Source organism: Kitasatospora sp. NPDC101108, assembly GCF_055584725.1.
Genome location: NZ_JBVJLM010000030.1, coordinates 1 through 56,849, shown reverse-complemented (window position 1 = coordinate 56,849; position 56,849 = coordinate 1). Strand labels below are relative to the sequence as shown.

Here is a 56,849-nt window from a genome sequence, read left to right as displayed (position 1 = left end):
GGACTCCCACCCGGGGGAGGACGTGCTCTACCGCAGTCCGCAGGCGCCGGTCGTGCCAGGGGTCGACGACTGCCCCGAGTTGGACATGTCGGCGGAGCTCATCCCGGTCGCCCAGCACCTGAGCATCAGGATGGCGACCGACGTCCGCCCCCTGTCCGGCGGGGACGAGCCCCGGCTGACCGCGTGGATACGGTTGAAGAACCTCGACCTGGGGCCCGCGGAGGCCGCCGTCGTCCTCCTCGACTCGATGCCGCCGGCGATCTACGGGGTCCTCGAGAAGCCGGTCCCGGTTCCCTCGGCCGAGATCTCGGTGCGGTTCACCGACCAGATCGCGGACGGCGGCCTGGACGGCTGGGGCCTCATCCAGGTCAGGACCGAGCAGGCGGGCTCCAGCTGGACGCTCGAATCGGGCAGCCTGTGGAGGTCCGACGGGACCCTGATGGCGGTCAGCCTCCAGACCCGCCGCATCGTGGCGAACGCCGGAGACCTGCGACGGTCTGCCGGACTCGGCGGCTGACCGTACGACGAAACGTCCCGCCGACCTCCGGAATCCGGAAGTCGGCGGGACGTTTCGTCGTACGGCGCCTGCTACGCGGCCGCACTCGCGGCCTTCGCCGCCGTCTTGGCGGTGGCACGGCGCAGCCAGAGCCCGAGACCCAGCGAGACCAGAGCGGCGACGCCGCCGGCGGCCGCGGTGAGGAGCCAGCCGTGCTGGAAGGCGGTCCGCTCCGCGTCCGGCGTGGAGGAGGTGCCGAGCAGGGCGATGAACAGTGAGACGCCCAGCGCCATGCCGAGCTGCCGGACCATGTTGACGATGGCGGAGCCGGTGGCGAACTCGGTCGGCGCGAGACCGGCCGTGGCGGCCTGCATCAGCGCGGTGATGGCCAGCGCCGACCCGGCGCCGAAGAGCACGACACCAGGCAGCAGGACCTGCACGTACTGCGGCTCCACCTCCGCGGTGACCAGCCACCAGGAGACGCCGATGGTGAGTGCGCCGCAGCCTACCGCGACCGATGCAGCCGCGCCGATACGGGCCACGATCGGCGCGGCGAGTCGGGCGGCGATCGGCACGATGGCCAGGCCCGGCAGCAGCGCGAGCCCGGTCTTGGTGCCGGACCAGCCCCACACGTCCTGGCACCACTGCATGAACGAGAACACCACTGCGGCGAAGCTGATGCTGTAGAGCAGCGCGCTGACGTTGGCCATCGCGAAGGCCGGCACCTTCAGCAGCGGCAGGCTCACCAGCGGGTTCTTGTGGCGGGAACAGCGGAAGACGAAGTAGGCGAGGACGACAGCGGCGAAGGCCAGCAGCCCGCCGATCCGTGCGCCGCTCCACTCCGGGGCCTTGACCAGCGCCAGCGTGATCGAGCTGATGGTGACCATCAGCAGCACCGCGCCGAGCATGTCGGGGATGGAGCCGTTCGCGGACTTCGGCTCCGTCGGCAGTGCCTTCAGGCCTGCGAGAACAGCGAAGATCCCGACCGGGAGGTTGATGAGGAAGAGCCAGCGCCAGTCGATCTGGAGCAGCACACCGCCGATCAGCGAGCCGAACGCGGGGGCGGAGCCGCCGATCGCGGCCCAGAGGCTCACCGCCTTGGCGCGGCCCTCCCCGGGGTAGGCGGCGAGCAGCAGTCCCAGCGAGGTCGGCACGAGCGCCGCGGCGCCGACGGCCTGGAGCACCCGGGCGGCGACGAGGAAGGCGGTGTTCGTCGCCACGCCGCACAGCAGGGACGCGAGGGTGAAGACGCCAATGCCGATGAGGAAGACGTTCTTGCGCCCGAACCGGTCCGCCCAGCGGCCCGCGGGGACCATCAGCGCGGCGAGGACGATCGCGTAACCGTTCAGCGTCCAGGACAGGCCGGAGATCGAGCTGCCGTCGAACTTCTGATTGATCGTCGGTAGGGCGACGTTGACGATCAGGGTGTCGAGCTGTGCGAGAAAGAACCCGGCCGAGATGACCAGGAATGCGAGACGGGTCTTCCGGGCGTCCGCCGTCGGCGCCTCGGGAGGATGGGTCTTTGCTGCTACGCCCTGGTCCTTAGTGCTGGCCAATGTCGTTCTCCATGTGAATCCTGATAGGGCTGATGGACCGTCAGATCCCCGAGCCGCGCGCAGCTCCTCAACTGCACAGAAGGGAAGGGTTGATCACCGGTTTCAGCGGAGCGCGCGATGGCGGCCGCGGGGGCGGGTCACATGGTATTTGCCGGGCCCGCGCCGCGATATTTCACCTAAGGCGCACCGCTGGGAATGCTCCTTAAGTGACATGAGCTCACCAGACTGTCCGCTGGTGTGGTCCACGAGTCCCGTGCCGGCACCGTGCGTCTGAGCACCTTCGACGTTCTGCCGGTCACCGACCTGGGCCGCTACGAGTACGCGGCGGCGGCCAAAGCAGATGGCCCCAGGGGCTGGTTTGAGTCCCGTTATCGCAGGTCATGGGCAGTTCGGCCTGAAAGCCCAAAGATTCCCAAGCTCAGAGCGCGAGTTCGATTCTCGTCGCCCGCTCCGTACCGAAAGCCGCAGGTCATATGACCTGCGGCTTTCTTGTTTCCGGTCGGCGGGCGGCCGGGGCGGTTCAGGCGGTGGCGAGGAAGTCGCGGACGGTTTTGACGAAGGCGGCGGGCTCCTCGGCGGGGGCGATGTGGCCGGTGTCGAATTCGGTGTAGGTGCTGGTGGGGAGCGCGGCGTGGAGGCGCCGGGTGTTCTCGACCGGGACGGTGGCGTCCTGGGTGCAGCCGATCACCAGGGTGGGGGCCTGGACGCGGGGGAGCAGCGGGGCGAGGTCCAGGGTGAGGTCGAGGGCGATGTGGCGCAGGGTGCCGGGGGTCGGCTGCAGGTAGGAGGTGTTGGCCTCGACGGCCTCGCGGCCGATGCGGTTGAGGAAGCCGCGGCTGAAGGCGGTGAGGGTGGCGTAGCGGCCGAAGGCGGTGGGGTCGTCGGCGAGGGAGAGCCAGGTGGCCATGGAGAGCCGCAGGTACTCGTCCTGTTCGGCGCTGATCCAGCCGGCCGTGGCGATCAGGCGGCGGACCTGGTCGGGGCGCAGGGCGGCGGCCGCGGTGGCGACGACGGCGCCGAGGGAGAAGCCGAGGACGTCGACCGGGCCGCGGCCGGCGTCGTCGATCACGGCGTTGACCTGCTCGGCGAGGGTTTCCAGGGTGAGCGGGGTGCCGTCGTCCTCGGCGGCCTCGCTGCCCGAGAGGTCGGGCAGCAGCACGGTGCAGCGGTCGGTGAAGGAGTCCAGCATGGCGTCCCACATGCCGGAGCCGGGGCCGGTGCCGTGGACCAGGACGAGGGTGTCGGGGCCGTCGCCGACGACGCGGTAGGGGATGCGGGCGGTGCCGACGGTGAGGGTGGGCATGGCGGGTTCCTCCGGGGTGGCGTCGGGGTCGGGCCTCGGTGGCCGGGGCCTTGGCGGCTTCGAGAAGTAAACTACACGGTGCAGATCAGTGACTCAACTGCACCGTGCAGTGCAATTCTGGGAACGCGGAAGACGGAACTGTCCGTGCCCGCCTACCGTCCAAGGAGTGACGGAATGCCTGCCCGGGTTGAACGCCGGGAGGAGTACGGAGGGCCCTGTGCAGTCAGGTGGTGCCGAACTGAACCTCGGATGCCCGGACGGCTTCCGCAGCGGCGCGTCGGCCGCGCCGGACTGGTGGCCGGTGCTGGCTCCGGATGTGACGGCCGATCAACTCGACGCCGCGGAGCACTGCGAGACGCTGCTGCGGGACACGTTGGATGCCGTGCGGCCGGCACCGGTGTGGCGGGAGACGGTGCCGCGGGCGGGGGTTCGGCTGTCCGCGCCGGGGCGGCGGGGGCCGGAGGTGCTCTGGTACGTCACCCGGGGGCGGGACCTGCTCACCGTCGTATCGCCGGGCCGGCGGCCGGAGTTGGCGGCGATGGTGGAGCAACAGTGGCGGCGGCGGGGATGGACGATCACCTCGCTGAACGCCGGCCGGGACCGGCCGGGGGTCGCGGCGACCACCCGGGACGGTTCCCGACTGGTGCTGTGTTTCGGTGAGTTCGGCGAGGTCCGGCTGACCGCGAGCCTGCTCGGGGTGGCCTGCTCGGAGCGGGTGCCCGCGCTGCCGGGGGCCGGTGAACCCGACCCGGCGCCGCTGCCCCATGTGCACTGCTCGTACTGGAGCGCCCTGGTGTGACCGCGCGGCGGGAACCGGGGGAGGCGTGGAGCGGGTCCCCCCGGACCCGCTCCACGCCGCCTCGTCGCGCGGCTCCGGCGCTGCCGCTCCCCCCGACACCCCGGCAACCCCGCCGTCCCCCCCTGGCATCACCCTCCGGCGAGAGCGTCCGCACAGACCCCGGCGGGCCCCCACCTCCGGGGGCGTCGTTGATCTCACGCTAACAAACCGCGTGGTTGGTTTGTCAATAGTGGGATCCACGAAAAATCCACAATCGTGGTGGCCCGGTCGGGCCGGTGTGATGGGCGTCCCACCAGGCAGTTGGAGGCTCGTCAGGGCGGTGCGGGGGGTCGTGCGCGTCATGCCGCACACCCGGGGCGCGAGGGATCACGCGACCTGGAATCCGACATTCCATGCATCATGTCACCACGGAGTGACACCCCGCGAGTGCCCAGCGCAGTGATCTGTTCCGACGACGGGGCGAGCGGGGCCCTCCGGAGGGCGCGCTCAGCGCAACAGCCGGCGCTCCTTGGCCACCGCCACCGCGCCCGCCCGGGTGTCCACGCCCAACTTGTCGTAGATCCGCCCGAGATGGGTCTTCACCGTCGCCTCGCTGATGAACAGGGCCCGGGCGATCTCCCGGTTGCCCAGCCCCCGCGCCAGCTGTTCGAGGATGTCCTGCTCGCGTTCGGTGAGCTGCGGCGCGGGCGCCCGCATCTGCGCCATGACCCGGGAGGCGACCGGTGGCGAGAGCACCGTCCGGCCCTGCGCGGCCGCGTGCACGGCGGCGAACAGCTCCTCCGGGCGCTCGGCCTTCAGCAGGTAGCCGGTGGCGCCCGCGGCGATGGCCCGGGTGATGTCGGCGTCGGTGTCGTACGTGGTGAGCACCAGGACGTGCGGTCCGCCGGGGGCGGCGGTGATCCGCCGGGTGGCCTCCACACCGTCGATGCCGTCGCCGAGTTGGAGGTCCATCAGGACGACCTGCGGTGCCAGCTCGGCGGCCAGCGCGACCGCCTCCTCACCGGTGCTCGCCTCGCCGACCACCTCGATGTCGCCCGCGCTGGCGAGCAGCGCCAGCAGCCCGGCCCGTACCACCGCGTGGTCGTCGCAGACCAGCAGCCGGACGGCCGACGGGCCCGGCGCCGTACCGGACGGGCCGCCCGGCGCCGGACCGGACGCGCCGCCCGGTGCGGGGTTCGAGGTGTCGCGCGCTGGATTCATCGCTGCTCCAGGGGGATCGCGGCGGACACGACGGTGCCCTCGCCGGGGGTGCTCTCCACCGTCAGCGTGCCACCCAGCTGCCGGAGTCGGGCGCGCATGGCCGGCAGCCCGTACCCGCGCGCGCTGCCGGTGGCGCGCCGCTCCCCGGCGGCCGGGTCGAAGCCCTGCCCGTCGTCGGCGATGTCCAGCACGGCCTGGTCGCCCAGGAAGGAGAGCGTGATCGCGGCCGCCGAGGCCCCGGCGTGCTCCCGGACGTTGGCCAGCGCCCCCTGGGCGATCCGCAGCAGCGCGGACCGGACGGCCGTCGGCAGCGGGACGGGCGCGCCGTCCAGGTGGAACCGGACCGGCAGCCCGCTCTCGGCGGACTCCCGTTCGGCCAGTGCCCGCAGCGCCCGGTCGAGGGTGCCGCCGTCGGCGAGTTCCGCCGGAGCGAGGTCGTGGACGAAGCGACGGGCCTCGGCCAGGTTGCGGGCGGCGACCTCGGCGGCGGTGCGGACGTGGGCGCGGGCGGTCGCCGGGTCGGCGTCCCAGGTGCGGTCGGCGGCCTGCAGCAGCATCTGCTGGCTGGACAGGCCCTGCGCCAGGGTGTCGTGGATCTCCATCGCCAGCCGCTCGCGCTCGGCGAGCGTGCCCTCGCGCCGTTCGGTGGCGGCCAGTTCGCGGCGGGTGCGGACCAGGTCGGCGATCAGCGCCCGCTGCCGGGCGGCCTGCCGGGCCATGAACAGGAACACCCCGGTGGCCAGTGCGGCCACCGCGGGCGGCAGCAGTACGAGCGTGGCGTCCGCGGTCCCGGGCAGCCGGATCTCGGCGATCACCACCAGCAGGGTCAGGGCTGCCACCAGCGGGATCGCCGCCTTCGCGGGCAGCGCCCGCAATCCGGTGTAGATCAGCGGGACGGCGCACCAGGCGAAGCTCGGCGCGAGCAGCACCAGCACCACCCAGAGCGCGACCACCAGCGCGACCGGCCACCGGCGCGGTCGGTCCGGCGCGGCCGGGCGGCGGTGTTCGAGCCAGGAGGCGGCCGGCTGGGCGACGGCCAGGGCGGTGCTCAGCCCGATCACCCAGGGGATCCAGGGGCTGTCGGCGTGGTGGGTGAGGTAGCGGCTGAGCGCGGCGGCGAGCAGCAGCAGGAAGGCGGAGTCCAGCAGCAGCGCCAGGCGGCCGGCGTCCGGGTCCGGGTCCCCGGCGTCGCGGCCGCCGAGGGCCGGGCCGGCGGACGGGCGGGTCTGCTGCACGGGTGGCTCCTGGCGCTACGGGCTCCGGACGGCGCCCGGTCGACTGTGGTGGCGGATCGGCGTGCGCCGCACGGACCTGCGCTCGCAGGCGGCCGACCTGCGCCGATCCCTCGATGGTGGCCCGTCCGGCCCGGTCCCGCATCAGCCGATCGGTTGACGGAGCCGTCCACCATCGGGCCCGGACGGTCGGGCCGGACCGTCGATGCCGCGCGCCCGGATCCGGCCGGAGGATCGAGGCAAGAGCCGGGCGGTCCCCCCGCCGTCCGGCCCCGAATCCCACTGCGGACCACTGCGGACCACTGCGGACCTCTGCGGATCTCCGCGGATCTCCGGACCCATGGCCTCCCGTCGGCCCGCAGACCCCCGGACCCCGCAGACCCCCGGACCCCGCAGACCCCCGGACCCCGCAGACCCCCAGAGCCCGTAGACCCCGTGATCCCGTTGAGGAGCTGGACCATGAAGAAGACCTCCGTGCGCACCCGGGTGCTGACCGGCACCGCCGCCGTCGCCGCGCTCGCCGCCGCCGGCGTGGGCGCCGTCTCGGCCAGCGCCGAGACCACCGACACCCCGGCCGCGCCGACCGCCGTCAAGGTCGACACCCAGAACAGGAACCTCGCCCAGAGCACCGGCCTGAACATCGACGCCGCCACCCGCGCGGCCCAGGCCGCCCTGGACGCGGCGAACAAGGCCGGCCAGCACGTCTCCGTCGCCGTGGTCGACCGGGACGGCGTCACCCGGGTGCTGCTCAAGGGCGACGGCGCAGGCCCGCAGGCCACCGAGTCGGCCGAGCGCAAGGCCTTCACCGCGGTCTCCTGGAACGCCCCGACCTCGGAGCTGGCCAAGCGGCTGGCCCAGGCCCCGAACCTGAAGGACATCCCGGGCACGCTGTTCCTGGCCGGCGGCGCCCCGGTGCAGTCCAAGGGCGCCCCGGTCGCGGGCATCGGCGTCGCGGGGGCGCCCAGCGGCGACCTGGACGAGCAGTTCGCGCAGGCCGGTGTCGCCGCGCTGGGCAAGTGACCGCGACGGAGCGAGCACGACGGAATGAGCACGACGGAATGAGCACGACGGAATGAGCGCGGCGGAGTGACCGCCCCGGAGTGACCGGCCCCGGCCGGCCGGCCCGCCCCCTGGGGCCGACCGGCCGGGCGCACGCTTCCCGGATCCGCCGCCGTTCTCCCGCCCGCCACCCCACCTTGTCCTCGTTCGGGTGAACAGGGGAGGGGTCGTCGCAGAACAGGCGGTGACCCTTTGAAAAGCCGGTGTCGTTGTCAGTGCCTCGTGGCAGGCTTCCCGGTATGACGGCGTGGACCCTCAACGACATCGAACGTGCGATCCGCTCCTCCTGGGGTGTCGACACCTGTGCGCCCGAGGACCTTGCCCACTGGCGTCCCGACAATCCCGCCCGCGGCCAGTGCGGGGTGACGGCCATGGTGGTGCACGACCTGCTCGGCGGCGAGCTGATGATGGGCGAGGTGCACGTCGACGGGGTCCGGACGGACCTCCACTGGTGGAACCGCTTCGCCACCGGCTTCGAGATCGACCTCACCCGCGAGCAGTTCGGCCCGGACGAGCTGGTCGGCCCCGGCCGCCCGGTCGCCCGCCCGGCCCGCCCCGGCCGGCTCCAGGCCCAGTACGAGCTGCTGCGCCACCGCGTGGTCACCGAACTGGAGCGCGGAGCCGCCGTGAACCGGATCCGCCGCCCCGCCCGGGTCGCCTGACGCCCGTCCGGTCCCGGCCCGTGGCGCAGAACGGGTATCCGGCTACCCCAGCGCCGAGCATCCCCTGACGTACAGTCGGCCCGGACGGACCACCGTACGGGTGGCGGCGACGACGACGGGAGTGCGCGGATGAGCGGGGCGACGGTCGGTTTCGTGGGGCTGGGCGCGATGGGGCGGGGCATGGCCGGCAGCCTGCTGCGGGCCGGCCACGCCGTGCGGGTCTGGAACCGCTCGCCCGAGCCGGTGGCCGCACTGGTGGCCCAGGGGGCCGAGGCGGCCGGTTCGCTCGCCGAGGTGTTCGCCGCCGACACGGTGGTCTCCATGCTGGCCAACGACCAGGCGGTCGAAGGGCTGTTGCTCGACCCCGGGCTGCTGGCGGGCGCGAAGGCGACCCTGCACGTCAACATGGCCACCGTCTCGCTGGCGCTGGCCGAACGCGCCGAGGAGCTGCACGCCGAGCACGGCATCGGCTACGTCGCCGCGCCCGTCCTCGGCCGGCCCCCGGTCGCGGAGGCGGGGAAGCTCAACATCCTGACCGCGGGCGCGCCCGAACTGCTGGACCGGGCCGAGCCGTTGTTCACCGCGATGGGCGACCGCACCTGGCACTTCGGTGACGAGCCCCGGCAGGCCAACACCGCCAAGATCAGCACCAACTTCCTGCTGGCCTGCGCGATCGAGTCGATGGCCGAGGCGTGCAGCCTGGCCGAGGCGAACGGCGTGCGGCCCACCGACCTGGTGGAGATGATCACCGGCACGCTCTTCCCCGGGCCGGTCTACTCCGGCTACGGCTCGATGGTGGCCGAACGCCGGTACGAGCCGGCCGGGTTCCGGCTGCCGCTCGGCCTCAAGGACGTCGGCCTGGCGCTGGAGGCCGGGGCCGCGCGCCACGTCCCGCTGCCGTTCGGCGGCATCCTGCGGGACGCCTTCCTGGACGCGCTGGCGCACGGCGACGGGGAGAAGGACTGGGCCGCCGTCGCCGAGGTCGCCCGGCGCCGGGCCGGACTGCCGGACTGAGCGCCACCCTGCGAGTCCCGTGAGCCCGGTCCGCGTCAACTGCCCCCGCCCGCCGTGCGTACCCGAGGCACCGGGCGGGCACCGGGCGGCCCGGCGCGCGGGGTCGGGTCGGGGCGCAGGCGCGGAATACCCGGCGCACGGTGGGTGCTCGCACCTCTGTCCGCAACACCTGACCGGGGGGAGTACCGATGGCCGACCAGCTGTCCGGCGCCGAGGCGCCGCGCCGTTTCCTGTTCCTCGACGCCAGCTCGCGCGCCGGTGGCAACTCCGAACAACTCGCCCGGCTGGCAGCCGAGTCGAGCCTGCCCGAGGGCGCGGAGCAGCGCTGGCTGCGGCTCGCCGACCACCCGCTGCCGCCCTTCCAGGACCTGCGGCACACCGGTGACGGCAGCTACCCGGAGCCGGTCGGCCACGAGCGGACCCTGCTGGAGGCCACCCTGGAGGCCACCGACCTGGTCTTCGTCGCGCCGGTGTACTGGTACACGCTGCCGACCACCGCCAAGCTCTACCTCGACCACTGGTCGGCCTGGTTCCGGGTGCCCGGGGTAAACTTCCGCGCCGGGGTGAAGGGCGGCACGCTGTGGACCGTCACCGTCCTGGCCGGCACCGAGGACAAGGCCGAACCCATGATCGGGACGCTCAAGCTGACCGCCGAGTACATGGGGATGCGCTGGGGCGGCGCGCTGATCGGCAACGGCACCCGCCCGGGGGACGTCCTGCGCGACGAGCGGGCGCTGATCGCGGCCAAGTCGTTCTTCTCCGGCTGACCCGGCTGACCCGGCTGCCCCGGCGCCGGTTCGGGGCGAGGTCACTGACGCATTCACGCCACCGAGCACCGTGCGATACCGTCCTTTCGGGCGTGTACCCGTCACTCTGCGGTCATCTTTTCGCACAGCACAAAGGCCTTACCAGAGGACTTAGTTGGGCGATTCGGGCGCCCCACCCCCGGGAGTTCGTCACAGCGGGGCACCTGCCTTCCGGAGTGGCTGGACCGTTCGGTAATCTCCGTCGGACTTTCAGCTTCGCGGGGGGTTCGCGGCGTCTGCGGCCGCCCCCTCGCGCCCGGGCCTCGCCCGGACACTTCCGTGAGGTCTCCTTGTCCATACGTCGCAGTCTTGCCCTGGCCGGCGTCGCCGCGCTCGCGTCCTCGCTGGTGCTCACCGGCGCGCAGGGCGCCATGGCCGTCGGTTCCCCCGGCACCCCGTCCCCCGGCACCCCGTCGGCCGCCGCCCCGTCCGCGGCCACCCAGGCGAAGCACCAGAGCCTCGCTCTCTCGGTCCGCGGCGTCCCGGACACCTTCGTCGCCGGCGGCCCGGCCCGCGTCTTCTCCTACCGGATCCAGAACCCGGCCGAGAACGACTTCGTCGCCTTCCCGCTGCTGAAGTTCAAGAACAAGGCCGGCACGCTCAAGGCGAAGGACCTCAAGGTCGAGTACCAGCTCCCGGCCGGTCTGCCCGGCGGTGGCACCTGGCGGACCGGCTCGATCGCGCCCGGTGGCGGTGACGGCGACGACAGCGCGGTGCTGATCCTGCTCGGTGGCGTGACCGACGGCGGTCCCGCCGACGACGCCCTGCTCTACCTCGCCCCGGGCAAGCGGATCGACATCGACGTCCGGGTCTCCTTCACCAAGGACACCCCGCTGGGCAAGGCCGGCGTCGTGCCGGTGGTCTTCTCGGCCAACGCCGACGACGAGTCCGACAACGGCCACTTCAGCTGCGACGGGATCAAGGGCGCCGGCTTCACCATCAAGGCCGGTGGCGGCGGTGGCAAGCCCACCCCGACCCCCACCCCGACCAAGACCGGCAAGCCGAGCCCGACCGCCACCGCGTCGCCCACGACCACCGCGACGGCGTCGCCCACGACCACCGCGACGGCGACCCCCACCACCACTCCGACCACCACCACGCCGACCACCCCGGCGCCGACCACCTCGGCCACCGGCACCGCCTCGCCGTCCGCCTCCCCGACCGACTCCGGGTCCGGCTCCGGCGAGACCACCACCCCGGCCCCGTCCGGCGGCAGCACCGACGCCCAGCAGCCGATCGACTTCCCGGTGGACGTCCCGAAGGTCACCCCGCCGAAGATCACCCCGGCCGTCGTCACCAAGGCCAAGACGGCCGCCACCGACGCGGACAAGAGCCTGGCCACCACCGGTGGCGGCGATGACACCACCGCGATCGCGGCCGCCGGCGGCGCCGTGCTGGTCGCCGGTGTCGGCACCCTCGTGGTGCTGCGCCGCCGCAAGGCGGGCCAGCAGAGCTGACCCGTGGCTGACGGTCCCGGGCCGGCAGGGCCGGCCCGGGACCGAGGAAGCGGGGGGCTTGCCCGAGTACCCCCTGCCGCCCGGTCGTTCCCGTGGCTGTTCTCGCGGACGGCCTCACGGACGACGTCCGGGCGGCACGGGCGGTACTCCTCCGTCACATAGGATGTCCGGCCGGAGGGGGGCGGAACGGCGGGGAGAGGGAAAGGTGCGGGAAGAACGCACGACACGGGCCACCACCGACTACGAATCCGCGACCGGTCGGATCGCGGGTCTGCCGCTCCGCAGACACCACGTGCTGCTGACGGCGTGGACGGTGCTCTGGTTCTTCCTGGTCGAGCCCAGGGGCGGCTTCTCCTGGCACTACCTGCGCCAGGGCGAGCAACTCCTCTTCAGCGGCCAGCCCGACGGCGGCCTCTCGCTCTACGCCCATCACCCCGAGCTGCAGATCGGCCCGGTCAGTCTGGCCGCTGCCCGGCTCACCGCCCCGTTCCCGCCGCACGTCGGCCAGCTGGTCGCCGAGGCGGCGAGCGCCGGGCTCGGCCTGGTGATGCTGGTCCTGGTCGGCCGGACCGCGGCCCTGTACTACCTCGGCACCGGCACCAACCACCGCCGGCTCCAGCAGCGCCTGCTGATCGCCGGGCTGGCGTTCATCCCGATGTGGGTCGAGGTCTCGGTCCGCTTCGCGCACCTGGACGACGTCCTCGCGCTGTTCTTCACCACCCTCGCCGCCCACGCGCTGGCCCGCGGCAAGCCCGTCCAGGTCGCGGTCTTCCTGGCCCTGGCGGTCGACTCCAAGCCCTGGGCGATCGCCTTCGCCCCGCTGATCCTGGCCCTGCCCCGGACGGCCTGGCTGCGCACCGCGCTCTGGTTCTGCTTCCTGGTCGCGATCGCCTGGCTGCCGTTCTACCTGGGCAACCTGGACACCATGGCGGCCGCCAAGTTCACCATCCCCAACCAGCCCGCGTCCGCGCTGCGCTGGTTCGGCGTCACCGACCCGTCCACGCCCTGGTGGGACCGCCCGACCCAGTTCGTGCTCGGGATCGGCCTCGGCTGCGTCGCGGTCCGGCGCGGCCGCTGGCCGGCCGTGGTGCTGCTCGGCGCGGACGCCCGGATCCTGCTCGACCCGAGCGTCTACACGTACTACACGGCCTCCATCCTGCTCGGCACCCTGCTCTGGGACGCGGTCGGGCAGAAGCGGCTGGTCCCGTGGTGGAGCTGGATCGCGCTGGTGGCGCTGTACGGCGGCACGCTGTTCCTCCCGTCCGACTCGGCCCGCGGCTTCGTCCGGCTCGCCTTCGTGGTGGTATCCGCCGCGTACGTGCTGCTCTGGCCCACCCAGCAGGCCCGCCGACCGCGGTCACCGGCCGGGGGTGGCGGGGACGGACGCCGCCGGGCGGCCCGACGGCGCGAGCGGGAGCTGGTCGGCGCCTGAGCCTCCCCTGGAGCCGGTCGGCGCCTGAGCCCGCCCCGGGGACTGCTCGGCGCATCCGCCCGCCGGCGCGCCGCGGCTTGACCCTCACGCGACGTGAGAGCGCAGGGTGGTGGTCACCACCAGGGAGGAGAGTTTCCGGATGAGCGAGGACCAGGGCCACTCGGTCGGCGCCGTGGCGAAGATCGCCAAGGTGACCGTCCGCACCCTGCACCACTACGACGAGATCGGCCTGCTGTCCCCCGCGGGCCGCACCCGGGCCGGCTACCGCCGCTACGTGGACGCCGACCTCGACCGGCTGCAGCAGATCCTGTTCTACCGCGAGCTCGGGTTCCCCCTGGAGGAGATCGCGGCGATCCTGGACGACGACTCGGTCAGCCCGAGCGAGCACCTCCGGCGGCAGCACCGGCTGCTGACCGACCGGATCCGGCACCTCCAGGACCTCGCCACAGCTGTCGAACACGCCATGGAGGCACGCAGGATGGGCATTCAGCTGACCCCGGAGGAGAAGTTCGAGATCTTCGGCGAGGGCTACCAGGAGGACTGGGAGCAGGAGGCCGAACAGCGCTGGGGCGACACCGCGGCCTGGGCCGAGTCCCAGCGCCGCACCGGCGGCTACACCAAGGCCGACTGGCAGCGCATCCAGACCGAGATGGCCGAGCTCAACACCCGCCTGGCCGAGGCGGTCACGGCCGGAGAGCCCGCCGACGGCACCGCGGCCATGGACCTCGCCGAGGCGCACCGGCAGCACATCTGCCGGAACTTCTACGACTGCACCTTCACCATCCACCGCGGCCTGGCCTGCCTGTACGTCTCGGACCCGCGCTGGACCAGCACCTACGAGGAGCTCGCCCCCGGCCTGGCGCAGTGGCTGCACGACGCCATCGTGGCCAACGCCGACCGGCGCGAGCAGGCGTAGCGCGTCACGCCACCCCGCGCCCGAAGGAGCGCCGGTAGGCGGTCGGCGAGGTGCGCATCACCCGGCCGAAGTGGTGGCGGAAGGTCGCGGCGCTCTCGAAGCCGACCGCCGCGGCGATCTCCTCCACCGACCCCTCCGGCGACTCCAGCAGCGCCAGACTGGCCGCGATGCGCTGGGTGATCACCCAGCGCATCGGGCTGGTGCCGTTGCGGGCGGTGAAGTGCCGCAGGTACGAGCGGTCCGACATCCGCGCGGCCCGGGCCAGCACCGAGACGGTCAGCGGGTCGGACAGGTGGTCCAGCGCCCACTGCATGCTGCGGGCGATCCCGTCCTCGTCCTCCTCGACCGGGCGGACCGCCGCCTCGATGAACTGGGCCTGCCCGCCGTCCCGGTGCGGTGCCACCACGAAGCGGCGGGCCACGCTGTTGGCCACCTTGGCGCCGTGGTCCCGCCGGACCAGGTGCAGGCACAGGTCGATGCCGGCCGCGCTGCCCGCGCTGGTCAGCACGTCGCCGTTGTCCACGTACAGCACGTCCGGGTTGACCCGCACCCGCGGGTACCGCTGCTGGAGCAGTTCGGCGTACCGCCAGTGGGTGGTCGCCTCCTTGCCGTCCAGCAGCCCGGCGGCGGCCAGCGCGAAGGCGCCCGAGCAGATCGAGACGATCCGGGCGCCGCGTTCGTGCGCCGTCCGCAGCGCCTGGACCAGGCCGGGGGAGACTCCCACGCCGCTGAAGGCGTTGCGCACCCCGGGGATGACGACGGTGTCGGCCGCCGCGAGGTCGTCCAGGCCGTGCCGGGCGGTCAGCGCGAAGCCGCCCACCGCGTCCAGCGCCGTCCCCGGCCGGTCGGCGCACACCTTCAGGCCGTACCAGGGCGCCGCCAGCAGGCCGCCCAGCTCGGGCCGCGCCAGTCCGAACACCTCGACCACGACGCCGAGTTCGAACGGCGCCATGCCCTCGAAGGCGTACACCGCGACGTCGTGCACGGGCTCCGGGCGCGGGCCGATGGTGACGGCCACCGGACGGGACGGTGCGGCCCGCCCCCCGGCGTTCGGCTCGGCCGTACGCTCGGTGGTCGACCCGGCGGTCTGCCCTGGGATCTGCTCGGCGATCTGCTCGGCGGTCGGCTCGGCCATGCGGAACCCCCTGCTCACGGGTGGCGGAATCCCGGTGAGTGTAGCCGTTGCCGCCACCCCGGAGGTTCCTTCGAATCCCCCTGCAACCTCCGCCCGTCCCACACGTCCATCAGTACGGGGGCGGAGGGAACCGGGCCGGAGGCGGCTGCGAGGATCTCCGCGATCAGGACCTTGATCAGTGCCTGACGGTGACGGCGAGCCGGCCGCCACCGTCCCGGGGGAAAGCGGAACCGTACATGTCCATGGCCATCGAGCCGTTCGCCGCGCCACGGTGGGGCCGCGGCATCTCCGTCCGCGGAGTGCGCGGAGTGCGCGGAACCCGTGCAGTCCGCGGAGTCCGCGGAGTCCGCGGAGTGCTCGTCGCCCTGTTCGGCGCGCAGGAGGCCGGTGCGCCGGACCACCCGGTCACCACCGACCAGCAGGCGGCCCAGCGCCGCTCCGGCTTCCGGCTGCTGCGCGGCGGCCGCAAGCCGGCGGAGGACCGGCCCACCCTGACCGACCTGTACCACGCCCACCGGCTGGGCCTGGTCCGGATGGCCGTCCTGCTGGTCGACCACCAGGACCTGGCCGAGGACGTCGTGCAGGAGGCCTTCACCCAGCTCTACGAGCGCCACGGCGAGCACCTGGACGACCTCGACAACGCGATCGGGTACCTGCGGACCTCGGTGGTCAACGGCGCCCGTTCGATGCTCCGCCGTCGTAGGACCGCGCGGGAGTACGTGCCCCCGCACGAGGCCGACGCTCCCTCCGCCGAGGACCACGCGGTCCTCAACGACGAGCACCGCCGGGTGCTCGTCGCCCTGCAGGAGTTGACCCCCCGCCAGCGCGAGGTGCTGGTGCTGCGCTACTGGTCCGACATGTCGGAGGCGCAGATAGCCGAGACCCTGGGCCTGTCCCGGGGTGCCGTGAAGTCCACCGCCAGTCGCGCCCTGGACGCCTTGGAAAAGCACCTGGAGAAGGTTCGATGACCGACAAGCTCTTCCGCCCGGGCGGCGGTGACGACGACGGATCGGCCGGGACCCCGATGGAACGGCTGCTCCGCGAGGCGATGAACGCCCGGACGTCCCTGATCACCGCCCACGACCTGCGTCCGGCCGCGCCCCCGAGGACCAGGGTGCGGCGGCTGCGGCCGGTGTACGCGCTCACCGTGCCGCTGCTCGGCCTCGCCGCCGCCGCGGCGATCGGCGTGGTCACCCTGCACGGCAGTCCGGTCGCCAAGCAGGACGACCCCCCGCCCCCGGCCGCCGGCCTCTCCGCCTCGCCCGGTCCGACCCCCACCCCGACCCCGAGCAACAGCGCCGGCGTCACGCCGACCGGTGACGCGCAGACCGACCGCCCGCTGGCCGACGTCACCCCGACGTCGAGCCGGTCGGCCACCGGCGCCCCGACCGGTCCGGCCACGCCGTACACCTTCCACGGCGTCAAGCTGAAGGTGCCGGCCGGCTGGCGGGTCGCGCCCGGCGACCCGGCGGACCCCCACCTGTGCGTGCTGAGCCCGGGGGCCCCGCAGGGCGCCTCCGCGCAGAACTGCCAGCCGTACGGGGTGGACCTGGCGGTCTTCGACACCGAGTCGACGAGCTGGCCGTCGACCGCCGACCTCGACGCGCAGAGCGGCTGGAGCCGCCAGCCCGACTGTCCGGTCTGGGGCGATCCCCATCCGCCCGCCGCGGGGGAGTCCGTCAGCAGTACGGGCCCGACGAAGAGCACGCCCACCGTGTCCGGCCGTCCCGCGCTCAAGTCGCAGTGGCAGGTCACCTGTGGCCAGTCGTCCTTCACCGCGCAGATCTGGGCCCTGCCCAAGGACCAGGTGTTCGTCTCGGCGGCCGGCCTCAAGGACGACTACCAGGCCGGGCTGCAGTCGATCGTCAACAGCCTCGACGTGAGCGGCCGCAACCAGGATCCGCAGACCACGGCGGCGCCCGCGCCGAACGGCGTCGCGGTCAGCATCGACGGCCTCCCCTCCGGCCAGCAGCTGCGGGTGGGGAGCGCGGTCGTCACCTTCTCGGTGACGTTCCGGAACGACGGCCAGAGCGCCTCCGGCCAGCTGGAGCCCCTGGTCTTCACGGACCGCTACGCGGGCACGCCGACCGTGCCCGGGCAGCAGCTGCCCAACGACGGGAAGCTGGAGCTGCAGACCGACAGCGGCTGGATCCCGAAGCCGATGGGCCCGGCCGGCGACACGTCCTACGCGACGGCGCGGGACTCGGAGCTGTTCTCGCTGGCCCCGGGGCAGAGCAGGAAGCTGACCTACCGGCTGACGATGGGGCCCAGGAGCGGGCCCGGCGACATGCCGTTGCGGGCGCAGGCCGTGCTCCCGTACCACGGCGGCGACCTCACCGTGGTCGCCCGCCAGGACATCACGGTCAAGCTCGTCTGGTAGCGCGCCGGGGCCCGGCCCCCGTCATGGGGAGCCGGGCCCTGCAGCCTTCGGCCGGCGCTCGGCCGGCGCTCGGCCGGCGCTCGGCCGGCGCTCGGTCCGGCGGTCGGTCCGGCGGTCTCAGGCGAGCGAGGCCATCCACGCCTCGACGTCCTCGGAGCGGCGCGGCAGCCCCGCCGAGAGGTTCTCGTTGCCGTCCGCGGTGACCAGGATGTCGTCCTCGATCCGGACGCCGATGCCGCGGTACTCCTCCGGCACGGTCAGGTCGTCCTGCTGGAAGTACAGGCCGGGCTCGACGGTCAGCACCATGCCGGGCACCAGCAGGGCGTCGACGTGCTCCTCGCGACGGGAGTGGGCGCAGTCGTGGACGTCCAGGCCGAGCATGTGGCCGGTGCCGTGGAGGGTCCAGCGGCGCTGCAGGCCGAGCTCCAGGACCTTCTCGACGTCGTACGCCGAGGCGTCCAGCAGGCCCCAGGCGAGCAGCCGCTCGGCGAGGACGCGCTGCGAGGCCTCGTGGAAGTCGCGGAAGCGGGCACCCGGCTTGACCGCGGCGATGCCGGCCTCCTGGGCGTCGTACACCGCGTCGTAGATCCTGCGCTGCAGCTCGGTGAAGGAGCCGTTGATCGGCAGGGTACGGGTGACGTCGGCGGTGTAGAGGGTGTGGGTCTCCACGCCCGCGTCCAGCAGCAGCAGCTCGCCGGGGCGCACGTCGCCGTCGTTGCGGACCCAGTGCAGGGTGGTGGCGTGCGGGCCGGCGGCGGCGATGGTGCCGTAGCCGACGTCGTTGCCCTCGACCCGGGCGCGGCGCCAGAAGGTGCCCTCGATCCAGCGCTCCGAGGTGGCGACGGCCTGGCCGAGCTCGCGGACCACGTCGGTGAAGCCCTTGACGGTGGCGTCGCAGGCGGCGCGCAGCTCGCCGATCTCCCACTCGTCCTTGACCAGGCGCAGGCCGCTCAGGAACTCCTTGAACTCGGCGTCCTTGTCGGCGTCCAGCACCTCGGCGAGCGCGGCCTCCAGGCCGGCGTCGTAGCCGCGGACGATCCGGGTCGGCACGGCGGAGTCCTTGGCGCGCTCGGCCAGCTCCTCGGCGGCCTTGCGGACGTCGCGGGCCGGCAGGCCGAGCAGCTGCTCCTGCTCGCTCAGGCTGTGCCGGCGGCCGACCCACAACTCGCCGTAGCCGTCGAGCCAGAACTCGCCGTTCTCGCGGTCGGAGCGGGGCAGCAGGTAGAGCGTGAACTCGTGGCAGGCCTCGCCGGTCGGCTCGCCGACCAGCACCGCGTCCTCGGTCTGGTCCCCGGTGAGGTGCACGTACTCGCTGGCGGCGCGGAAGTTGTAGTCGGTGTCGTTGGAACGCACCCGCAGGTTGCCCGCCGGGACGACCAGGCGCACGCCGGGGTGGGCGGCGGACAGCTTGGCGCGGCGCTCGGCCGCGTACCCGGCCTGGGCGATCGGGGCGAGGCCGTGCAGCTCGGTGTCGGCCCAGCCGGACTTCATCGAGGCGGACAGCTCGTCCGAGATCTCGCCGTAGAGGCCGTTCTTGCGGCCCTTGAACTGCGGCGGCTCCTCGCCGCCCTCGGCCTCGGGGTTCTCGGCCACCGCGGGGGTCCGGTCCTCGGTCACGTGCAACGCCTCCTTGGGGGTGGTACCGCCGCCCTCGGGGGGAGGTGTCGGGTCGCGACACGCGCGGGCGGCCGTGCGTCCATGGTACGGACGCCCGGCCGCTCACCGATCCGGGGTTCGCGCGCCTGCTCGAATGCCTACTCGAAGCGTGCGGCCAGCAGCATCAGGTCGTCGGTGACCGGGGCGGCGTCCGGGTCCGGGCAGACGGCCAGCAGGTGGGCGCAGAGCCGGTCCGGGTCGATCCGCACGTCGCGCGGGGCGTCGGCGGCGGCCCGGCGCAGGTTGGCCTGTCCGGCGTGCAGGGTCGGGCCGCAGCGGCGGGCCAGGCCCTCGGTGTAGAGCAGCAGGGTGTCGCCGCGCTCGGCGATGAACTCCACCCCGGGGGCCTCCCAGCAGGCCAGCATGCCGAGGGGTGCGGAGAGCGAGGTCTCCACGAACTCGGCGCCGTGCCGGCCGACCAGGACCGGCGGGCAGTGCCCGGCCCCGGCCAGGGTGATCCGGCGCTCCTCGGGTTCGATCCAGGCGTAGACCGCGGTGGCGGTGCGGCTGGGCTCGGTGGTCTTGAGCAGCAGTTCCAGGTCGCCGAGGACGGAGACCGGGTCCTCGCCCTCCAGCACCGCGTACGCCCGCAGCGCGGCCCGGACCCGGCCCATCGCGGCGGCAGCGCCGGCGGCGGAGCCGGGTCCGGCACCGGGGCCGTCGCCGGAGACCGAGCCGACGGTGAGGCCGACGGTGCCGTCCGGCAGCGGGATGGCGTCGTACCAGTCGCTGCCGCTGGAGCGGTCCAGGCCGGCCGGGACGATCCGGGCGGCCAGTCGCAGTCCGGCGGCCTGGGGGAGGTGGTCCGGCAGCAGGCCGCGGCGCAGTGCCTCGGTGGTGCGCCGGATGCGCTCGGACTCCAGCTGCTTGGCGAGCAGCGGCGCGGCGATCTCGCAGTAGCGGCGGGCCAGTTCACGTCGGCACCGGGTGGGCTCGGCGGGCCGGTCGTAGAACCAGACGGCGGCGGCGAGCGGGCCGTCCTCGACGGTGGCGAGTGGCAGGCCGACGGCGCCGCCGAGGCCGAGGTGGACGGCGAGTTCGCGCAGCCGGCCGCCGACGGCGGGATCCTCGGCGAGGTCGGGGGAGTGCACTTCCTCGGGCCGGTCGTGCTCGCTCAGCAGCCGGGTCAGCAGGCTCTGCTCGGTCGGGACGGTCTCCAGGGCGCCGAGGCTGGCCCGGTCGAGGCCGAGGCCGACGGGCTGGCCGGGGCCGCCGCCGGGCATCAGGGTGACCAGGACGCCGCGGCCGGCGCCGAGCAGGGCGGCGCCGGAGGCGAGGACGGCGTCCAGGGTGGCGTGGAGGCCGCGGGCGCGGGCCAGGCGCTCGGTGTGCTCGTGCAGGCTGGTGATATCGGACAGGCGTCCGGCCAAACGGTCCTGCAGGGTGGCGGACGGTGCCGCGGGGCCCTCGTCCACGTCGTCGGCGGGGCCGGGCAGATCGGGCGGGTCGAGGACGGTGAGGCCGCCTGCGCAGCCGGGTCCGCCCGGTTCGGCGGTCGTCGGCGACGGGTGGGACGCCGGCGGGTGGGAGTTGGTCATGCCGCCACTCCTGACGCGGTGGTACGTGCCATGCGGGACCCCCCGATACGGCCAATGTGGAGCGAGCACGGCCAAAGGGCGTGTTTCGCCTCGATTCGCTACTTCTCGTCATTGATCGACAGCAATGCCACCACTTCTACACAGGCCATTCGGGGCATGTCCAGATCCGGGCCGACGCGGTGGCCGGTTCGTCATCTGCTCGACCCGGTCGGACGGCGTGCACGGTTCGCGCGCGCGCCGGTCGTGCCCGCAGGCATGGAGCGAGCCGGGAGCGGGCAGAACGGTGGGGACGGACCGGGCGGCCGTCCGGATCGTATGTCCGTGCCGCCCGCGCTCCCGGGTCGGCCGGAAGTCTCTCACTCGTACGGTGGAACCAAGCGCGCCCGGGCGGCGTCCATCCGGTCGCGTACGGGATTCTCGTTCCAAGGGCTGTTCCAGTGCGCGGCCCTTCTCATGTCGTGCTCCACACCGTGCTCCACGTCGTAGCCGCGCCGTCCGCCGTGCCGCCCGCCCCCGCTCCGCGCCTTCCCGGGGCCGTGCCGCCGCCGGCCCGCGCGGCGGGTTCCGACGGACGTCGGTGGGGGCGGAGCGAACCGAGCGGTCAGGGAAAGGAACGAGCGCCATGCGTGAGAACCCGAAGAGCCCGGAGAGCCGGTCGCAGGAGTCGTCCGCCCGGCTGGCCGCGGCCCTGACGGCCGCCGTCGAACACCGCTGGCCGGTGGTGCCGGGCACCGTGCTGTGCGGCGGCCGCTGCTCCTGCGGCGACCCGGACTGTCCGGCGCCCGGCGCCCACCCGCACGACCCCTCGCTGCTGGCCGCCACCACGGACGCCCGGATGGTGCGCTGGTGGTGGGAGCGGCAGAGCCCGGACGCGCCGGTGCTGGCCGCGACCGGCGCCGCGGTGTCGGCGGTCAGCCTGCCCGCGGCGGCCGGGGCCCGGGCGCTGGTCTACCTGGGGGCGCTGCGGCTGCCGCTCGGCCCGGTGCTCGCGATGCCGGGCCGCTACGCGCTGCTGGTGGCTCCGTACTCACTCGACGCGTTGGGCGAGATGCTCGCCCAACTCCCTTGGGTGCCGGGATCGTTGCGCTACCACGGACCGGGTGGTTTCCTGCCGCTGCCGCCCGGCGGCGGGGCCGGGAGGGTGCGCTGGGTGCTGGCGCCGCGCCCGGCCGTGGGCGGCGGGGTCGACCTGCCGCAGGTCGGGCCGCTGCTGGGCGAGTTGGTGGAGGCGACGGTCCGGCTGGACAGTGGCCACTCGGCGTACTGACGGACCGCCGGGCCGTACCGGACTCCGGGCCCGGTGGTACGGGGCGTTCCGGAAAAACAAAAGATCCGGCCGCTGGCGACGGGGGATGCACCAGCGGCCGGACTCTTTAGACAGTAACAAGGATCCGCGCCCGCGCCAATTTCCAAGACGCCCTCCAGGGCCGGAAATTGCGGCTTCGGGGCGACAATGTGACGCGTATCACCCGGATCCTGCGCCCTTTAGTTCAAGGTGACCTGACGGTTCACCAGGTTCGCGCGGGCGCGGCGCTCGTCGGCGGTCAGCGGAGTGGCGTCGGCGAGGACGGCGGCGAGCCGCTCGCCGAACTCGGCGGCGGGCTTCTCGCAGTCGGCGGCGGTCATGGCGAGCGGGAGGTCCCACACCGGGACGGTCAGGCCGTGCGCGCGGAAGGAGCCGACCAGGCGGGTGTCCGGACCGAGCGAGGCCTCGCCGGCCGCGTTCAGCCGGGCCAGCGCGTCCAGCAGCTGCTCCTCGGGCACGGTCATCACCCAGCGCAGGTGGTTCTTGTCCGGGGTGCCGCACCAGTAGGCGGCGTCGACGCTGCCGAGCTTCTCGGTCGGGATGGCCGAGGCGTTGGCGCGCTCCAGCGAGGCGGCGACCTCGCCGGTGGCGGTCTCGGCGTCCTCCAGCCAGAACTCGAAGCCGGTGTGCACGGTCGGCATGAAGGCGGCGGTGGTGTCCAGCAGGTCCTGCAGGCGGCGGCCGCCGGGGACGGTCCGGCGGGCCGGGACGGGGCTGCCCGGCTCGGTGGCCAGGGCCAGCTCCAGGGCGTCCGCGAGATCGCGGCTGAGGTCACCGGAGGAGGACTGGGTCTGCAGGCCCAGCAGGATCGAGCCGTCCGCGCGGCGCAGGGCCGGCCAGGCCAGCGGCAGCACGGTCGCCAGGGTCACCGACGGGACGTCACCCCCGGCGGTCGCGGCCACGCCGGGGGCCAGCGTCAGCGGCACCGTGGCGGCGGGCACCAGCTCGCGCAGCGCCACCCAGTCGGCCTCGCCCGGCAGGCCCTCGAACGGGCGGTGCACCAGCTCCTGCACCGCGTGCGAGGCCTCCCGGCCGTGGCAGGCCTTGTAGCGGCGGCCCGAACCGCAGGGGCAGTCCTCGCGGGCCCCCACCACGGGGACGTCGCCCGTGACGGCGGTGGTGGACTGGCGCTGCGGCGCCTTCTTGGCGGCCTTCTTGCCCATGGTGCGGCTCTCCCGGGGACGGTGGTCCTTTTCACCGGGAAGCCTACTGAGGTTCCCCCGGCGCGCGGGCACGCGCCGGGGCGGGCGTCGCGCACGGCCGGAGGGCCGCGCCCTCCGGCGGATCCCACCGGACCGGCCCTACGCGCTGCGGGCGTCGCCCCCGGTGCGCCGGGCGTGCCGGGCGCGGGCGGGCAGCGCCGCCCAGACCGTCACCTCGCCGGGCGCGTCGCGGACGCCCCAGTCGCTGGCCAGTTGGTCGACGATGCCCAGACCGCGGCCGCCGCGCGAGGTCAGCGAGGGACTGGCGGGTGACGGCCGGGTGGCCGCGCCGCCGTCGGTGACCTCCAGGGTGAGCACGCCGTCGGCGTGCATCTGCCAGCGGACCAGCACCCCGCCGTCGGTCTCGGCGGGGACTTCCTCGCGCTCCCGGCCGCCGGGCGCCGGATGCGTCCCGGAGGGGACGCCGACCAGCAGCTGGTCCACCACCTCGGCCCGGGCCCCTCGGCCCAGGGCCCGCAGCGGGCCGAGCGGACGGGCGTACCGGCAGGCGTTGCTCAACAGTTCGGAAAGGATCAGTACAGCATCATCGATGACCGGTTGCGGTATCTGCCGGTCACCCAGATCTCGACGCAGTCGGCGCCGTGCGACCCCGACACTCGCTGGGCCGTGCGGCACTGCCATGGTCGATGAAGTAGGCACTTCACGCGCCACCATCAACGCCACCCCCGGACCTCCTTCAGCGTATGCCGAGGGATGGATGCCCCTTGGTAATGCGTCGGAAACGACCAACGGGGGATCCCGCGGGTCCATTTCGAGCGGCGCGACCCAGGGTGGGCGAGAGGTCATTCCGTGCTCACCCTCCGTCGCCCGCGCGCAGGAATTCCGGCAATACCGTGCGCGGAAGGTTTGACTGCCGACCAGAGCGATCGGGTCCCACCGGTACGGCGGCGGTTCCCGGGATCACCGCCCCCGTTCACCGTCCCCGTTCACCGCCGGGGATCACCGCTCCGTTCGCCGCGCGGCTCACCACGCGGCTCACCGTCCGAGCTGGGCCAGCACCTCCGCGGGCCGGTTGGTGATGATCGCGGAGACGCCGAGTTCCAGGCAGAGCTCGACGTCGGCCGGGTCGTCCACCGTCCACACGTGCACCTCGTGGCCGAGCTCGCGCAGCCGGGGCACCAGCTGCGGCCTGGCCTTGATCAGCTCGATGCCCGGACCGGCGATCCGCGCCCCGCCCGGCAGCGGACGGCCCGGGCGCAGCCGGCCGAGCAGCGGCAGCATCCGTTCGATCAGGAACACCCGCCCGTACTCGGGCGCGGTGGCGGCCACCCGGTCCAGCGCGATCGAGGAGAAGCTCATGATCCGGGCGGACGGGCGGTCGGCCTCCCTGGTCGCGCCGATCTTGTACCGCTCCAGCATCCGCAGCAGCTCGGCCTCGACCCGGCCGCGGAACCGCACCGGGTGCTTGGTCTCGATCGCCAGGTCCACCGGGCGGCCGCAGTCCACCACCAGCTCCAGCAGCCGCTCCAGCCGCAGCACGCCGCGCAGCTCGGGGTCGGTGCTGGGCCTCCCGGTCTTCCAGGCAGCGAAGTCGTACGCCTCCAGCTCGGCGAGGGTCATCGCGGAGACGGTGCCGCGGCCGTTGGAGACCCGGCTGATCCGGCGGTCGTGGACGCAGACCAGGTGGCCGTCGGCCGTCAGCCGGACGTCGCACTCGACGGCGTCCGCGCCCTCGTCGAGCGCGCGCCGGTAGGCCGCGAGGGTGTGCTCGGGCAGCGCGTGGGAGGAACCGCGGTGGGCGATCACCTGGACGGAGTGCGCGGTGCGCGCCGCCGCCGGGGGCAGGTCTGGGCTGGTCACGGGCCCCACGATAGGGGGCGCAGGTGTCGCGGAGGCGAAGTCGGCCCCAACCTGGGGGGCCGGCTCCGCCTCCGCGGTCCGCAGGGGTGCGCGGCGGTCCGCCGGGGCGCACCGCCGCGGTCGGGCGCCGTCTCAGGCCCGGGAGGTGCGGCGGGTCAGCGGGGTGAGCGCCCAGGTGGCCAGCGCCGGGACCAGGAAGGCGAACAGCGAGGCGGAGGTCCACTCCTGCGGGGTGAAGTGCAGCGCCTCCTGGGCGGAGGTCCAGAAGTCCACCCACCAGCCGGCCACCGCGGTCGGCGCGATGAACTGGTAGACGACGAAGCCCAGCACCCACGGCAGCAGCATCAGCCAGCGGGACGGCGCCCGCTCCGAGAGGTCCCAGCCGTGCCGGCCGGCGCCGAAGAAGTAGTCCACCGCCAGCACCGCCAGCAGCGGCACGAACACCGAGCCGATCAGGCCGAGGAAGTTGCTGTAGGTGTCGGTGAACCGGTCGATCCGCAGCGCCAGCACGGTGGTCAGCACGCCGATCCCGCCGCTCAGCACCCGGCGGTCCACCCGCGGCAGCAGGTTCTGCAGCGACATCGCGGTCGAGTACACGTTGGCGAAGGACTGGTCGGTCTCGCGCAGCACCAGCACCAGCAGGAACAGCCAGCCGGCCCAGACACCGAGGAAGGAGTCGAAGATCCGGCTCGGGTCGCCGTCGGACTGCAGCAGCGCCATCAGGCCGAGCACGTAGCACCAGACCTGGGCGACGGTGTAGCCGGAGAAGCTGCCCCAGAAGGACGAGCGCGGGGTGCGCGAGTGCCGGGTGTAGTCGGCGGCCATCGGCACGAAGGAGATCGACACCGCGATCATCGCGTCGGTGGCGCCGAGGAAGCCGTGCCAGTTGCCCGCGCCCGGGTCCGGCACGCCCTGCCGGCCCAGCTGGACGGTGAAGTACACCATCGCGACCGCGACCGCCCCGGCCACGAAGCGGCGCAGCACCGCGATCGAGCCCAGCGGCCAGATCGTCAGGGCGGTGGTCAGCGCGCCCGCGAGCAGCACGAACAGCCAGCGGTAGCCGGTGGTGTGGGCGACGGTCTGCGCCCCCGCCGCGATGGTCAGCAGCTCGAACACGCCCCAGCCGATGCACTGGACGATGTTCAGCACGGTCGGCAGGTAGGACAGCCGGGTGCCGAACAGCCCGCGCAGGTTGGCCATCGCGGGGGCGCCGGTGCGGGCGCCGATCAGCGCGGCCACACCGAGCATCGCGGTGCCGACGGCCGTACCGGCCACGATCGCGGTCACCGCGGCGGCCAGCGACAGCTCGCTGCCCTTCTCGCCGAGCACCGTCGCCGCGGTCGAGAAGCCGATCAGGCTGACGCCCAGGTTCATCCAGAGCGCGAAGTGGTCCCGGAAACGCAGGGTGCGCGGCGGCTCGGTGTCCAGCACCAGCGGCGCCTCGACCCGGTGGTCGAGCAGTGCGGTGGCCGCGGCGGGGACGGGGGGGAAGGCGGAGAAATCCTTGGGCTCGGGCGCGCCCGAAGAAGAGGATGACGAAGCAGGCGGCATGGCCGATACTCCCTACGCCGGCATTACCCGGACAGGTTCCGGCGGTCAGCGCCCCCTCGACGGTCGGCCTGTCGCTCGCCTGGCGTACCGTCGACATGCGCACTCTCAGCCTGGTGGGTCCAAGCTCCCGCGTGTCAGTTTGGAGCGACAGGCTAACCGGCACGGGTGCGAACGCCAAAGGCCGCGGGGTGCGCGGTCCGCATCGCGGGATGCCGGCGGGGGTGGGGAGCCCCGGCCGTCGGCGGCGGCTAAGGATTCTTATGAGTTCTTCAGAGGGGTCCTTACGGCAATCGAATCGACGGTGCGAAAAACTATGGTCCTTGGTTCTGTCAGCTATGGAGGTCGTCCGTGAGCACCGAGCGCGAGGTTGGGCCCACCGGGCCGCAGGGGGAGCAGCCCGCCGGGGCCCAGGAGGCGGCAGGCGCCGCTTCCGACAGCACCGCTCAGGGCGGTCACAAGCCGACCATGGCGTTCAGCCGGGTCCCGGCGCCGGCGGCCGAGCCGGTGGCCGAGGCACCGGCGGTGGCCGAGGCACAGGCGGCTGACGGTGCTCCGGCCGACGGCGCTCCGGCGGCCGCCGACAGCGGTCACAAGCCGACCATGGCGTTCAGCCGGGTCCCGGCGCCGGCCGCCGAGCCGGTGGCCGAGGCACCGGTGGCGGACGAGGCTCCGGCCGAGGGCGGCCACAAGCCCACCGTCGCCTTCACCAAGGTCCCCGCGCCGGAGGCCCCGGCAGCGCCGGCCGTCGAGGAGCCGGCCGTCGACCCGGTCACCGGCTACATCGACGCCCCGCCGCCGGTCCTGCCGCCCGCGCCGCCCGTCGCGCCCGCCCCGGCGGTGGCCGCCCCGGCCGCCCCGGCGGTGGCCGCGCAGGCCGCCGCTCCGGCCGCGCCCGCCGTGCCGCCGGGCACCAACCCGTACGCGACCCCGACCCACGGCGTGCCCGCCGCCGGTGCCCAGGACCCGTACGGCGTTCCGGCCGCCAACGCCCAGGAGCCGTACGGCACCCCGGCCGCCGGCGGGCCCGCCCCGCACGCCCACCACCCCTTCGGTGCCGGTCAGCCGCTCGGCGGCTGGGGCGCCCACGACGCCGCCTCCGGCGGTGCCGGCCACCCCGGCGGTCCGAACGGCCCGCTCGGCTACCCGGCCGACTACCCCGGCGGCCCGACCGGCCCCGGCGGCCCCGGCGGCCCGCGCAAGAAGCGCGGCGGCCTGGTGGCCCTGCTCGCCGCCGTAGCGCTGGTCGCCGGTGTCGCGGGCGGTGCGATCGGCGTGGTCGCCACCGACCGCAACAACAGCAGCAACTCGGCCGACGACCACCGCAGCACCACCGTCCAGGCCAGCAACACCCAGAAGAACGAGCCCGCCCCCGGCTCCATCGCGAGCATCGCGCAGAAGGCGCTGCCCAGCGTCGTCACCATCAAGGCGCAGGGCTCCCAGGAGTCCGGCACCGGCACCGGCTTCGTCTTCGACACCGAGGGCCACATCCTCACCAACAACCACGTGGTCGCGCCGACCCTCAGCGGCGGCAAACTGACCGTCAAGTTCGCCGACGGCACCTCCTACAGCGCCTCGGTGCTGGGCCACGCCGAGGGCTACGACGTCGCCGTGGTCAAGATCGACAACCCGCCGAAGGCCAAGCTGGCCCCGCTGGCACTGGCCGACTCCGACAAGGTCAACGTCGGCGACGCCACGATCGCGATCGGCGCGCCGTACGGCCTGGAGTCCACCGTCACCAGCGGCATCGTCAGCGCCAAGGACCGCCCGGTCGCCTCCGGCGACGAGACCGGCTCGCAGGCCTCGTACATGAACGCCCTGCAGACCGACGCCTCGATCAACCCCGGCAACTCCGGCGGCCCGCTGCTCGACTCCAGCGGCGCGGTGATCGGCATCAACTCGGCGATCCAGTCCAACGCCTCCGCCAACGGCCGGGCCGGCAGCATCGGCCTGGGCTTCGCCATCCCGATCAACCAGGCCAAGTGGGTCGCGGACACCCTGATCAAGACCGGCAAGCCGGTCTACGCCAAGCTCGACGTGCTGCGCAACGACGACTACAAGGGCGACGGCGCCCAGATCCAGACCCGCGACGTCCAGGGCCAGCCGGCCGTCACCCCCGGCGGCGCGGCCGACAAGGCCGGCCTCAAGCCGGGCGACGTCATCACCAAGCTCGGCGGCGCCCCGATCGAGAACGGCCCCGCCCTGGTCAGCCGGATCTGGACGCACAAGCCCGGCGAGACCGTGGACGTCGAGTACACCCGCAACGGCCAGACCATGACCACCAAGGTCACGCTCGGCCAGCGGGACGGTGACCAGTAGCCCCCGGGCGCGCGGAATCGTGTGCACCGAAACCCGCCGGACCCGTTAGGCTGACCTCCGCCTGGAGAGCTGCCCGAGCGGCCTAAGGGAACAGTCTTGAAAACTGTCGTGGCGTGACCCGTCACCGTGGGTTCGAATCCCACGCTCTCCGCCGGTAGGAGAACCACCTGCTCAGGGCGGGTGCCGACATCGAGTCGGCACCCGCCCTCGGTGCTTTTCCGGGCGCGGCGGCCGGGGTTGACCCTGACACCGTGGGAGGCGGTGGAGTGGGAGCACCATGTTGAACATCGGAGACTTCGCCAGCCACGGCCGGGTGTCGGTGCGGATGCTGCGCCACTACGACGCGATCGGACTGCTCCGGCCCGCCCGGGTCGACCCGGTCACCGGATACCGCTCCTACGAGGCGGGCCAACTCGCCCGGCTGAACCGGGTGATCGCGCTCAAGGAGCTCGGCTTCACGTTGCAGCAGGTGCGGGCCGTCCTGGACGAACGGCTGGACGCCGCCGAACTGCGCGGGATGCTGCGGCTGCGGCGGGCCCAGCTCGCCGAGGCGATCGCCGCGGACGAGCAGCGGCTGGCCCGGGTGGAGGCGAGGCTCCGGACGATCGAGAGCGAGGGGAACATGTCCGAGCACGATGTCGTGGTGAAGCCCGTGCCGTCCGTCCGGGTGGCCCAACTGACCGGCGTGGCGGCGAGTTACCAGCCGGAGGACATCACGCCGGTGATCGGCCCGCTGTTCGCGGAGCTGTGCCGCCGGGTCGCCGAGGCCGGGATCGAGGAGGTCGGCCCGTCCGTCGCCCGCTACGAGGACGCGCCGGAGGGTGACGGCTCGGTGCTCGTCAGGGCCGCCGTCCAGATCGCCCCGTCGGTGCCGGCCGGCCGGGACGACTTCGAGGTGGTCGACCTGCCGCCGATCGAGGAGGCGGCGACCGTCGTCCACCACGGCTCGATGGACGAGGCGATGGGCAGCTTCCAGGCGCTCGCCCGCTTCATCGAGGAGAACGGCTACCGCTCGGCCGGCTACGCCCGCGAGCGCTACCTGGAGACCCCGGACGAGGTGTCCGACTGGATCGTCGAACTCCAGGAACCGCTGGCCCGCCGGTAGCAGGCCGCGCGGCCCCACCCGCCGCCGCCCCACCCGTGGCGCCCGCCGCCGCCCCACCCGTGCCTCGTGGCGCCCGCCGCCGCCCGGAGGCCCACTTGCCCGCCTCCGGGCCTCCGGGCAGAGTGCGGAGGGGGAGGCGGCGCGGCGGTGAGTGGAGGCGGCGATGAGTGACCTGACGGACCGACTGGCGCAGGGTCTCCCGGCGGGGGCGGTGGTGGTGGATCCGGACGTGACCGCCGCCTACAGCCATGACATGGCGGGCTTCTGCGTCGCCGGCGCGCCCGCCGTGGTGGTGTTCCCGGAGACGGTCGAGCAGGTGCAGCACGTGCTGCGCACCGCCACCGAGCTGCGGGTGCCGGTGGTGCCGCAGGGGGCCCGGACGGGGCTGTCCGGGGCGGCGAACGCCGTCGACGGCTGCATCGTGCTGTCGCTGGTGAAGCTGAACCGGATCCTGGAGATCGACCCGGTGAACCGCGTCGCGGTCGTCGAACCGGGCGTGGTGAACGCCGAACTGTCGCGCGCGGTGGAGGAGTTCGGACTCTGCTACCCACCGGACCCGTCCAGCTGGGAGTCCTGCACGATCGGCGGCAACATCGGCACCGGCGCGGGTGGCCTGTGCTGCGTGAAGTACGGCGTCACCAGCGAGTACGTGCTCGGGCTGGACGTGGTGCTGGCGGACGGGCGGCTGCTGTCGACCGGGCGTCGGACGGCCAAAGGGGTGGCCGGGTACGACCTGACCCGGCTGCTGGTCGGTTCGGAGGGGACGCTCGGGGTGGTGGTGCGGGCGGTGCTGTCGCTGCGGCCGGCACCCGCCCCGCAGCTGGCGCTGGCCGCGGAGTTCCCGAGCGCGGACACGGCCGGTGCGGCGGTGTGCGCGGTGATGGCGGCCGGGCTGACCCCGTCGCTGATGGAGCTGATGGACGCGGTCTCCGTCCGGGCGGTCAACGAGCTGGGGCAGATGGGGTTGCCGGAGTCGACCCGGGCGCTGCTGCTGGTGGCCTTCGACGGGCCGGACCGGGAGGCCGGGTTGGCGCGGGTCGCGGAGCTGTGCCGCGAGGCGGGGGCGACCGAGGTGGTGCCGGCCGAGGACCAGGCGGAGTCGGACCTGCTGCTGGCGGCCCGGCGGCTGGCGCTGCCCGCACTGGACCGGCTGGGGACCACGATGATCGACGACGTGGCGGTGCCGCGCTCCCGGCTGGCCGAGATGCTCAACGGCGTCGCGGTGATCGGGGAGCGGCACGCGCTGACCATCGGGGTGGTCAGCCACGCCGGGGACGGCAACACCCACCCGATCGTGATCTTCGACGGCGCGGACCCGGAGCAGGCGGTCCGCGCCCAGCGCTCCTTCGAGGAGATCATGGCGCTCGGGCTGGAGCTGGGCGGCACGATCACCGGGGAGCACGGGGTCGGGCTGCTCAAGCGGGACTGGCTGGCCCGCGAGCTGGGGCCGGTCGCGCTCGACCTGCAGCGGCAGCTGAAGGCGGTCTTCGACCCGCTGGGAATCCTCAATCCGGGCAAGATGGTCTGATTTTCGGAGCCGGCTGATTCCGCCCGCCTTTTCGGTGCGACTGTCCGATGGTCTGCGGATGGCCGAAAAAAGTCGACATGGAAGGGTGGCCGAACTTTTCGGGGGCGTGTTCCATGGCGGTCCGCGCCGGGGTGGTGCGCCCGGTGGTTCGCGTGACGTCGAAGAGGCCCGTTCCGGCGGCCGCCGAACGGCCGTCCTCCGGGCGTATTCCCAGGTCATCGGCGGTGTGTCGGCGCGCTGTCCGGTTCGGTGCCCACTATTCGCGGCCTCGGTGGATATCACGCAAACGGGCGAAAACCGCTCTGTCGACTAGTGCTTTGTCGATTTGTTGCGGAAGGCTGTCTTCCGGCGTCGCAGCCCGCAGGTGTTCGTCCGGCCGGCGAACCCCCGCACTCCAGGCACGACCAATGCACGATCAACAGCTTCTTGGAGGCTCACATGGCTCGTATCGACACCCGAAGGGTGTCCGGGTTCCTGTTCGCCGCCCCGCCGGCGGCGGGTCTGCTGCTGGCGGGTGCCGGGATCGCCGCGGCCGACAGCGGCGCGGGCGCCGCGGCCGGTTCCAACGCCGGCAACATCCTGGCCGGCCAGGGGAACAAGAACGTCAACGTCCTCTTCTTCTCCCCCGCCTTCGGCTGACCTCCCGGCACCACCGCCGGCGGGGGCGCCGGAGGTGGACGGCCGCGGGTGAGCTGAGCACCCGTGGAGGGAGATCGGACGAAGGCTTCGACCGGCCGGCGGAAAGGGTCGCCGCGAAACCGGCCTCGTGGGCGGTGCCGCCATCGGCACCGCCCACGAGCGTGTCCGGCGCCGGTCCGCGGAAGCCTGCGGGGCGCACCACCCGTGCGAGCGGCCGGGATCCGCCCACCGAGGGCCCGAGCCCGGAGCCGTCGGCCCACGGCGGTACGGTTGCGCTCCGACAGCGCTCCACGCGCCCGGGCCCGGAACGGACGGCCCGGCCGGGGCGGCGACCGCGGCAACCGGAAGGAAGGTGCGCGATGGCGGCGGAGGACGAGGGCCTGACCGGCCAGGGCGGGGCCAGGCCCGCACCGGAGTCGCAGACCGACGCGTGCCCGGCACCGCTGGAGGAGCGCCGGCCCGAGCCCAGGTCGGTCCCCGAACTGCTGCTCGGCCGCCCGCCGATGGCCCGCCCGCTGCCCTCCTTCGACCCCGAGGCCGCCCCCGCCGAGCCCGGCCCGCTGTTCGTGGACTGGCTCGCCACCGCGCTGGACGCCGGGGTGCTGGACCCGCAGGCCTTCACCCTCTCCACGGTCGACGCCGACGGCATGCCGGACGCCCGGGTGCTGGTGCTGCGCGACGTGGACGCGGCCGGCACCGGCTGGAACTTCTCCGCCGCCGCCGACAGCCCCAAGGGCCGCCAGCTCGCCCACCACCCGGCCGCCGCACTGACCGTCTACTGGCCGCAGTTGGGCCGCCAGGTGCGGGTCCGCGGCAGTGTCGAGCGGGCCGCCGACCTGGTCGCCGCCGCCGAGTTCGCCACCCGCTCGCCCGCCGCCCGGATCGGCGCGCTGGTCGGCCGGCAGAGCGAGCCGTTGGGCGCGCTGGAGGAGTACGACGCGGCGGTGGCGGTGGCCCGCCGCAGGCTGGCGGCCACCCCGGACGCCGTCGCGCCCGGCCATGCGGTCTACACCCTGTGGGCGCACGAGGTGGAGTTCTGGCAGGGCGACGCCCAGCGCCGGCACGTCCGGCTGCGCTACACCCGCACCGGCCCGGTCCGCGCCCCGGAGTGGTCCCGCACCTTGCTCTGGCCGTAAGTGCCCCGAGCTGTGCCCCAAGCGCGCTGAGCGTCCTGAGCATCCTGAGCGCCGGGCGCGCTGTCGGCCGGCAGCAGCGCCGTCAGCGCCGCCCGGTCAGCGTGGCCCCCACGCTGGACGCGACCACGCAGCCGATCCCGGCCAGCTGTGCCGCGCCCAGCAGCTGGCCGAGCACCACCAGCCCGACCAGCGCGCTGACCGCCGGCTCCAGGCTGACCAGCACGCTGAACACCCGCTGCGGCATCCGGCGCAGCGCCGTCATCTCCAGCGCGTACGGGAGCACCGGCAGCAGCACCGCCACCCCGGCCACCGAGGCGAGCAGCACCAGCGGCGAGGCGCCGGGGGAGGTCAGCCCGTCCCAGGCCTCGCCGAACCCGAACGGTGCGAGGGCCAGCGCCCCGACCGTCATCGACACCGCCAGGCCCTGGAAGCCCTGGAAGGTGGCGCCGACCTTGTCGGTGAACAGGATGTACACCGCGTAGCAGGCGGCCGCACCGAAGGCGTAGAGCAGGCCGACCGGGTCGAGCGAGCCGCCGCCGTCACCCTCGCCGAGCAGGGTCAGCAGGACGACGCCGGCCGCGGCGAGCAGCGCCCAGAGCAGGTGGCCGGCGCGCCGGGCGAAGACCAGGGCGACCGCGAGCGGGCCGAGGAACTCGATGGTCGCGGCGGTGCCCATCGGCAGCCGGTCGATCGCCCCGGCGAACAGGTACGTCATCCCGGCCGAGGCGACGCCGAGCAGGGCGGCCGCGGCGAGGTCGCGCGGGCGCTTGTCGCGCAGTCTGGGCCGGGTGACGGCGATCAGGATGGCCGCGGCGAAGGCGAGTCGCAGGAAGGTGGTCCCGCTGACCCCGAGCGGGCCGAACAGCGGCTTGGACAGGGCGATGCCGGTCTGCACCAGGAACATCGCGACCAGACACAGAAGCGGCGCCGGGATCCGCTCCGGGCGCCGCAGGGCCTTGCCGAACCGGCCGGTGGACCGGCCGGTTCGCACCCCGGGGGGCGCCGCGGAGCCGGGCTCCCCACCTCGTCGCCAGCTGCCCCGCTCGCCGGCAGGCTCGCCCTTGGGGGCGGGCGGCATGGCAAGGGCCTCGGCGACCGCGGCAGCCGAGGTGGGGACAGCGGTTTCGCTGGTATGGGAGGTGGGCATGCTGAGGAGTTTGCCGTAAGGAGTGATGTACGGGCAAGCTCGTTACGAATATCGGGACGCATGCGGACGGGTAGGCCCGAAAGGGTGGCCTCGCGCGGCCCGTCGATAGGGTGGCCGCTCACCGAGCACGGAGGGGGCGGCATGTCGAACGGCCAGGAACACCCGGGCGCGGCCGGGTACGGCGGCACCCCGCAGCAGGGACCGTACGGCCCGAGCCCGTACGGCCCGAGCCCGTACGGCCCGAGCCCGTACGGCCCGTATCCGTACGGCCCCCATCCGTACGCCCAGCCGGTCCCGCCGCACCAGCCCCAGCCCCAACCCCAGCCCCGCGCCGTTCTCCCCGGCCCGCTGCCGCGCCGCAACCGCCTGGTCGTGCTGCTCCAGTTCCTCCTGCAGTGGATCTACGCCCCGCTCTGGATCCTCGCCCTGGTGGCCGTCTTCGCGATCCTCCTCGCGGCCGCAATCTTCTCCAACTACGGTGGCGAGGGGCCCAGTTCGGACGGCTGGCTGCGGGTCAACCGCAGCTTCGTCCCGCCGCGCCGCCTGCGGGCCGAGCTCACCGGCCGCCCCGAGGACTGGGAGCGTTACGTCACCCCGGTGCTCAGGCGCCGCATCGCCGCCGCCGAGGCGAATCACGCGGCCGGCGGCGGCCGGCTGCAGCTCGACCTCAGCCGCGAGGTGTCGGTCGAACTCGCCGCGCGTCTCTACCGGGGCCTCGGCGCCCAGGGCGTGGCCCGGGTCGCCGAGCGGTTCGGCTGGCAGGGGGCGCCGACCGGCACGGACGCCGAGCGGGTCCGGCTGGTCCGCCGGATCCCCGCCCCGGCCACGCTGAGCGCCCCCTCCCCGCAGGACCCGCCGGCCGCCCCCGGCACCCCGTGGGGCCCGCAGCCGGGCCGCTCCGCGCCGCTGCTGCCCGTGATCTTCCTGCTCCAGATCGTCTACGTCCCGGTGTACGGCCTGCTCACCTTCTGGGTGGACCGCACCGAGCCCGACTACTGGGAGCGCTGGGGCGCCCGCTGGACGGTCGGCCCGCGCGCCTTCCGGGCGGAGTTCACCGGCAGCCGGGCCGGCTGGGACCGCCACGTCCGCCGCATCCTCAAGCGCGAGGCCACCCGTGAACTCGGCCGCACCGCCGACAGCTACGGCCGGCTGGTCGCCCCGGACGGCACCTTCCTGCGCCGCATCCAGCTGCACCGCGCCACCTACCGCGGCGCCGGCGCCCACCGGGCCCTGTGCATCGCCGCCGAGCAGGGCTGGACGCTCGACCCGGCCTTCGTCCCGGACCCGGCCAACTCGCTGCGCCTCTGCCGCCCCGACCACCGCTGAGCCGCCCGGCGACGGCCCCGCGACGGCCCAGCAACGGCTCAGCGACGGCCCCGCGACGGCCGGGGAGGCAACGCGGCGGATCCGTGATCCGTGCAACGGTTCCGGGATGCTGACAGGGGTGGACGGAAACGGCACAATCGGGCACGTCCGCGCGTATTACCGCCCGGTAGGTGTGCCGTAGGAGCCACCAGTGCCGCCAGGTCGAGGAGGACCCGTGTTCAGCACGATGCAGGACGTACCGCTCACCGTCGCCCGGATCCTGGAGCACGGGTCCACGGTCCACGCCCGATCCACCGTCACCACCTGGGACGCCACCGGGCCGGTCGTGCGGACCTACGCCGAGGTGGGCGCCCGCGCCGCCCAGCTCGCCCACGCGCTGCGCGACGAGCTCGGGGTGACCGGGGACGACCGGGTGGCGACCCTGATGTGGAACAACGACTTCCACCTGGAGGCGTACCTCGCCGTCCCCTCGATGGGGGCCGTGCTGCACACCCTGAACCTGCGGCTGCCCGCCCAGCAGCTGTCCTTCATCGTCAACCACGCCGCCGACCGCGTGATCATCGTCAACGGCACCGTCCTGCCGCTGCTCGCCGCCGTGCTCCCGGACCTCGCGCCCACCCTGAAGCACATCGTGGTGGCCGGCCCCGGCGACCGTTCGCTGCTGGCCGGCTTCGCGGGCGGCGTGCACGACTACGAGGAGCTGGTCGCCGACCGGCCCACCGAGTACCCGTGGCAGCGCGACATCGACGAGCGCCAGGCCGCCGTGCTCTGCTACACCTCGGGCACCACCGGCGACCCGAAGGGCGTGCTCTACAGCCACCGCTCGATCTACCTGCACTGCATGCAGGTCAACACCGGCGACAACTTCGCCTTCACCCCGCGGGACACCGCCCTGCCGGTGGTCCCGATGTTCCACGTGAACGCCTGGGGCATCCCGCACGCGGCCTTCATGTCCGGCGCCAACCTGCTCATGCCGGATCGTTTCCTCCAGCCCAAGCCGATGGCCGAGATGATCGCCGCCGTCCGCCCCACCGTCAGCGCCGCCGTCCCCACCATCTGGAGCGGCCTGCTGGACGAGCTGGACGCCGGCGACTACGACACCTCCAGCCTGCGCATGGTGGTCATCGGCGGCAGCGCCTGTCCGCCCTCCCTGATGAAGGCCTACGACGAGCGCCACGGCATCCGGGTGCTGCACGCCTGGGGCATGACCGAGACCTCCCCGCTCGGCTCCTTCGCCCAGCCGCCGGGCGGCCTCACCCCCGAGGAGGAGTGGCCGTACCGGATCACCCAGGGCCTCTTCCCGGCCTCGGTCGAGGCCCGGCTGATCGGCCCGGGCGGCGAGCGGATGCCGCACGACGGCGTCGCGGCCGGCGAGCTGGAGGTGCGCGGTCCGTGGATCGCCGGGGCCTACTACGGCGGCGCCGGGCAGGACCCGCTCCGCCCGGACGACAAGTTCTCCGAGGACGGCTGGCTGCGCACCGGCGACGTCGGCACCATCACCGCGGACGGCTACCTGACCCTCACCGACCGGGCCAAGGACGTCATCAAGTCGGGCGGGGAGTGGATCTCCTCCGTCGAGCTGGAGAACGCCCTGATGGGCCACCCCGAGGTGGCCGAGGCCGCCGTGGTCGCGGTGCCGGACGAGAAGTGGGGCGAGCGCCCGCTGGCCACCGTCGTGCTGCGCCCGGGTGCGACCGCCGGCCTGCGGGAGCTGCGGGCCTTCCTGGCCGAGCGGGTCGCCTCCTGGCAGCTGCCGGAGCGCTGGGCGATCGTCGAGTCGGTCCCGAAGACCTCGGTCGGCAAGTTCGACAAGAAGGTGATCCGGGCGAGCTACGCCGCCGACGAGCTGGACGTCATCACGCTCGGCAAGGAGTAGGACGGCGGGAGGGCCGGTCCCCGTGCGGAACGGGGGCCGGCCCTCCGGCGCGTCCCGGCTCAGCCCGCCGCGGCGACGCCGGCCTCGCCCATCGCGCCGATCCGCCCCAGCAGGTCGACGATCCGGGACTGGACGTCCTCGCTGGTCGAGCGCTCGGCGAGGAACAGCACGGTCTCGCCGGTGCGCAGCCGGGGCAGTTCGCGCGGGTCGAGGTCCACCGAGGTGTAGACCACGAGCGGGGTGCGGTGCAGCCGGTCGTTGGCGCGCAGCCAGTCCAGCAGGCCGACCCGGCGGCGGCGGATCTGGAACAGGTCCATCACCACCAGGTTGGGCTGGACGCTGCTGGCCCGGGCGACCGCGTCGTTCTCGTCCACCGCGTGCTCGACGTGCATGCCGCGCCGCTCCAGGCTGCTGATCATGGCGGCGGCGATGTCCGGATCGCCCTCGACCAGCAGCACCCGCGGGGCGTGGTGCTCGCCGTCGCGCGGGGCGAGGGCGCGCAGCAGCACGGCCGGGTCGGCGCCGTATGCGGCGTCCCGGGTGGCCTGGCCGAGGCCGGCGGTGACCAGTACCGGGATCCGGCTGTTGAGTGCCGCGGTGCGCAGCGACTGCAGCGCGGTCCGGGTGATCGGGCTGGTCAGCGGGTCGACGAAGAGCGCCGCCGGGAAGCCGGCGACCTGGGCGTCCACCTCCTCGCGGGAGCGGACGATCACCGGGAGGTAGCCGCGCGACTGGAGGGCCTGGCCGGTGGCCGGGTCGGGCTCGGGCCAGACCAGCAGCCGGCGGGTGTTGGCCAGTTCACCGGACGCGGGCTGCGGCCGCTCGGGGTCCGGGCGGTCGCTCCCGGCGGCCGGCAGTTCGGCCATCGGGCGCGGCGCGACCGGCGCGGGCGGCTGGGCCGGGAGGGCGGGCACCGGCGGGGTGCCGACCGGGGCGACGACCGGGCGCGGCGGGGTGAGTTCGGCCAGGCCGCTGCCGACCGGACGCGGCCCGGCCTGCTCCTCGGGGGCGGGCAGCGCGGGCCGGACGGGCTCCCGCGTGCCGCCGGGCTGCGGGGCGGAGGCTCCGGTCGGGGCGTCCGCGGCGGGCCCCGGTGGTACGGAGAGCCGCCGGCGGCGGCCGGTCGGCGCGGCGGCGGGCTCGGCCGGTACGGGCGCCGGACCGGCGGGCAGGGAGTGCTCCAGGCCGGGGTACACCGGGGCGTCACCCACACCGGGCAGGGTGAAGCCGCCCGAGGAGTCCTCGGCGGAGGGCAGGGCGCGGCGTCGGCGCGGCTTGGCCTCGGCGGCGTCCTCGGCGGGGGCTTCGCCGGGCTGGGCGGCGGCGTCGGCGGGCGCGGGGCCGAGCGCGAGCGGCTCCCGGCCGGCGGGCCGGTCCTGCTGCGGGCGCCCGCCCTCGACGGGCACGGCGTAGGCGGGGCCGGAACGGCCGTCGTCCTTGCCCCACGGGTCGCTCTGCGGCGTCTCCGGGGCGGCCAGGCCGCGGCGGCCGTACGCGGGGTCGTTCCCGGTGCCGTTCCACTGCTCGGGGACGGCCCGCTCCACCCGGGCGGGGGCGTTCGGCCACTGGTCGGCCGGGCCGGCCGGGGAGGTGGTGGTCCCGGGGGCCGGGGTCTCGGCGGCGGGGCGGCCGCGGCGCCCGCGGCGCTCGGCCGGGGGCTCCTCGGCGGGGGCCTGCTCGGCTTCGGGGGCACGGGCGGGCTGCTCCTCGCCCGGGCCGTCGGATCCGCCCGGACCGGCCGGGGCGCCGGGGGCGGCCGGGGTCTTCCCGCCGTCCCCGGCGGCGTCGCCGCTGCTGGGGAGCTGGGGGATGCCCGGCAGCTCGGGCAGGACGGCGCTGTCGTTCTCCTTGGGCCGGTCGGAGCGGCCCTCGGCGGACGCGCGCTCGGCGGCGGCCTTCGCGGCCACCGGGTCCAACGGCAGCTCGACCACGTACGTGGTCCCGGCCTTGCCGGGCAGCTCGTGCGGCTGGAGCACGCCACCGTGGCGCTCGACCGCCGCGCGGGCTATCGGCAGGTGGACGGGGCTGCCGCCGATGCCGGGGCCGCGGATCTCGACCCGGGCGACCTCGCCGCGCTGGGCGGCGGCCAGGACGACGGTCGGCGGTTCGGCGGGCGCGGCCGGGACGGGCGGGCCGCCGAGGCCGGGCGCGGTCAGCCCGGGGACGGCCAGACCGGGGGAGGGGACGGTGGGCGGGTCCAGCGAGAGGCCGGTGCCGCTGACGTCGGCGACCAGGTGGGCCAGCGCCTGGGCGAGCCTCCGCTCGTCGGCGATCACCTCGACCGCGGCGGCGTGCACCGAGAAGCGCACCCGGCCGGGGCCGACCAGCTCGCCGGCCTCCTCGACGGCCCGGCGCACCACCTCGTCCAGGCCGACCGGCACCCGCTGCGCGGCCTTGCCGTCCTTGCCGTCCTTCGCGTCCCTGCCCTCGGCCGGTCCGCTCTCGCCGCTCTCCGAGCGCTGGTGTTCGAGCACCCCGTCGATCAGCTTCCCGAACCGGCGGCACTCGTCGGCGAGCCGGCGCAGGGTCCAGTTGGCCTCCGGCCAGAGCTGCCCGGCCGGGTCGGCGGCGAGCCGCTCCAGCCGCTGGTTCAGCGCGTTCAGCGCACCGCCGAGCTCGCTCTCCAGGACGGCGGTGAGGTGCTCGTTGCGGGCGATCAGGGCGAGTTCGCGGCTGCGGTCGGTGAAGGTCATCACCGCGCCGACCAGCTGGTCGCCGTCGCGGACCGGGGCGGTGGTCAGGTCGACGGTGACCGGGCGGCCGTCCTTGCGCCAGAGCACGGTGCCGCGCACCCGGTGCTTGCGCCCGGAGGTCAGGGTGTCCAGCAGCGCGGACTCCTCCAGCGCCAGCGGGGTGCCGTCGGCCCGGGAGTGCTGGATCAGCGGGTGCAGCTCGCGCCCGCCCAGCTCGCTCGCCCGGTACTCCAGGATGTGCGCGGCGGCCGGGTTGACCAGCACGCAGCGGCCTTCGAGGTCCACGCCGAGCACGCCCTCGGCGGCGGCCCGCAGGATCATCTCGGTCTGCTTGTGCTGGCGGCGCAGCTCGGCCTCGACGCCCAGCCGCCCGGAGAGGTCGCGGACCAGCAGCAGGAGCAGGTCGGAGGCCGAGGAGGCCCGGGGGCCGTCGCGGTAGGGGTCGTACGGGGAGCGCCCGTAGCCGTCGCCGCCGCCGTCGGTGGCGAAGTCGTTGCCGGAGACCTCGACCGGGAAGGTCGTGCCGTCGGTGCGGTGGGCGGTCATCCGGACCGGGCGGTCGAGCGCGTCGCCGTCGCGGGTGGCCGGGCGCATCGACCCGGGGATGCGGCTGGGGTCGAACTCGGGCAGCAGGCCGAGCACGCCCATGCCGACCAGCGAGGTGCCCGGCGCCTGCAGCGCCTGGACCGCCGCGCTGTTGGCGTCCACGACGGTGCCGTTGCTGTTCACCAGCAACAACGCGTCGGGCAGGGCGTCGAGTATGGCGTCGAGGCGAGCAGCGCCTCGGATCGGCCTGCTGCTCACGTCGACAGGTCTCCTCGGCTCAGGGCAGCTCCTCCGGAGTCGGCAGTATCTCATTCTTCTTTGCGGCGGGGACGACCCGCCTAGTAACGTTGGCGGTGGTTGGTGCCGAACCCCACGGTTGTGGCATCATCACTGACACACGGAACGGGTCCGCTTCGCGCGGGTGCGGTCCATGTGGGGAGGCTTCGCCTAGTCCGGTCTATGGCGCCGCACTGCTAATGCGGTTTCGGGGTTATTCCTGATCGAGGGTTCAAATCCCTCAGCCTCCGCAGCCGGGAGCCCCGTCGACGATCTTGTCGGCGGGGCTCCTCTGCATGTCCGGGGCGTGATCACCGGCCGGCCCGGAGGGGCCGGATCAATCGATTTCGTCCTACGTCGCAGGTCATGTAATGTTGTCCACGCAACGCCCCGAGGACGACGGTCAGCAGGGCGAGCGCTCATAGCTCAACGGATAGAGCACTTGACTACGGATCAAGAGGTTGCAGGTTCGAATCCTGCTGAGCGCACCAAACTTCGCAAGATCGGGTTCGCCCGTTCCTTGCGCTCATAGCTCAACGGATAGAGCACTTGACTACGGATCAAGAGGTTGCAGGTTCGAATCCTGCTGAGCGCACCAGCGAGAAGCCCCCGGCCACCGGCCGGGGGCTTCTCCGTTTCCCCGGCCCCTGTTCCCTGGTCCCGGCTTCCCCGTGACGCGGGTCACCCCAGGTCGGTGCGGTTGATCCAGGGCACGTCCCGGCGGTCCAGGAACCAGTCCGAGCTGGTCAGCGGCCGGGCCCGGTTGAAGGTCAGCGGCGCCGGGTCGTGCCGGACCAGCCCCGGGGCGGCGCCCAGGGACCGGAGCAGTTCGGCGAGCTCGGCGACCAGCTCCGGAGGGCCGGAGAGGTGGACCTCCCAGCCGGTGAAGTCGCCGTGCCGGAGCAGTGTCCGCCGCAGCAGCGTGGTGGTCCCGCCCGGGCCCGCCGAGCGGTCGGGTACGGCCGTCAGCACCCGCAGCCGGGGATTGCGGACCAGTAACCGCCGCACCGTGTCCAGGTCGTACTGCGCGGCCGCCGAGCGGGCCGCCAGCAGCACGGTGGCCTCCCGCTCCGGCCGTTCGGCGGTGAGCTGTTCCAGCAGCGCCTTGGTCCGCCCCCAGCCGCTGCCCGCGGCGACCAGCAGCAGCGGCCGGTCCGGGCCGGGGGCGAGCACGGCCCCGCCGAGCGGCGGCCCGAGCCGCAGCAGTTCGCCGGGCATCACGTCCTCCACCAGGACGGGGCTCAGCAGGCCGCCGAGTACCCGCCGTACGTGCAGCTCCAGGCTGCCGTCCGGGCGCGGCGCGTTGGCGAGCGAGTACGACCGCCAGACCCGGGGCACCCGCGGGCTGCTGAGGGTGACGTACTGGCCGGCCGTGAAGGGGTACGGGCGCATCGGGGCGAGGGTGAGCACGACCAGGTCGGGGGCGGCCCGGCGGCGGGTGGCGACCTCGGTCTCCCACCAGGCCGGGTCCTGCGCGGGGAGGTCGTCGGCGGCCTCGATCATGATCCGGGCGATCGCGGCGTAGGCCTCGGTCCAGGCCTTCTCGGTCTCCGGCGTCCAGGAGTGGCCGGAGCACTGCCGCAGCGCGGCGATCAGGCTGTCCCCGACGGCCGGGTAGTGCTCGGGCGCGGCCTGGAACTTGCGGTGGTCGCGTCCGAGCGCCCGCAGGTACTCGGTGAGCCGGTCGGGCTCGTCCAGCCACCGCACGATCCTGGTGAGCGCGGCGAACAGCCGGTCGCGCTGCTCGTGCAGCTGGGCGGGGAAGAGCGGCCGCAGCCCGGGGTGGTGGCTGAACAGATGGGCGTAGAAGAAGGTGGTCAGGTTGTCGGCCCGGAGTTCGACGACGGCGAAGCTGGCGCGGATGACCGCGGGGTCGAAGGGCACCGGACCGCTCCCGGCTAGGCCGACCGGGCTTCGGTGAGCGCCGCGCAGACGGGGCCGCCGACCACCGCGTGGACGGCGAAACCGCGCTTGACGAGCACCGGGTCCATGGTCACGGGGACCGACTCTACTGAGCCGGTGGGTAATTCGAACAGGGCCTCTCGACGAATGGTCAGGTCGCGGCCGCGGGCGTCCGCCGAATCGTCGGAATTCTCGGCTGCCGGCCGTTCGGGTGGTCCGGCCGTTCGGGTCCCGTCCCTTGCCGACCCATGGAGCGAAGGCGGTCGTTCCGGGTGCGTCCCGGTCTGCTGCCCCGGGGGCTGCCGAACGGGTGGGACCCGGCCGGAACCACAGGTGTCGCGGGATGACCGGTCCGGGGTCGTGCTTCCGTTTTGTCGGATCTTGTGCCCGGAGTGCCCGTCACTCCGGCAGCCGACAGTGAAGGAGAGCCGGATGAGCCGACGGTTTCCCCGCACAGCAGCCGCCCTGGCCGTCCTCACGGTCGGGGCGCTGACCGGTTGGAACACCCCGCTCGCGGGGGCGAAGCAGTCCCCTGACGCCTGGTCGGCGGAGCACCGGGCGGTGCTGCCGTCCGGCCTCGCCGTCCAGCTCGACTTCGCGGCCGCGCCGGGGACGGCCGCCAGCGCCGAGCCGGGCCGCCTGGCCGACCGTTCCGGAGGGGGGTATTCCGCAACGGTGTACGCGGACGGAAAGCACCCCGGCGACCCGGCCCAGGCCTTCCGGATCACCCCCGACCGTCCGCAGGCGGACGGTTCCTGGCACACCGTCGGAACCCTCCGACTCGGCTTCTCCCAGCCGGTCCGCAATCCCCGGCTGCACCTCAGCGGTCTGGCCGCCGTGACCACCGGGAAAACCGGTACCACCAGCACCGCGGCCCGGCTCTCCCTCACCGGCGGCTCGCCCGCCGCCCCCACCCTGACCCGCCGCACCGACTGGACCGGCTGGACGGTCGACACCGACTCCCTCGCCCCCGCCGGGAGCGACGGCAGCTCCGACGGTGCCGCGGCCTCCGCCGCCCAGGGCACCCTGGAACTCACCGGAACCGTCCGCACCGCGGTGTTCCGGGTCGAGCAGCGCTCCACCGCCCGGAACGGGAGCACCACCGCCCCGCCCGCGCTGTTCCAGGCCTTCACCGTCACCGTGGACGAGGACCTCGGCACCGCGCCGCAGTCCTACGGCAACGCCTCGCACGTGGTCTCGGACCTCTTCCTGGGCGCCGACGCCACCACCCCGGGCCGCCGGGAGCGGCCCCGGGCCGGCGGCTCCGCGGACGACGGGCCGATGGTCGAGCTCGACCACGACGCCGTGCGGCGGGGCAACCCCTTCGCGAGCCCCGCCACCAGCCCGCCGCCGCCCGAGCGCCGGCCGGGCCGCGGCGAGTACCAGGGCGCCGACCCGGCGATCCGCTTCCCCGGCGAGGCCGCGATCGGCCACTACTACCGGCTCACCGTCCCGGTCGCGGTGGGCGGCCGGCCCGCGACCCTGGCCGGCTGGATCGACTTCGACCGCAACGGCCGGTTCGATCCCGCCGACCGGGTGCAGACCGAGATCCCGGCCGGAGCCGACACCGCGACCCTGGAGTGGACCGTGCCGCCCGGCGCCACCTCCGGCGAGACCTGGGCCCGGCTGCGGATCGGCCGCGAGACCAGCCAGCTCGTCCCCTCCGGCGGCTTCGCCGACTCGGGGCAGGTCTCCGACCAGCGGATCAGGCTCACCGTCGGTGCGGCGCGGCCCGAGATCGCCGATCCGGTCGACGGCGCCGTGCTGGCCGACGCCCGCCCGCGGATCCGCGGCGAGGGCGCGGTCCCGGGCGCCTCGGTGCAGGTCCGGGAGGGCGACGGCACGCTGTGCCGGGCCGAGGTCGGACGCGGCGGCGGCTGGTCCTGCCGGCCCGCCGACGCGCTCGCGGCCGGGGCGCACCGCCTGGCCGCGGTGGAGACCACCGGCGGGGGCGTCGAGCTGCACGGCGAGGCGGTCGAGGTCGCCGTGAAGACCACGCCGCCGGCCGCGCCCGTCCTCACCCTCCCCGCCTCCACCGACGACCCGGGGCTGCGGCTCACCGGCACCGGCGAGGCGGGCAGCACCGTCTCGGTCGCCGACCGGGCCACCTCCTCCGACCTGTGCAGCAGTTCCGTCCGGTCGGACGGCGCCTGGTCCTGCCTGCCGGTCGAGAACCTGGCGGACGGCAGCCACCGGCTCGCCCCGGTCGCGGTCGACGCGGCGGGGAACCGGACGGAGGGCCGGCCGGTCACCCTGGTGGTGGACACCGTGCCGCCGGACAGGCCGGTGCTCGGCCCGCCGACCCGGACGGCGGCCGGCCCGGCTCCGGCCACCCACTCAACGGCCGTGACAACGGCGGAGGTTGAGCCTGTCGCGAGTGCTGATCCGGCGGTGGGCGTGACGGCGTCGGCGGCGTCCTCGCCGAAGCCCTCCGGCCCGGCCGAGGCCCCGGAGGTGCGGCCCGTTCCGCCGGGGCTGCTGCCGGTCGCCGTCCCTCTGATGGTGCCGTTCGTGCCCGCGACCCCTGCCGACCCCGCCGACCCAGCCGCCGCGGCTCCGGCTCCGGCGCCGCGCAGTGCCGTTCCGTCCGCCGCCTCCGCCTCCGCCTCCGCCTCCGCCGTCGCTGAGCTGCTGCCGGCCACTTCGGTCGCTGACCAGGGTGGATCCGGAGCCGGCCGCGCCACCGTCCGGCCGCTGCCCGCACCGCCCGTCGAGGGGGCGGCGGCCGGACGGCCCAGGGAGTCCCGTTGGCACGGCCCGCTCGCCGGGACGCTGCTGGTGCTCGCCGGAATCGGGCTGATCACCCGCCGGGTGTTCGCCCCTGGATCCGGCGCGCGACGGCGCTGACCTGCCCGAACTGTCCCGATCACCCGCCCGTGTGCCTGCGCGTCAGGTGGACTTCGGACGATTCGTCAGTAAATGTCGACACACCTCGACTCAAATGTCGCATTTGATGACGTATGAACTTAGCCTGACTCTGGCACTGCCCGTCAGATCCGGGCCGCCCGTTGCGCGACACACCAGACCCAGAGGATCCGTGCATGGACGTCACCCGCGATTCTTCGCAGCGACCCGACAACCTGCCCAAGTCGTTCCCACCGGCCCAGCCGGAACGTTCCGCCTCCGGTGCCAGCCCGCTGGTCAAGGGCCCGGCCGTGAAGGCCGCCGGGCCGGCCGGCCCGGCCGACGGCGGGCCGGCGACCGCCTCGCTGGCCGTCGTCCCGGGCCCGTCCCCCGCCCGTTCCGCCGACCCGCGGGACCCGCTGGAGACGGCCTCCCCGGAGACCGTCGAACTCCCCGGGACCGGCCGACCGGGTGCTCCCGCAGCCGCCACCTCGCGCCGCCCCCCGCGGGCGGACCAGGCGGTCCGCGAGCACCCCGCCACCGCCGTGCCCGGCTGGGTCGCCCTGTCGGTCGTACTGCTCGGCCTGGCCGGGGCCGGGTACGTGCTGCTGCGCACCGGCGTGGTCCCGCACTGGGACGTGCTGCCCGACCTGCGCGACGCCGCCGCCCGGGACGGCGGCCGGGCCGAGGTGGACGCCCCGGTGGTCGCGGTGGTCGGCGCGGCCGGCCTGCTGGTGGTGTTCGCGCTGGCCGGTCTGCTGGCCAACGCGGGCGGCGAGACCCGGGTGCTGACCCGCTGGGGCCGCTACCGGGGCACGGTGCGCAGGACCGGGCTGGTGTGGGTCAACCCGCTGCTGCGCCGCCGCCGGGTCGACGTGCGGCTGCGGCACTGGCGCAGCGAGCCGGTCAAGGTGGTCGACCGCACCGGCACCCCGATCGTCGTCCGGCTGCTGATCGTCTGGCGGGTCAAGGACACCGCGCGGGCGCTGCTGGCGATCGCGGACCACGAGAGCTACCTGCGGGAGCAGGTCCAGGCGGTGCTCACCCGCACCGCGTCCACCCTGCCGTGCGACAGCAACTCGGCGCCCGGCCCCGCGCTGCGCGACGGTCAGTGGTTCGCCGACGAGATGACCCGGGCGCTGGTCGCCGAAGCCGCCCCGGCGGGACTGGAGGTCTACTCGGTGCAGCCGCTGGCGCTGGACTACGCGCCCGAGGTGGCCGAGTCGATGCGCCGCCGCCGGCTGGCCGACCTCGACGCGGGCCTGCGGACCGTGCTGGTCGACGACGCCGTGGAGGCGGCGGCGCTGGCCGTCCGCCGACTGGAGCGCGCGACCGCGCACGAACTGGACGAGGCCGCCCGCAGCGCGCTGATGGAGCAGCTGCTGGTCGCCTTCGTCGCCCCGGCCGGAGTGGCCGCTTCGGTACCGCCCCCGGCCGCACGTGCCGGGCGGAAGGAAGGACGACCCGCATGAGGATAGCCACCGGCGCGTACGCCGAACCCGACACCGGTCTCGACGCCGACTCCGGTCTGATCGGCTTCGAGGAGCGCCTCGGCAGCATCCCCGCGATCACGGGCTGCGGCTGCCCGAACTGCGCCGCCCGGCCGCGCACCGCCCGGCCCGCCGCGGCGGGCGGGGGAAGCCGAATACACCGGGCCGTGCGGGGCACCTGCCTGGCCACCACCGTGCTGGCGGGCGCCGGCGTGGTCGGCCTGACGGCCGGGGCCGGTTCCGCGCACGCCGCGGCCGGCAAGCAGGGCTGGGACGGTTCGAGGTACTGGTTCAGGAACGGCGCCGGTGAGTGGCGCTGGACCAGCCACTACGACGTCTACCTCAGCCGCACCGGCCGGTCCGGCGGTGTCGCCGGCTCCGGCGCCGAGCCCGCCTCGAACGGCCCGGCCTCCTCCGGGGGCCTGCGCCAGGGCTGGGACGGTTCGAGGTACTGGTTCAGGAACGGCGCCGGTGAGTGGCGCTGGACCAGCCACTACGACGTCTACCTCAGCCGCACGGGTCAGTCCGGCGGTGGTTCCGGCCAGACCGCCGAGCGGCCGGACAGCGGTTCGTCCTCGGGCGGCACGGCGTCCTCCGGGAGCACGGAGTCGGCCATCGACTACGCGCTCGCCCAATTGGGCAAGCCGTACGTCTGGGGCGGCGACGGCCCGTCCGGCTACGACTGCTCCGGGCTGGTCCAGCAGGCCTACCGGCGCAGCGGGATCAGCCTGCCGCGGGTGGCCGACGACCAGTACGCGGCGACCACGCCGATCAGCGCGGGGCAGCTGCGCCGCGGTGACCTGGTGTTCTGGTCGGACAGCGGGCGGGCCTCGGGGATCCACCACGTGGGGATGTACCTGGGCGGCGGCAAGTTCGTGGAGGCGCCGCGGCCGGGCAAGACCGTCCGGATATCGACGTTCAGCCCGGGCTACTACCCGACCCACTTCGGGCGGCCGTAGCCGCGGAGCGGCCGGGCCCCGACAGCGCGCCGCTGTCGGGGCCCGGTCGTGTGCTCAGGCGGAGGCCGCCGGCCGCCGCGTAGGCGTCCAGCACGGCGAAGGACTGCTGTTCGTCGGCCGTCCAGCCGAAGACGTTGCCGCCGAGGGAGAGCGGGTGGACGGACAGGTCGGAGGTGCCGAGGCGGACCCGGCTGTGGTTTACGGTGGTCATGCCCGCAGTCAACCCGCTTGCGCGGCAGCGCGTTCCGTCGGTCACGCGGATTTCACGAGCCTGTCGCGCCGCCGTCGCACGCTCGGGTGGTCCGCGGGCCGGGGGAGGGTCCGGGGTGTGCCTGAGGTGGGCGGATTCGTTAGAGTCCGTGCCATGGCTGACAACGACTACGACCCCGCCGGTAGCACCCAGATGTTCCGGGCGTTCGTCGACGAGAGCCCGGCGCGTCAGGCACCGGGTTCCGTCTCCACCTACGGCAGCAGCAAGAGCGGCAGTCGCACCGGCGTGATCGCGCTGGTCGCCGTCGTCGCCCTGGTCGTCCTGGGCGCCGTCGTCTGGCTGGCGGTCAAGTGACCCCCGCGCGGGTGGCTCCGGTCCGAGCCACCCGCGCGACGGGAGAGTCCGTCCTCAGCAGGGCTTGCGCCACGCGTTGAGGTCGAGCTTCTTCTGCATCGAACTGAAGCCGAGCGCCTTGGTCCTGGCGCAGAACTGGTCCGTGTCGAGCTTGTACTCGACGTGGAAGACCGCCTTGCCCGCCTTGACGAAGGGGGCGACCCGGTCGCACTCGTCGAACTGCGAGCACTCCTCGTTGACCGCGAAGTCGAAGTCCGGCAGCAGCGCGGGGATCTGGTCCAGGTCGTTCTTCAGGCCGATGGCCAGGCCGCGGTCGTGCGCGAGCTTCGCCAGCATGCGGTTGTAGGCGAGCTGGTCGTCAGGGGTGAGCGGGAAGCCGCTGTTCTGGTTGTAGGCCTCGATGGTGTCCGGCTCGATGGCGTCGAAGCCCTTGCTCCTGCACATGTCGAAGCGGACCGCCATCAGCGGCTTCAGCTGGTCGAGCTTGCGGATGTCGAACCACTTCTCGCCCTTCCAGCCGGTGTCCGAGCCCTGCAGGGCCTTGGCGAAGGCGGCGGAGTCGGGGCGGAAGTCCTCCCAGGAGCCGGCGTTGATGTAGCAGATCACCTTGCGGCCCTTGGCGTGCAGCGCGGCGACCACCGAGGCGTCGTTCTCGAAGCCGTCGATGTCGTAGACCGGTACGTCCACCGACTGGTCGACGGGGCCGCTGCCGAGCTGCCACTGCCAGGCCAGGCCCGGGGTGGGCTGCCAGCGGGTGCCGGTCGACGGCTGGCCGGTGGCGCCGGGCGGGGTGGTGGTGCCCGGGGTGCCGGGGGCGGTGGTGGTGCCCGGGGCCGAGGCGGTGCCGGTGGCGCCGGGTGTGCCGGGTGTGCCGGGGGTGGCGGAGCCGTCGCCGGGGGTGCTCGGCGCGGTGGCCGCGGGCGAGTTGCTCGGGGTGCCGTCGGCCGGGTCCTGGTCGTCCTCCGAGCCCGAGCTGCTGCACGAGCTGACCAGCAGCGCGGTGACGGTGGCGAAGGCTATGGCGGCCGGCAGCAGCCGGGTGCGGCGGTTCACGGTAGTCGAACTCCGGATCGGGTCAGGTCAGTTCAGCGGCGGTGAGGCCGTGGGGCAGGGTGCGCCAGGGGTTCTCCCCGGCGCCCGGTACGGCACAGCCGACGCCGGCTCGCCGGGCGGCGATCAGTGCGGAGGCGTCCCGGGCGGACTCGGCCGGGACGTCGTAGACCAGGTGGCAGAAGCGGGAGGCCGCGTGGCGGCCGGTCCACAGCGGCAGGGTCATCGCGCGGTACGCGTCCCAATCGCCCTCGAAGGTGACCAGCAGGTCGGCGAGGCCGACCTCGGCGTACCCGGGGTCGGGGTGCTCGCCGTGGCCGAACACCACGGTGACACAGCCGGCCGCCCGGGCGGCCGTCGCCAGCCGCCGGTAGTGCGCCAGCGCGCCCGGGTGGGTGGCGACCTGGTCGAGGTACACGCCGGTGATGCCGTGTCGCTGACGGTACGTCAGGATGTCGGCGACCACGGCCGCGTGCGGCCTGCGGCCGTAGTCGGTGTCGGCGTAGCCCACCAACGGCAGCCCGGCCGCCCGGAGTTCCTCGGCCGCGTCGGCGAAGACGTGGTCCGGCACCTCGCCGGGACCGTCCGCGAGGTTGAGCACCACGGCGGCGATCCGGGCGGGGTCGGCGGCGGCGACCGCCCGCCAGGCCGCCGGGTCCACCGCGGGGTGGACGTACAGCGGCACCAGCAGGCGGCCGTCGGGGGTGGTCCCGGCCGTCATGCGACCACCGGGGTCGGCGTGGGCGCGGCGGTGTCGAGCCACAGGTCGCGCAGGGTGTCGGCGAGGACCGTCTCCGGGTGCCAGCCGAGTTCCCGGGCGGCGGCCGACACGTCGGCCTGCTGCCAGGAGACCCCGGCCGAGCGCTCGGAGCCCGCCCCGCTCTCGTCGATCCGGCCGGTGAAGCCGGACGCGGCGACCAGTCCGTCGGCGATCGCCCGGACCGGCTGGGCCCGCCCGGAGGCGAGGTTGAGCACCCGGGGGAGCGGACGGTCGGCGGCGACGGCCAGGCCGACCGCCTTGGCGACGTCCCGGGCGTCCACGAAGTCCCGGTAGGCGGAGAGGTCCCCGACCGTGACCACGCCGTCGGCGCCCTCGGGCGCCACCCGGCGCAGCTCGGCCGCCAGCCGGCCGGGCAGCGAGCCCGCCGGGGCTCCCGGGCCGACCGGGTTGAACACCCGCAGCACCACCGCGTCCAGCGGGGAGCCCGCCACCGCGAGGGAGCCGGCCAGCTTGGTCGCGCCGTACACGCCGACCGGGCGGGCGTCGGCCTGCTCGGTCAGGGACTCGCCCTGCGCGCAGACGCCGTACTCGCCGGCCGAACCGATGTGCACCAGACGGGCCTTCGGGGCGCACAGGGAAAGCGCCTCGCAGAGCACCGCCGGACCACGGGCGTTCACCTCGGCGAGCTTGACCGCGCTGCCGGCCACCGCGCCGGCGAAGTTGACCACCACGTCGGGGGCCAGCGCGGCGAGTTCCTCGCCGAGCGGGCCGGCCTGGGCGGTGCCCAGGTCCAGCCGGAGGTCGTGAGCGGGCCGTCGGCCCGCGGTCAGCACGGTGGCCCCGGGCAGTGACCGCAGGACGGCGGCGGCGTGACGGCCCAGGAAGCCGTCGCCGCCGAGCAGCAGGATTCTCACGCGGCCCGTCCGTCGCTCTCGGCACCCGCGGCGGCGGGCTCCTCGGCCGTGTCGTCCGGGGCGGTGCGGGCGGCCGGGACCGGCAGCTCCGCGACGCCCGGCAGGGTGGCGGCCGACTCGAAGGGCATCAGGACCGGGCGGATCGACGAGAACTCGGCGTTCGCCCGGTCGTAGTCGTCCGGGCGGCCGATGTCCAGCCAGTAGCCGTCGAAGTCGTAGGCGGCGGGCGGGGTGTCGGCGGCCAGCAGGTCGAGCACCAGCTCGTCGAAGCCCAGCGGCAGGCCGGGGGTGTACTTGGCGAGCGCGGCGCGGGAGACGCCGTACACGCCCATCGAGACCCGGTAGTCGATGCGGGGCTTCTCCTGGAAGCCGGTGACGGTGCCGGAGTCGGTGGTCAGCACACCGAAGTCGATCTTCACCTGACGGGCGTAGGTGGCGATGGTCAGCGGGGCGCCGGACGTCTCGTGGTGCCGGAGCACCCCGCCGAAGTCCAGGTCGGTGAGGATGTCGCCGTTCATCACCAGGAAGTGCTCCGGCAGCCGGTCCTGCATGGTGAGCAGCGGGCCCATGGTGCCGAGCGGGCTGTCCTCGACGGCGTAGCCGACCCGGAGCCCCCACTGCGAGCCGTTGCCGACGTAGGCGCGGATGATGTGGCCCAGGTGGCCGATGGCAAGGGTGACGGTCTTGAAACCCGCGGCTGCGAGCTGGCGCATCACGATCTCCAGGATCGCGTGCTGGTCGCCGATCGGGACGAGCGGCTTGGGAAGCGCGGTGGTGTACGGGCGGAGGCGGACGCCCTTGCCACCGGCCAGGATCACTGCGTGCATGGTGTTTCCCCCACGGAAAGGATGTGTAGGACACGAATCCCGGATACCAGGACGAGCATGATCGTTACGGCGGTCAGACGTTGTAGATGTCGGTCTTGTAGCGCGCCAGGTTGGCCGGGTCGCGGAAGAACTCGATGGTCTGCTCCAGGCCCTGCTCCAGGCTGAACATCGGCGCCCAGCCGGTGGCCTCGCGCAGCCGGGTGGCGTCCGCGACCAGGCGCATGACCTCGGAGTTGGTCGGGCGGATGCGCTGCTCGTCCTCCTTCACCAGCAGGTCGACGCCCATCAGCTTGCCGACCAGGGTGACCAGGTCGCCGACCGAGATCTCGCCGCCGGTGCCGGCGTTGAAGGTCCGGCCGACCACCGTCCCGGCGGGCGCGGTGCCCACCGTGCGGAAGGCGTTGGCGGTGTCCTTGACGAACATGAAGTCGCGGGTCGGGCGCAGGTCGCCGAGGGTGATCTCGGTCTGGCCGGCCGCCACCTGGGCGATCACGGTCGGGATGACGGCGCGCATCGACTGGCGCGGGCCGAAGGTGTTGAACGGGCGCAGGGTGACGACCGGGGTCTCGAAACTGGCGTGGTAGCTGTCGGCCAGCCGGTCCCCGCCGGCCTTGGAGGCGGCGTACGGGGACTGGGTGTTGATCGGGTGGTCCTCGGTGATCGGCACGGTCTGCGCGGTGCCGTAGGTCTCGCTGGTGGAGGTGTGCACCAGGCGCGGGATCTCCAGGTGGCGCACCGCCTCCAGCACGTTCAGGGTGCCGGTGACATTGGTGTCCACGTACGAGTGGGGCGCGCGGTAGGAGTACGGGATCGCGATCAGGGCGGCCAGGTGGTACACCGCCTCGGTGCCCTTGACCAGGCCGTTGACCGAGCCCGGGTCCCGGACGTCGCCGAGGACGATCTCGACCGAGTCCAGCACCTCCTCGGAGAGGGTCTCCAGCCAGCCGAAGGAGGAGAAGGAGTTGTACTGGACCATCGCGCGGACGTGGTGCCCGTCGGCGACCAGGGTCTCGACGAGGTGGGAGCCGATGAAGCCCTCGGCTCCGGTAACCGCGACGCTGCTCATGCGGATTCGCTTTCTCGATTTCGGGGGAGCGGCCGGGTGTCCCGTGACAGCCGGCCGGTGGTGTTCTCGGTGGGGACTGGACCTCAGCGGAGCCGAGGTGTCAGCGGTGTTGGGTGGTGCGGCCGAGCGCGGGCCCGGCGGTGGCGGTGAGGACGAGTGCGGCCGCCCCGCAGCCGATCAGCTGCAGGACGATCGGGTCCGCACCGGTCAGCAGCCCGACGCTCTCGGCGACCGCGGCGGCCAGACAGATGAGGGCGGTGCTCCAGCTGAACCCGAAGGCGTTCAGCAGCAGCGCCAGCCAGAGCGAGCCGCCCAGGAGCAGCATCGCGCCGAGCTGCGGCACGCCGAGCGACGGGGCGCCCGGCCACAGCACGGTCGCGGCCGCGTCCAGCGCGGCCACGGTGGTGAGGTAGATGAACAGGCAGCCGAGCAGGATCCCGCCGGTGCGGCGGGCGAACTGCCCGGTGGTGTGGCTGGTGCGCAGTGCGGCCACGGCCATCGCCCGGTAGCGGAACAGCAGCCACTCGGCGAGGCCGAGACTGAGTGTCAGCGCGATCATGGCGGGGCCGGTCGGGGTGGTCTTCGCCCCGGCCGCGGGGTGGGTGTGCCCGGGGTGGGCGTGCACCACGTGGGAGGCGGTGTGCACGGCCTGGTGGATGGTCTCGCCGAGGCCGGCGATCAGGGTGAGCGCGCCGCAGGCCAGTCCGAACAGCAGGTGCGGGACCTCCTGGCGGATCGGCAGCCTGAGCTGCACGCCGTCCCGTTCGCCGCCGCGGGCCGCGACCAGCAGCTCCCGGACGGCCAGGCCGACCGCCAGCGCCACCGAGGCGAGCAGCACCGCCGTACGGACCAGCTCCGGGACGTCGACCGCCAGCACCACGCCCGCGCCGACCGAGGCCGGGGCGAGCGCCAGCAGCAGGAACTTCTCCCGCCCGAGCACCAGCAGCACGGTGGCCGCGCCCAGGTAGCAGGACTGCCCCGCGGCGAACCACAGGGCGCCGAGCGGCCCGCCGACCACGTACGCGGCGGCGGAGGCCAGCAGCGCGCCGATCGGCGCGCCGATCGCCAGGCAGACCGCGGCCTCCCGGCGGCGCAGCCGGCCCAGCCAGCGGTAAGCGCGGTGCGCCAGTGCCTGGTTGAAGCCCCAGCTGACCAGCGTGGCGATGGACAGCGCGAGCATGCCCGAGGGCAGGCCGAAGCGCATCCGGGTGGTCGCGAACAGGTTGGCGCCGAGCAGGTAGCCCAGCCCGGGCAGGGCGAACACCAGGCCGCGCACCACGCAGCGCCAGGGATCCGCCCGCCAGGGATTGGCGAACTCGGAGCTCGGGCCGGGGTAGCGGCGCTCGACCTTCTCGAACAGCTCCTCGGCGACGGTGAAGGCGTCGGGGCGGCCGTACAGCAGGGCGGCCTGCTCGTCGGAGAGGCCGTCGGACTCCAGGAAGGCCGCGATCTCGTACGGGTGGACGGCGTCGGCGCAGATGTCGCGCAGGCGCTCGGCGAGCTCGTCCAACGGGTCGTCGGAGAGGCCGAGCTGCTCCGTGGGGTCGGGCTCGACGGGCGGGGCGGGGCGGCGGCGCTTCAGCGGCAGGGTGCGCAGCTGCACCGTCCGCTCCGCGCCGCCCTCGTCCGGAACGAGACGTATGGGACCACTCATGCGGCCACCTCCCGGGACGCGCCCCTGTTGACGGTTCGCTCGCTCCGCCCGCTCACGCGCCCACCTCGCTGGGCCGGGGCTGTGCGGCGGTCAGCTGCGGTTCCCAGTCGGGGCTGGGGACCTCGTCGGTGACGGCGACCATTCCGCCGGGCATCCAGCGCGAGGTGCCCAGGAGCTCGGTGTAGATGCCCCGGAAACCGTCGATGTTCTGGCGGAGCGTGAACTGCTCGATGACCCGCAGCCGGGCGCCCTCGCCGAGCCGGGCGCGCCGGGCGGGGTCGCGCAGCAGCTCGATCGCGGCGGCCGCCATCGGCTCGGGCTCGCGCGGCGGGACGACCAGTCCGGTGTCGCCGACCGCCTCGCGCACGCCGCCGACGTCCGTCGAGACGGTCGCGCGGCCGCAGGACATGGCCTCGATCAGGGTGAACGGGAAGCCCTCGCTGATGCTGGAGAGCATCACCACGTTGCCAGCCGCGTACGCGTCGGTGATGTCGGCGACGCGGCCCTCGAAGGCCACCGAGTCGGCTATGCCGAGCTCGGCGGCCAGGGCTATGCAGCCGTCCCGGTACGCCTCGCCGCCCTTGGGGGTGCCCCCGAAGAGCCGCAGCCGCGCCTCGGGGATCTCTCGGTGGACGATGGCGAAGGCCCGGATCAGCGTCTCCAGGTCCTTGATCGGGTCGACCCGGCCGGCCCAGCTGAGGGTCGGCGTCTCGGGCTCGGGGCCGGCGGGCGGGAAGGCCGCCGGGTCCACGCCGTTGTAGACGGTGCGGATGTGGGTGGAGGGGGTGCCGCCGCGCTCCTCCCAGCGCCGGTTGTACCGGTTGCCGGGGGTGACCAGCGCGGCCCGCCGGTAGCTCTCCTCGGCGAGCATCCGGTAGAAGCCGAGCAGCAGCGCCTTGACCGGCCAGCGGTACGGGCCGGTGCGGTAGCCGAGGTAGCGCTCGCGCAGGTAGATGCCGTGCTCGGTGAGCAGGAATGGTACGCCGTACTGCTGGGCGGCGATCAGCCCGGGCAGGGTGGCGAGGCCGCCGCTGGCCGCGTGGGCGACGCCGTCGGTGGGCGGGTCGACCGAGAGCGGCCGCAGCGCGTGCTCCAGCAGGTCGGTGGCGTTCAGCGCGTCGTGCAGGGTGGGCCGGGACACCGCGGTGGGCAGGTAGTCGCGGGTCCACACGTGCTGGAGGGTGCGCAGGGCGCGCTCGCTGCGCAGCGCCGGGCTGAGCAACCCGCGCCGGGCGAGGTCGGCGAAGCCGTACAGCTCGGTGCCGAAGTGGGTGGTGTAGACCGGGTCGAGGATGGAGTGCAGGAAGCGCTCGTACGCGTTGAGGAAGCGCCGCATCTCCTTGCCGCGCGGCGCGCGGGCCTCCGAGGCGGGACCCCACAGCGGTGCGGTGGTGACCGACCGCACGTTGGCGGGCAGCTCCCAGGCCAGTGCTTCCTGGCCGGTCCCGGTGACGGCGATGATGTCGAAGTCGACGTCCGGCATGCCCTGAACGAGCTGGTCGCACCAGACGCTCACGCCGCCGTGCTGGTGCGGGTACGTCCCCTCGGTGAGCAGGGTGACGCGCATCTCCTGTCCCCCTCCTGTTCTTGCGTCGTTTGTCCGGCCTGGGTGGCCGGAGCGGGAGCCGTGGGGGGGGGGGGGGGGGGGCCCCCCCCCCCCCCCCCCCCCGGGGGTTAAGTTTTAACCAATACCGGGGGGGGGGGGGCCGTTTCCCTGAAAGCCGGCCATGCCCGCCCCCCGCTATACC

44 protein-coding genes, 4 tRNA genes and 1 pseudogene (1 of these 49 running past the window's edge) are annotated in these 56,849 nt (G+C 74.1%); 27 read left to right on the top strand and 22 right to left on the bottom strand.

The features are described from left to right. Nucleotides 1-517, top strand: partial view of a thioesterase family protein gene (locus ACZ6Z8_RS35830; RefSeq protein WP_465614184.1) — the 3' portion only. Its footprint begins 290 nt before the window's first position; 517 of the gene's 807 nt are visible here — the last part of the coding sequence; its start codon lies beyond the left edge, outside the window; the stop codon is at nt 515-517. A 71-nt stretch (nt 518-588) separates the two neighbouring features. Here the strand turns inward: ACZ6Z8_RS35830 and ACZ6Z8_RS35825 are convergent, their stop codons facing one another. After that, nucleotides 589-2,052: an MFS transporter gene (locus tag ACZ6Z8_RS35825; RefSeq protein WP_465614183.1), complete on the bottom strand. Its 1,464-nt coding sequence runs from the start codon at nt 2,050-2,052 to the stop codon at nt 589-591. A gap of 520 nt (nt 2,053-2,572) precedes the next feature. Next, on the bottom strand, nt 2,573-3,355 hold the full coding sequence (locus ACZ6Z8_RS35820; protein WP_465614182.1) for an alpha/beta fold hydrolase: 783 nt from the start codon (nt 3,353-3,355) through the stop codon (nt 2,573-2,575). A gap of 217 nt (nt 3,356-3,572) precedes the next feature. Here ACZ6Z8_RS35820 and ACZ6Z8_RS35815 point away from each other — a divergent pair, with 217 nt between their 5' ends. Then, nucleotides 3,573-4,154: a hypothetical protein gene (locus tag ACZ6Z8_RS35815; protein WP_465614181.1), complete on the top strand. Its 582-nt coding sequence runs from the start codon at nt 3,573-3,575 to the stop codon at nt 4,152-4,154. 486 nt (nt 4,155-4,640) lie between these two features. Here ACZ6Z8_RS35815 and ACZ6Z8_RS35810 read toward each other — a convergent pair whose 3' ends face one another. Next, entirely contained in the window at nt 4,641-5,354 is a 714-nt protein-coding gene (locus ACZ6Z8_RS35810; RefSeq protein WP_465614180.1) for a response regulator, read from the bottom strand. Continuing rightward, nucleotides 5,351-6,589, bottom strand: coding sequence for a sensor histidine kinase (locus tag ACZ6Z8_RS35805; protein ID WP_465614179.1), 1,239 nt, complete (start codon nt 6,587-6,589; stop codon nt 5,351-5,353). Before ACZ6Z8_RS35805 ends, ACZ6Z8_RS35810 begins: the two co-directional genes overlap by 4 nt. Nucleotides 6,590-7,045: 456 nt before the next feature. Between ACZ6Z8_RS35805 and ACZ6Z8_RS35800 the strand changes: the two genes are divergently transcribed. The 7 genes from ACZ6Z8_RS35800 to ACZ6Z8_RS35770 all read left to right on the top strand — a co-directional run bounded on the left by ACZ6Z8_RS35800 (nt 7,046) and on the right by ACZ6Z8_RS35770 (nt 13,932). Beyond that, complete coding sequence (locus tag ACZ6Z8_RS35800; protein ID WP_465614178.1) at nt 7,046-7,606, top strand: GlcG/HbpS family heme-binding protein; 561 nt, start codon at nt 7,046-7,048, stop codon at nt 7,604-7,606. A gap of 278 nt (nt 7,607-7,884) precedes the next feature. After that, nucleotides 7,885-8,307, top strand: coding sequence for a YunG family protein (locus ACZ6Z8_RS35795; protein ID WP_465614177.1), 423 nt, complete (start codon nt 7,885-7,887; stop codon nt 8,305-8,307). Between the two features lie 36 nt (nt 8,308-8,343). After that, nucleotides 8,344-9,321 (top strand): NAD(P)-dependent oxidoreductase, encoded by a 978-nt coding sequence (locus ACZ6Z8_RS35790; RefSeq protein WP_465614190.1) that lies wholly within the window; start codon nt 8,344-8,346, stop codon nt 9,319-9,321. 188 nt (nt 9,322-9,509) lie between these two features. Further along, a complete protein-coding gene (locus ACZ6Z8_RS35785; protein WP_465614176.1) occupies nt 9,510-10,088 on the top strand; it encodes a flavodoxin family protein in 579 nt (192 codons plus the stop codon). 329 nt (nt 10,089-10,417) lie between these two features. After that, on the top strand, nt 10,418-11,584 hold the full coding sequence (locus ACZ6Z8_RS35780) for an LPXTG cell wall anchor domain-containing protein (protein WP_465614175.1): 1,167 nt from the start codon (nt 10,418-10,420) through the stop codon (nt 11,582-11,584). A 205-nt stretch (nt 11,585-11,789) separates the two neighbouring features. After that, nucleotides 11,790-13,016, top strand: a complete 1,227-nt coding sequence (locus tag ACZ6Z8_RS35775; protein ID WP_465614174.1) for a hypothetical protein — start codon at nt 11,790-11,792, stop codon at nt 13,014-13,016. A 139-nt stretch (nt 13,017-13,155) separates the two neighbouring features. Continuing rightward, nucleotides 13,156-13,932: a MerR family transcriptional regulator gene (locus ACZ6Z8_RS35770; RefSeq protein WP_465614173.1), complete on the top strand. Its 777-nt coding sequence runs from the start codon at nt 13,156-13,158 to the stop codon at nt 13,930-13,932. 4 nt (nt 13,933-13,936) lie between these two features. Here the strand turns inward: ACZ6Z8_RS35770 and ACZ6Z8_RS35765 are convergent, their stop codons facing one another. Continuing rightward, nucleotides 13,937-15,067 (bottom strand): helix-turn-helix domain-containing protein, encoded by a 1,131-nt coding sequence (locus tag ACZ6Z8_RS35765; RefSeq protein WP_465614172.1) that lies wholly within the window; start codon nt 15,065-15,067, stop codon nt 13,937-13,939. A gap of 353 nt (nt 15,068-15,420) precedes the next feature. On the opposite strand from ACZ6Z8_RS35765, the gene ACZ6Z8_RS35760 reads away from it, so the two are divergent. Both ACZ6Z8_RS35760 and ACZ6Z8_RS35755 read left to right on the top strand, forming a co-directional pair. Next, nucleotides 15,421-16,035: an RNA polymerase sigma factor gene (locus tag ACZ6Z8_RS35760; protein ID WP_465614171.1), complete on the top strand. Its 615-nt coding sequence runs from the start codon at nt 15,421-15,423 to the stop codon at nt 16,033-16,035. Beyond that, on the top strand, nt 16,032-17,447 hold the full coding sequence (locus ACZ6Z8_RS35755) for a hypothetical protein (protein ID WP_465614170.1): 1,416 nt from the start codon (nt 16,032-16,034) through the stop codon (nt 17,445-17,447). The genes ACZ6Z8_RS35760 and ACZ6Z8_RS35755 overlap by 4 nt, the downstream gene beginning before the upstream one ends. A gap of 117 nt (nt 17,448-17,564) precedes the next feature. Here the strand turns inward: ACZ6Z8_RS35755 and ACZ6Z8_RS35750 are convergent, their stop codons facing one another. Both ACZ6Z8_RS35750 and ACZ6Z8_RS35745 read right to left on the bottom strand, forming a co-directional pair. Beyond that, the gene (locus ACZ6Z8_RS35750; RefSeq protein WP_465614169.1) at nt 17,565-19,064 is read right to left on the bottom strand and encodes an aminopeptidase P family protein; all 1,500 of its coding nucleotides are present in this window, start codon (nt 19,062-19,064) and stop codon (nt 17,565-17,567) included. A gap of 137 nt (nt 19,065-19,201) precedes the next feature. Next, nucleotides 19,202-20,641 carry a PP2C family protein-serine/threonine phosphatase gene (locus ACZ6Z8_RS35745; RefSeq protein WP_465614168.1) on the bottom strand — a complete coding sequence of 480 codons (1,440 nt, stop codon included), beginning with the start codon at nt 20,639-20,641 and terminating at the stop codon, nt 19,202-19,204. A 622-nt stretch (nt 20,642-21,263) separates the two neighbouring features. Here ACZ6Z8_RS35745 and ACZ6Z8_RS35740 point away from each other — a divergent pair. After that, nucleotides 21,264-21,908: a bifunctional DNA primase/polymerase gene (locus ACZ6Z8_RS35740; RefSeq protein ID WP_465614167.1), complete on the top strand. Its 645-nt coding sequence runs from the start codon at nt 21,264-21,266 to the stop codon at nt 21,906-21,908. A gap of 218 nt (nt 21,909-22,126) precedes the next feature. Here the strand turns inward: ACZ6Z8_RS35740 and ACZ6Z8_RS35735 are convergent, their stop codons facing one another. From ACZ6Z8_RS35735 to ACZ6Z8_RS35720, 4 genes are all read right to left on the bottom strand, one after another. Continuing rightward, the gene (locus ACZ6Z8_RS35735; protein WP_465614166.1) at nt 22,127-23,110 is read right to left on the bottom strand and encodes a DUF5926 family protein; all 984 of its coding nucleotides are present in this window, start codon (nt 23,108-23,110) and stop codon (nt 22,127-22,129) included. 138 nt (nt 23,111-23,248) lie between these two features. After that, on the bottom strand, nt 23,249-23,833 hold the full coding sequence (locus ACZ6Z8_RS35730; RefSeq protein WP_465614165.1) for an ATP-binding protein: 585 nt from the start codon (nt 23,831-23,833) through the stop codon (nt 23,249-23,251). Nucleotides 23,834-24,145: 312 nt separating this feature from the next. Further along, nucleotides 24,146-24,970 (bottom strand): glycerophosphodiester phosphodiesterase, encoded by an 825-nt coding sequence (locus ACZ6Z8_RS35725; protein ID WP_465614164.1) that lies wholly within the window; start codon nt 24,968-24,970, stop codon nt 24,146-24,148. 132 nt (nt 24,971-25,102) lie between these two features. Further along, nucleotides 25,103-26,521, bottom strand: coding sequence for a purine-cytosine permease family protein (locus tag ACZ6Z8_RS35720; RefSeq protein WP_465614163.1), 1,419 nt, complete (start codon nt 26,519-26,521; stop codon nt 25,103-25,105). Nucleotides 26,522-26,869: 348 nt separating this feature from the next. Between ACZ6Z8_RS35720 and ACZ6Z8_RS35715 the strand changes: the two genes are divergently transcribed. From ACZ6Z8_RS35715 to ACZ6Z8_RS35690, 6 genes are all read left to right on the top strand, one after another. Further along, nucleotides 26,870-28,837 carry a S1C family serine protease gene (locus ACZ6Z8_RS35715; RefSeq protein ID WP_465614162.1) on the top strand — a complete coding sequence of 656 codons (1,968 nt, stop codon included), beginning with the start codon at nt 26,870-26,872 and terminating at the stop codon, nt 28,835-28,837. 63 nt (nt 28,838-28,900) lie between these two features. Further along, a tRNA-Ser gene (locus ACZ6Z8_RS35710) sits at nt 28,901-28,988 on the top strand. Between the two features lie 126 nt (nt 28,989-29,114). Beyond that, entirely contained in the window at nt 29,115-29,942 is an 828-nt protein-coding gene (locus tag ACZ6Z8_RS35705; protein WP_465614161.1) for a MerR family transcriptional regulator, read from the top strand. Between the two features lie 163 nt (nt 29,943-30,105). Continuing rightward, nucleotides 30,106-31,470, top strand: coding sequence for an FAD-binding oxidoreductase (locus ACZ6Z8_RS35700; RefSeq protein ID WP_465614160.1), 1,365 nt, complete (start codon nt 30,106-30,108; stop codon nt 31,468-31,470). Nucleotides 31,471-31,908: 438 nt separating this feature from the next. Continuing rightward, a complete protein-coding gene (locus ACZ6Z8_RS35695; RefSeq protein ID WP_465614159.1) occupies nt 31,909-32,109 on the top strand; it encodes a hypothetical protein in 201 nt (66 codons plus the stop codon). Nucleotides 32,110-32,468: 359 nt separating this feature from the next. Next, complete coding sequence (locus ACZ6Z8_RS35690; RefSeq protein WP_465614158.1) at nt 32,469-33,245, top strand: pyridoxine/pyridoxamine 5'-phosphate oxidase; 777 nt, start codon at nt 32,469-32,471, stop codon at nt 33,243-33,245. A gap of 82 nt (nt 33,246-33,327) precedes the next feature. Here the strand turns inward: ACZ6Z8_RS35690 and ACZ6Z8_RS35685 are convergent, their stop codons facing one another. After that, complete coding sequence (locus ACZ6Z8_RS35685) at nt 33,328-34,392, bottom strand: EamA family transporter (RefSeq protein WP_465614157.1); 1,065 nt, start codon at nt 34,390-34,392, stop codon at nt 33,328-33,330. A gap of 141 nt (nt 34,393-34,533) precedes the next feature. On the opposite strand from ACZ6Z8_RS35685, the gene ACZ6Z8_RS35680 reads away from it, so the two are divergent. Beyond that, complete coding sequence (locus tag ACZ6Z8_RS35680; RefSeq protein WP_465614156.1) at nt 34,534-35,718, top strand: hypothetical protein; 1,185 nt, start codon at nt 34,534-34,536, stop codon at nt 35,716-35,718. A 214-nt stretch (nt 35,719-35,932) separates the two neighbouring features. Further along, nucleotides 35,933-37,594: a long-chain fatty acid--CoA ligase gene (locus ACZ6Z8_RS35675; RefSeq protein WP_465614155.1), complete on the top strand. Its 1,662-nt coding sequence runs from the start codon at nt 35,933-35,935 to the stop codon at nt 37,592-37,594. Between the two features lie 59 nt (nt 37,595-37,653). On the opposite strand, the gene ACZ6Z8_RS35670 is transcribed toward ACZ6Z8_RS35675, so the two are convergent. Further along, the gene (locus ACZ6Z8_RS35670) at nt 37,654-41,091 is read right to left on the bottom strand and encodes a hybrid sensor histidine kinase/response regulator (protein ID WP_465614154.1); all 3,438 of its coding nucleotides are present in this window, start codon (nt 41,089-41,091) and stop codon (nt 37,654-37,656) included. A gap of 178 nt (nt 41,092-41,269) precedes the next feature. Between ACZ6Z8_RS35670 and ACZ6Z8_RS35665 the strand changes: the two genes are divergently transcribed. The 3 genes from ACZ6Z8_RS35665 (at nt 41,270) to ACZ6Z8_RS35655 (ending at nt 41,707) form a co-directional block, all read left to right on the top strand. Next, nucleotides 41,270-41,360: transfer RNA gene (locus ACZ6Z8_RS35665), tRNA-Ser, on the top strand. A 164-nt stretch (nt 41,361-41,524) separates the two neighbouring features. Next, nucleotides 41,525-41,600: transfer RNA gene (locus tag ACZ6Z8_RS35660), tRNA-Arg, on the top strand. A 31-nt stretch (nt 41,601-41,631) separates the two neighbouring features. After that, nucleotides 41,632-41,707, top strand: a tRNA-Arg gene (locus tag ACZ6Z8_RS35655). An 83-nt stretch (nt 41,708-41,790) separates the two neighbouring features. Here the strand turns inward: ACZ6Z8_RS35655 and ACZ6Z8_RS35650 are convergent. Beyond that, nucleotides 41,791-42,993, bottom strand: a complete 1,203-nt coding sequence (locus ACZ6Z8_RS35650; protein ID WP_465614153.1) for a globin domain-containing protein — start codon at nt 42,991-42,993, stop codon at nt 41,791-41,793. A 450-nt stretch (nt 42,994-43,443) separates the two neighbouring features. Between ACZ6Z8_RS35650 and ACZ6Z8_RS35645 the strand changes: the two genes are divergently transcribed. The 3 genes from ACZ6Z8_RS35645 to ACZ6Z8_RS35635 all read left to right on the top strand — a co-directional run bounded on the left by ACZ6Z8_RS35645 (nt 43,444) and on the right by ACZ6Z8_RS35635 (nt 48,304). Beyond that, complete coding sequence (locus ACZ6Z8_RS35645; protein WP_465614152.1) at nt 43,444-45,858, top strand: Ig-like domain-containing protein; 2,415 nt, start codon at nt 43,444-43,446, stop codon at nt 45,856-45,858. A gap of 194 nt (nt 45,859-46,052) precedes the next feature. Next, nucleotides 46,053-47,327 (top strand): SPFH domain-containing protein, encoded by a 1,275-nt coding sequence (locus tag ACZ6Z8_RS35640; protein ID WP_465614151.1) that lies wholly within the window; start codon nt 46,053-46,055, stop codon nt 47,325-47,327. Further along, the gene (locus ACZ6Z8_RS35635) at nt 47,324-48,304 is read left to right on the top strand and encodes a C40 family peptidase (protein WP_465614150.1); all 981 of its coding nucleotides are present in this window, start codon (nt 47,324-47,326) and stop codon (nt 48,302-48,304) included. Before ACZ6Z8_RS35640 ends, ACZ6Z8_RS35635 begins: the two co-directional genes overlap by 4 nt. Here the strand turns inward: ACZ6Z8_RS35635 and ACZ6Z8_RS35630 are convergent. Next, nucleotides 48,264-48,515, bottom strand: a complete 252-nt coding sequence (locus ACZ6Z8_RS35630) for a hypothetical protein (protein WP_465614191.1) — start codon at nt 48,513-48,515, stop codon at nt 48,264-48,266. The genes ACZ6Z8_RS35635 and ACZ6Z8_RS35630 overlap by 41 nt on opposite strands. A 153-nt stretch (nt 48,516-48,668) precedes the next feature. Between ACZ6Z8_RS35630 and ACZ6Z8_RS35625 the strand changes: the two genes are divergently transcribed. Beyond that, nucleotides 48,669-48,869 carry a hypothetical protein gene (locus ACZ6Z8_RS35625; RefSeq protein ID WP_380417516.1) on the top strand — a complete coding sequence of 67 codons (201 nt, stop codon included), beginning with the start codon at nt 48,669-48,671 and terminating at the stop codon, nt 48,867-48,869. Nucleotides 48,870-48,923: 54 nt separating this feature from the next. On the opposite strand, the gene ACZ6Z8_RS35620 is transcribed toward ACZ6Z8_RS35625, so the two are convergent. From ACZ6Z8_RS35620 to pelF, 7 genes and pseudogenes are all read right to left on the bottom strand, one after another. Further along, the gene (locus tag ACZ6Z8_RS35620; RefSeq protein WP_465614149.1) at nt 48,924-49,922 is read right to left on the bottom strand and encodes an endo alpha-1,4 polygalactosaminidase; all 999 of its coding nucleotides are present in this window, start codon (nt 49,920-49,922) and stop codon (nt 48,924-48,926) included. A 22-nt stretch (nt 49,923-49,944) separates the two neighbouring features. Further along, complete coding sequence (locus tag ACZ6Z8_RS35615; protein WP_465614148.1) at nt 49,945-50,640, bottom strand: spherulation-specific family 4 protein; 696 nt, start codon at nt 50,638-50,640, stop codon at nt 49,945-49,947. Further along, nucleotides 50,637-51,554 (bottom strand): NAD-dependent epimerase/dehydratase family protein, encoded by a 918-nt coding sequence (locus ACZ6Z8_RS35610; protein ID WP_465614147.1) that lies wholly within the window; start codon nt 51,552-51,554, stop codon nt 50,637-50,639. Before ACZ6Z8_RS35610 ends, ACZ6Z8_RS35615 begins: the two co-directional genes overlap by 4 nt. A gap of 125 nt (nt 51,555-51,679) precedes the next feature. Beyond that, nucleotides 51,680-52,381, bottom strand: a pseudogene (locus ACZ6Z8_RS35605) (nucleotidyltransferase family protein); the annotation flags it as partial. A gap of 73 nt (nt 52,382-52,454) precedes the next feature. Further along, nucleotides 52,455-53,447 carry an SDR family NAD(P)-dependent oxidoreductase gene (locus ACZ6Z8_RS35600; protein WP_465614146.1) on the bottom strand — a complete coding sequence of 331 codons (993 nt, stop codon included), beginning with the start codon at nt 53,445-53,447 and terminating at the stop codon, nt 52,455-52,457. Between the two features lie 100 nt (nt 53,448-53,547). Beyond that, entirely contained in the window at nt 53,548-55,101 is a 1,554-nt protein-coding gene (locus tag ACZ6Z8_RS35595) for a hypothetical protein (protein WP_465614145.1), read from the bottom strand. 52 nt (nt 55,102-55,153) lie between these two features. After that, nucleotides 55,154-56,668 carry a GT4 family glycosyltransferase PelF gene (pelF, locus tag ACZ6Z8_RS35590; RefSeq protein WP_465614144.1) on the bottom strand — a complete coding sequence of 505 codons (1,515 nt, stop codon included), beginning with the start codon at nt 56,666-56,668 and terminating at the stop codon, nt 55,154-55,156. Nucleotides 56,669-56,849 lie beyond the last annotated feature (181 nt).

Coding starts and splice junctions, on each gene's coding strand:
- ACZ6Z8_RS35820 (WP_465614182.1), bottom strand. CDS start 3,355: ATGCCCACCCTCACCGTCGGCACCGCCCGCATCCCCTACCGCGTCGTC.
- ACZ6Z8_RS35810 (WP_465614180.1), bottom strand. CDS start 5,354: ATGAATCCAGCGCGCGACACCTCGAACCCCGCACCGGGCGGCGCGTCC.
- ACZ6Z8_RS35800 (WP_465614178.1), top strand. CDS start 7,046: ATGAAGAAGACCTCCGTGCGCACCCGGGTGCTGACCGGCACCGCCGCC.
- ACZ6Z8_RS35795 (WP_465614177.1), top strand. CDS start 7,885: ATGACGGCGTGGACCCTCAACGACATCGAACGTGCGATCCGCTCCTCC.
- ACZ6Z8_RS35785 (WP_465614176.1), top strand. CDS start 9,510: ATGGCCGACCAGCTGTCCGGCGCCGAGGCGCCGCGCCGTTTCCTGTTC.
- ACZ6Z8_RS35770 (WP_465614173.1), top strand. CDS start 13,156: ATGAGCGAGGACCAGGGCCACTCGGTCGGCGCCGTGGCGAAGATCGCC.
- ACZ6Z8_RS35765 (WP_465614172.1), bottom strand. CDS start 15,067: ATGGCCGAGCCGACCGCCGAGCAGATCGCCGAGCAGATCCCAGGGCAG.
- ACZ6Z8_RS35755 (WP_465614170.1), top strand. CDS start 16,032: ATGACCGACAAGCTCTTCCGCCCGGGCGGCGGTGACGACGACGGATCG.
- ACZ6Z8_RS35745 (WP_465614168.1), bottom strand. CDS start 20,641: ATGACCAACTCCCACCCGCCGGCGTCCCACCCGTCGCCGACGACCGCC.
- ACZ6Z8_RS35740 (WP_465614167.1), top strand. CDS start 21,264: ATGCGTGAGAACCCGAAGAGCCCGGAGAGCCGGTCGCAGGAGTCGTCC.
- ACZ6Z8_RS35735 (WP_465614166.1), bottom strand. CDS start 23,110: ATGGGCAAGAAGGCCGCCAAGAAGGCGCCGCAGCGCCAGTCCACCACC.
- ACZ6Z8_RS35720 (WP_465614163.1), bottom strand. CDS start 26,521: ATGCCGCCTGCTTCGTCATCCTCTTCTTCGGGCGCGCCCGAGCCCAAG.
- ACZ6Z8_RS35705 (WP_465614161.1), top strand. CDS start 29,115: ATGTTGAACATCGGAGACTTCGCCAGCCACGGCCGGGTGTCGGTGCGG.
- ACZ6Z8_RS35700 (WP_465614160.1), top strand. CDS start 30,106: ATGAGTGACCTGACGGACCGACTGGCGCAGGGTCTCCCGGCGGGGGCG.
- ACZ6Z8_RS35695 (WP_465614159.1), top strand. CDS start 31,909: ATGGCTCGTATCGACACCCGAAGGGTGTCCGGGTTCCTGTTCGCCGCC.
- ACZ6Z8_RS35690 (WP_465614158.1), top strand. CDS start 32,469: ATGGCGGCGGAGGACGAGGGCCTGACCGGCCAGGGCGGGGCCAGGCCC.
- ACZ6Z8_RS35685 (WP_465614157.1), bottom strand. CDS start 34,392: ATGCCCACCTCCCATACCAGCGAAACCGCTGTCCCCACCTCGGCTGCC.
- ACZ6Z8_RS35680 (WP_465614156.1), top strand. CDS start 34,534: ATGTCGAACGGCCAGGAACACCCGGGCGCGGCCGGGTACGGCGGCACC.
- ACZ6Z8_RS35645 (WP_465614152.1), top strand. CDS start 43,444: ATGAGCCGACGGTTTCCCCGCACAGCAGCCGCCCTGGCCGTCCTCACG.
- ACZ6Z8_RS35640 (WP_465614151.1), top strand. CDS start 46,053: ATGGACGTCACCCGCGATTCTTCGCAGCGACCCGACAACCTGCCCAAG.
- ACZ6Z8_RS35635 (WP_465614150.1), top strand. CDS start 47,324: ATGAGGATAGCCACCGGCGCGTACGCCGAACCCGACACCGGTCTCGAC.
- ACZ6Z8_RS35630 (WP_465614191.1), bottom strand. CDS start 48,515: ATGACCACCGTAAACCACAGCCGGGTCCGCCTCGGCACCTCCGACCTG.
- ACZ6Z8_RS35625 (WP_380417516.1), top strand. CDS start 48,669: ATGGCTGACAACGACTACGACCCCGCCGGTAGCACCCAGATGTTCCGG.
- ACZ6Z8_RS35615 (WP_465614148.1), bottom strand. CDS start 50,640: ATGACGGCCGGGACCACCCCCGACGGCCGCCTGCTGGTGCCGCTGTAC.
- ACZ6Z8_RS35600 (WP_465614146.1), bottom strand. CDS start 53,447: ATGAGCAGCGTCGCGGTTACCGGAGCCGAGGGCTTCATCGGCTCCCAC.
- ACZ6Z8_RS35595 (WP_465614145.1), bottom strand. CDS start 55,101: ATGAGTGGTCCCATACGTCTCGTTCCGGACGAGGGCGGCGCGGAGCGG.
- pelF (WP_465614144.1), bottom strand. CDS start 56,668: ATGCGCGTCACCCTGCTCACCGAGGGGACGTACCCGCACCAGCACGGC.